Origin of the sequence: Paeniroseomonas aquatica (assembly GCF_030409335.1) — a bacterium.
GTDB lineage: Bacteria > Pseudomonadota > Alphaproteobacteria > Acetobacterales > Acetobacteraceae > Belnapia > Belnapia aquatica.
On record NZ_JAUFPN010000198.1, the window covers coordinates 1 to 53,880 of the forward strand.

The 53,880-nt window shown below is 71.8% G+C and carries 52 protein-coding genes and 1 pseudogene (1 of these 53 only partly in view); 22 read left to right on the forward strand and 31 right to left on the reverse strand.

Annotation, left to right across the window (positions count from 1 at the left end):
* On the forward strand, positions 1–837 hold an 837-nt coding region (locus QWZ14_RS26195; protein ID WP_290319967.1), incomplete at its 5' end, for a transglycosylase SLT domain-containing protein.
* Positions 838–855: 18 nt separating this feature from the next.
* Here QWZ14_RS26195 and QWZ14_RS26200 read toward each other — a convergent pair.
* A complete protein-coding gene (locus QWZ14_RS26200) occupies positions 856–1,614 on the reverse strand; it encodes an alpha/beta fold hydrolase (protein ID WP_290319968.1) in 759 nt (252 codons plus the stop codon).
* Between the two features lie 364 nt (positions 1,615–1,978).
* On the opposite strand from QWZ14_RS26200, the gene QWZ14_RS26205 reads away from it, so the two are divergent.
* Positions 1,979–2,860, forward strand: coding sequence for a hypothetical protein (locus QWZ14_RS26205; protein WP_290319969.1), 882 nt, complete (start codon positions 1,979–1,981; stop codon positions 2,858–2,860).
* A 138-nt stretch (positions 2,861–2,998) separates the two neighbouring features.
* On the forward strand, positions 2,999–3,409 hold the full coding sequence (locus QWZ14_RS26210; protein ID WP_290319970.1) for a VOC family protein: 411 nt from the start codon (positions 2,999–3,001) through the stop codon (positions 3,407–3,409).
* Between the two features lie 40 nt (positions 3,410–3,449).
* Here the strand turns inward: QWZ14_RS26210 and QWZ14_RS26215 are convergent, their stop codons facing one another.
* Positions 3,450–4,364, reverse strand: a complete 915-nt coding sequence (locus QWZ14_RS26215; RefSeq protein WP_290319971.1) for a DMT family transporter — start codon at positions 4,362–4,364, stop codon at positions 3,450–3,452.
* A gap of 4 nt (positions 4,365–4,368) precedes the next feature.
* Entirely contained in the window at positions 4,369–5,376 is a 1,008-nt protein-coding gene (locus tag QWZ14_RS26220; protein ID WP_290319972.1) for an NAD(P)H-quinone oxidoreductase, read from the reverse strand.
* A gap of 189 nt (positions 5,377–5,565) precedes the next feature.
* Between QWZ14_RS26220 and QWZ14_RS26225 the strand changes: the two genes are divergently transcribed.
* The gene (locus tag QWZ14_RS26225; protein WP_290319973.1) at positions 5,566–6,864 is read left to right on the forward strand and encodes an ABC transporter substrate-binding protein; all 1,299 of its coding nucleotides are present in this window, start codon (positions 5,566–5,568) and stop codon (positions 6,862–6,864) included.
* Positions 6,865–7,025: 161 nt separating this feature from the next.
* On the opposite strand, the gene QWZ14_RS26230 is transcribed toward QWZ14_RS26225, so the two are convergent.
* Positions 7,026–7,973, reverse strand: coding sequence for an MYG1 family protein (locus QWZ14_RS26230; protein WP_290319974.1), 948 nt, complete (start codon positions 7,971–7,973; stop codon positions 7,026–7,028).
* Positions 7,974–8,100: 127 nt separating this feature from the next.
* On the opposite strand from QWZ14_RS26230, the gene QWZ14_RS26235 reads away from it, so the two are divergent.
* A complete protein-coding gene (locus QWZ14_RS26235) occupies positions 8,101–9,081 on the forward strand; it encodes a Bug family tripartite tricarboxylate transporter substrate binding protein (protein WP_290319975.1) in 981 nt (326 codons plus the stop codon).
* A gap of 15 nt (positions 9,082–9,096) precedes the next feature.
* On the opposite strand, the gene QWZ14_RS26240 is transcribed toward QWZ14_RS26235, so the two are convergent.
* The 7 genes from QWZ14_RS26240 to QWZ14_RS26270 form a co-directional block, all read right to left on the reverse strand.
* Positions 9,097–10,143 (reverse strand): sensor histidine kinase, encoded by a 1,047-nt coding sequence (locus QWZ14_RS26240; RefSeq protein WP_290319976.1) that lies wholly within the window; start codon positions 10,141–10,143, stop codon positions 9,097–9,099.
* 134 nt (positions 10,144–10,277) lie between these two features.
* Entirely contained in the window at positions 10,278–11,249 is a 972-nt protein-coding gene (locus QWZ14_RS26245) for a Bug family tripartite tricarboxylate transporter substrate binding protein (RefSeq protein WP_290319977.1), read from the reverse strand.
* A 66-nt stretch (positions 11,250–11,315) separates the two neighbouring features.
* A complete protein-coding gene (locus tag QWZ14_RS26250; RefSeq protein WP_290319978.1) occupies positions 11,316–12,221 on the reverse strand; it encodes an alpha/beta fold hydrolase in 906 nt (301 codons plus the stop codon).
* A 61-nt stretch (positions 12,222–12,282) separates the two neighbouring features.
* Positions 12,283–13,347, reverse strand: coding sequence for a hypothetical protein (locus QWZ14_RS26255; protein WP_290319979.1), 1,065 nt, complete (start codon positions 13,345–13,347; stop codon positions 12,283–12,285).
* Positions 13,348–13,435: 88 nt separating this feature from the next.
* Positions 13,436–13,972, reverse strand: a complete 537-nt coding sequence (gene greB, locus QWZ14_RS26260) for a transcription elongation factor GreB (RefSeq protein WP_290319980.1) — start codon at positions 13,970–13,972, stop codon at positions 13,436–13,438.
* Positions 13,969–14,937 (reverse strand): Bug family tripartite tricarboxylate transporter substrate binding protein, encoded by a 969-nt coding sequence (locus QWZ14_RS26265; protein WP_290319981.1) that lies wholly within the window; start codon positions 14,935–14,937, stop codon positions 13,969–13,971. The genes greB and QWZ14_RS26265 overlap by 4 nt, the downstream gene beginning before the upstream one ends.
* A gap of 73 nt (positions 14,938–15,010) precedes the next feature.
* A complete protein-coding gene (locus tag QWZ14_RS26270) occupies positions 15,011–15,307 on the reverse strand; it encodes a hypothetical protein (protein ID WP_290319982.1) in 297 nt (98 codons plus the stop codon).
* 158 nt (positions 15,308–15,465) lie between these two features.
* Here QWZ14_RS26270 and QWZ14_RS26275 point away from each other — a divergent pair, with 158 nt between their 5' ends.
* From QWZ14_RS26275 to QWZ14_RS26295, 5 genes are all read left to right on the forward strand, one after another.
* Positions 15,466–17,763 carry a DUF3141 domain-containing protein gene (locus tag QWZ14_RS26275; protein WP_290319983.1) on the forward strand — a complete coding sequence of 766 codons (2,298 nt, stop codon included), beginning with the start codon at positions 15,466–15,468 and terminating at the stop codon, positions 17,761–17,763.
* Positions 17,764–17,825: 62 nt separating this feature from the next.
* On the forward strand, positions 17,826–18,140 hold the full coding sequence (locus QWZ14_RS26280) for a hypothetical protein (protein ID WP_290319984.1): 315 nt from the start codon (positions 17,826–17,828) through the stop codon (positions 18,138–18,140).
* A gap of 110 nt (positions 18,141–18,250) precedes the next feature.
* Positions 18,251–19,951, forward strand: a complete 1,701-nt coding sequence (locus QWZ14_RS26285; RefSeq protein ID WP_290319986.1) for an N-acyl-D-amino-acid deacylase family protein — start codon at positions 18,251–18,253, stop codon at positions 19,949–19,951.
* Complete coding sequence (locus QWZ14_RS26290) at positions 19,951–20,340, forward strand: RidA family protein (RefSeq protein WP_290319987.1); 390 nt, start codon at positions 19,951–19,953, stop codon at positions 20,338–20,340. The genes QWZ14_RS26285 and QWZ14_RS26290 overlap by 1 nt, the downstream gene beginning before the upstream one ends.
* Positions 20,340–21,326, forward strand: coding sequence for an NADPH:quinone reductase (locus QWZ14_RS26295; protein WP_290319988.1), 987 nt, complete (start codon positions 20,340–20,342; stop codon positions 21,324–21,326). The genes QWZ14_RS26290 and QWZ14_RS26295 overlap by 1 nt, the downstream gene beginning before the upstream one ends.
* Here QWZ14_RS26295 and QWZ14_RS26300 read toward each other — a convergent pair.
* From QWZ14_RS26300 to QWZ14_RS26310, 3 genes are read right to left on the reverse strand one after another with little or no spacing between them, the layout of a single operon-like run.
* Positions 21,316–22,083: an SDR family NAD(P)-dependent oxidoreductase gene (locus QWZ14_RS26300; RefSeq protein ID WP_290319989.1), complete on the reverse strand. Its 768-nt coding sequence runs from the start codon at positions 22,081–22,083 to the stop codon at positions 21,316–21,318. The genes QWZ14_RS26295 and QWZ14_RS26300 overlap by 11 nt on opposite strands.
* The gene (locus QWZ14_RS26305; RefSeq protein WP_290319990.1) at positions 22,080–23,039 is read right to left on the reverse strand and encodes a 3-hydroxyacyl-CoA dehydrogenase family protein; all 960 of its coding nucleotides are present in this window, start codon (positions 23,037–23,039) and stop codon (positions 22,080–22,082) included. Before QWZ14_RS26305 ends, QWZ14_RS26300 begins: the two co-directional genes overlap by 4 nt.
* Before the next feature lie 43 nt (positions 23,040–23,082).
* Positions 23,083–23,610 carry a carboxymuconolactone decarboxylase family protein gene (locus QWZ14_RS26310; RefSeq protein ID WP_290319991.1) on the reverse strand — a complete coding sequence of 176 codons (528 nt, stop codon included), beginning with the start codon at positions 23,608–23,610 and terminating at the stop codon, positions 23,083–23,085.
* 69 nt (positions 23,611–23,679) lie between these two features.
* Here QWZ14_RS26310 and QWZ14_RS26315 point away from each other — a divergent pair, with 69 nt between their 5' ends.
* Together QWZ14_RS26315 and QWZ14_RS26320 are read left to right on the forward strand one after the other, a co-directional pair.
* On the forward strand, positions 23,680–24,138 hold the full coding sequence (locus QWZ14_RS26315; RefSeq protein WP_290319992.1) for a hypothetical protein: 459 nt from the start codon (positions 23,680–23,682) through the stop codon (positions 24,136–24,138).
* Between the two features lie 82 nt (positions 24,139–24,220).
* The gene (locus QWZ14_RS26320) at positions 24,221–25,165 is read left to right on the forward strand and encodes a Bug family tripartite tricarboxylate transporter substrate binding protein (protein ID WP_290319993.1); all 945 of its coding nucleotides are present in this window, start codon (positions 24,221–24,223) and stop codon (positions 25,163–25,165) included.
* Here the strand turns inward: QWZ14_RS26320 and QWZ14_RS26325 are convergent.
* Genes QWZ14_RS26325 through QWZ14_RS26345 form a run of 5 tightly spaced genes read right to left on the reverse strand, consistent with a single transcriptional unit; the run spans position 25,162 to position 31,880 of the window.
* Positions 25,162–26,790, reverse strand: a complete 1,629-nt coding sequence (locus QWZ14_RS26325) for a hydantoinase B/oxoprolinase family protein (protein WP_290319994.1) — start codon at positions 26,788–26,790, stop codon at positions 25,162–25,164. The two genes, QWZ14_RS26320 and QWZ14_RS26325, sit on opposite strands and share 4 nt — an antisense overlap.
* The gene (locus QWZ14_RS26330) at positions 26,787–28,841 is read right to left on the reverse strand and encodes a hydantoinase/oxoprolinase family protein (protein ID WP_290319995.1); all 2,055 of its coding nucleotides are present in this window, start codon (positions 28,839–28,841) and stop codon (positions 26,787–26,789) included. The genes QWZ14_RS26325 and QWZ14_RS26330 overlap by 4 nt, the downstream gene beginning before the upstream one ends.
* On the reverse strand, positions 28,838–30,202 hold the full coding sequence (locus QWZ14_RS26335; protein ID WP_290319996.1) for a TRAP transporter large permease: 1,365 nt from the start codon (positions 30,200–30,202) through the stop codon (positions 28,838–28,840). The genes QWZ14_RS26330 and QWZ14_RS26335 overlap by 4 nt, the downstream gene beginning before the upstream one ends.
* Entirely contained in the window at positions 30,199–30,810 is a 612-nt protein-coding gene (locus QWZ14_RS26340; RefSeq protein WP_290319997.1) for a TRAP transporter small permease subunit, read from the reverse strand. Before QWZ14_RS26340 ends, QWZ14_RS26335 begins: the two co-directional genes overlap by 4 nt.
* Complete coding sequence (locus QWZ14_RS26345; protein ID WP_290319999.1) at positions 30,807–31,880, reverse strand: TRAP transporter substrate-binding protein; 1,074 nt, start codon at positions 31,878–31,880, stop codon at positions 30,807–30,809. Before QWZ14_RS26345 ends, QWZ14_RS26340 begins: the two co-directional genes overlap by 4 nt.
* A gap of 242 nt (positions 31,881–32,122) precedes the next feature.
* Here QWZ14_RS26345 and QWZ14_RS26350 point away from each other — a divergent pair, with 242 nt between their 5' ends.
* Genes QWZ14_RS26350 through QWZ14_RS26360 form a run of 3 tightly spaced genes read left to right on the forward strand, consistent with a single transcriptional unit; the run spans position 32,123 to position 36,863 of the window.
* Complete coding sequence (locus QWZ14_RS26350) at positions 32,123–33,100, forward strand: Bug family tripartite tricarboxylate transporter substrate binding protein (protein ID WP_290320000.1); 978 nt, start codon at positions 32,123–32,125, stop codon at positions 33,098–33,100.
* 2 nt (positions 33,101–33,102) lie between these two features.
* A complete protein-coding gene (locus QWZ14_RS26355) occupies positions 33,103–35,160 on the forward strand; it encodes a hydantoinase/oxoprolinase family protein (protein ID WP_290320002.1) in 2,058 nt (685 codons plus the stop codon).
* Positions 35,157–36,863 carry a hydantoinase B/oxoprolinase family protein gene (locus tag QWZ14_RS26360; protein ID WP_290320003.1) on the forward strand — a complete coding sequence of 569 codons (1,707 nt, stop codon included), beginning with the start codon at positions 35,157–35,159 and terminating at the stop codon, positions 36,861–36,863. Before QWZ14_RS26355 ends, QWZ14_RS26360 begins: the two co-directional genes overlap by 4 nt.
* A gap of 161 nt (positions 36,864–37,024) precedes the next feature.
* Here the strand turns inward: QWZ14_RS26360 and QWZ14_RS26365 are convergent.
* The 3 genes and pseudogenes from QWZ14_RS26365 to QWZ14_RS26375 form a co-directional block, all read right to left on the reverse strand.
* A pseudogene (locus tag QWZ14_RS26365) lies at positions 37,025–38,605 on the reverse strand (GmrSD restriction endonuclease domain-containing protein).
* 73 nt (positions 38,606–38,678) lie between these two features.
* A complete protein-coding gene (locus QWZ14_RS26370; protein ID WP_290320004.1) occupies positions 38,679–39,863 on the reverse strand; it encodes an amidohydrolase in 1,185 nt (394 codons plus the stop codon).
* Positions 39,864–39,912: 49 nt separating this feature from the next.
* Positions 39,913–41,094, reverse strand: a complete 1,182-nt coding sequence (locus tag QWZ14_RS26375) for an acetyl-CoA acetyltransferase (RefSeq protein ID WP_456307269.1) — start codon at positions 41,092–41,094, stop codon at positions 39,913–39,915.
* 82 nt (positions 41,095–41,176) lie between these two features.
* On the opposite strand from QWZ14_RS26375, the gene QWZ14_RS26380 reads away from it, so the two are divergent.
* A complete protein-coding gene (locus QWZ14_RS26380) occupies positions 41,177–42,739 on the forward strand; it encodes an acyl-CoA carboxylase subunit beta (RefSeq protein ID WP_290320005.1) in 1,563 nt (520 codons plus the stop codon).
* Positions 42,740–42,742: 3 nt separating this feature from the next.
* Here the strand turns inward: QWZ14_RS26380 and QWZ14_RS26385 are convergent, their stop codons facing one another.
* Complete coding sequence (locus tag QWZ14_RS26385; RefSeq protein ID WP_290320007.1) at positions 42,743–43,255, reverse strand: DUF2243 domain-containing protein; 513 nt, start codon at positions 43,253–43,255, stop codon at positions 42,743–42,745.
* 91 nt (positions 43,256–43,346) lie between these two features.
* Between QWZ14_RS26385 and QWZ14_RS26390 the strand changes: the two genes are divergently transcribed.
* Positions 43,347–43,976 carry an NUDIX hydrolase gene (locus tag QWZ14_RS26390; protein WP_290320008.1) on the forward strand — a complete coding sequence of 210 codons (630 nt, stop codon included), beginning with the start codon at positions 43,347–43,349 and terminating at the stop codon, positions 43,974–43,976.
* Between the two features lie 41 nt (positions 43,977–44,017).
* On the opposite strand, the gene smpB is transcribed toward QWZ14_RS26390, so the two are convergent.
* The gene (gene smpB, locus QWZ14_RS26395; RefSeq protein WP_290320010.1) at positions 44,018–44,506 is read right to left on the reverse strand and encodes an SsrA-binding protein SmpB; all 489 of its coding nucleotides are present in this window, start codon (positions 44,504–44,506) and stop codon (positions 44,018–44,020) included.
* A gap of 3 nt (positions 44,507–44,509) precedes the next feature.
* Complete coding sequence (gene dapA / locus QWZ14_RS26400) at positions 44,510–45,388, reverse strand: 4-hydroxy-tetrahydrodipicolinate synthase (protein ID WP_290320012.1); 879 nt, start codon at positions 45,386–45,388, stop codon at positions 44,510–44,512.
* A 201-nt stretch (positions 45,389–45,589) separates the two neighbouring features.
* Here dapA and QWZ14_RS26405 point away from each other — a divergent pair, with 201 nt between their 5' ends.
* From QWZ14_RS26405 to QWZ14_RS26415, 3 genes are read left to right on the forward strand one after another with little or no spacing between them, the layout of a single operon-like run.
* The gene (locus QWZ14_RS26405; protein ID WP_290320013.1) at positions 45,590–47,566 is read left to right on the forward strand and encodes a lytic transglycosylase domain-containing protein; all 1,977 of its coding nucleotides are present in this window, start codon (positions 45,590–45,592) and stop codon (positions 47,564–47,566) included.
* A 19-nt stretch (positions 47,567–47,585) separates the two neighbouring features.
* On the forward strand, positions 47,586–48,038 hold the full coding sequence (locus QWZ14_RS26410) for a phosphatidylglycerophosphatase A family protein (RefSeq protein WP_290320014.1): 453 nt from the start codon (positions 47,586–47,588) through the stop codon (positions 48,036–48,038).
* Positions 48,038–48,523 carry a CinA family protein gene (locus QWZ14_RS26415; protein WP_290320015.1) on the forward strand — a complete coding sequence of 162 codons (486 nt, stop codon included), beginning with the start codon at positions 48,038–48,040 and terminating at the stop codon, positions 48,521–48,523. Before QWZ14_RS26410 ends, QWZ14_RS26415 begins: the two co-directional genes overlap by 1 nt.
* Here QWZ14_RS26415 and QWZ14_RS26420 read toward each other — a convergent pair.
* From QWZ14_RS26420 to QWZ14_RS26430, 3 genes are all read right to left on the reverse strand, one after another.
* The gene (locus QWZ14_RS26420; protein ID WP_290320016.1) at positions 48,520–49,086 is read right to left on the reverse strand and encodes a nucleoside 2-deoxyribosyltransferase; all 567 of its coding nucleotides are present in this window, start codon (positions 49,084–49,086) and stop codon (positions 48,520–48,522) included. The genes QWZ14_RS26415 and QWZ14_RS26420 overlap by 4 nt on opposite strands.
* A 68-nt stretch (positions 49,087–49,154) precedes the next feature.
* On the reverse strand, positions 49,155–49,607 hold the full coding sequence (locus QWZ14_RS26425) for a YraN family protein (protein WP_353959347.1): 453 nt from the start codon (positions 49,605–49,607) through the stop codon (positions 49,155–49,157).
* The gene (locus QWZ14_RS26430; protein WP_290320017.1) at positions 49,532–50,596 is read right to left on the reverse strand and encodes a threonine aldolase family protein; all 1,065 of its coding nucleotides are present in this window, start codon (positions 50,594–50,596) and stop codon (positions 49,532–49,534) included. Before QWZ14_RS26430 ends, QWZ14_RS26425 begins: the two co-directional genes overlap by 76 nt.
* A gap of 122 nt (positions 50,597–50,718) precedes the next feature.
* On the opposite strand from QWZ14_RS26430, the gene QWZ14_RS26435 reads away from it, so the two are divergent.
* Positions 50,719–51,282: a DUF4337 domain-containing protein gene (locus tag QWZ14_RS26435; RefSeq protein WP_290320018.1), complete on the forward strand. Its 564-nt coding sequence runs from the start codon at positions 50,719–50,721 to the stop codon at positions 51,280–51,282.
* Between the two features lie 164 nt (positions 51,283–51,446).
* Positions 51,447–51,767, forward strand: coding sequence for a quaternary ammonium compound efflux SMR transporter SugE (gene sugE, locus QWZ14_RS26440; protein ID WP_290320019.1), 321 nt, complete (start codon positions 51,447–51,449; stop codon positions 51,765–51,767).
* Between the two features lie 55 nt (positions 51,768–51,822).
* On the opposite strand, the gene QWZ14_RS26445 is transcribed toward sugE, so the two are convergent.
* From QWZ14_RS26445 to lipA, 3 genes are all read right to left on the reverse strand, one after another.
* Complete coding sequence (locus QWZ14_RS26445) at positions 51,823–52,446, reverse strand: glutathione S-transferase family protein (protein ID WP_290320020.1); 624 nt, start codon at positions 52,444–52,446, stop codon at positions 51,823–51,825.
* Positions 52,447–52,536: 90 nt separating this feature from the next.
* Positions 52,537–53,007 (reverse strand): type II toxin-antitoxin system RatA family toxin, encoded by a 471-nt coding sequence (locus QWZ14_RS26450; protein ID WP_290320021.1) that lies wholly within the window; start codon positions 53,005–53,007, stop codon positions 52,537–52,539.
* 4 nt (positions 53,008–53,011) lie between these two features.
* On the reverse strand, positions 53,012–53,880 hold the 3' portion of the coding sequence (gene lipA, locus QWZ14_RS26455) for a lipoyl synthase (protein WP_290320022.1). The gene runs 73 nt beyond the window's last position; 869 of the gene's 942 nt are visible here — the last part of the coding sequence; its start codon lies beyond the right edge, outside the window; the stop codon is at positions 53,012–53,014.

Sequence of the window (53,880 nt, forward strand, 5' to 3'; positions counted from 1 at the left end):
CGGCCGCCCGCCCGCCTGGCCACCCGCCAGGCCGCCCGCACCGCCCCGCGTCCCCGGGCCGCCCCGGTCCGGGCACCGGCCGCCACCCGCCCGACCGCCGCCGCAGCTGCGGCCGGTCCCGCGGAAGGCGGCGACGATGTCCGCCCCGCGGTCGCCCAGGCGCTCGGCAACGCCGCCCGGGCCAGCGGCGCCGACCCCGCCCTGCTGCTCGCCATGGCCTGGAAGGAGAGCCGGCTGGACCCGACCGCCCGCAACCCGCTCTCCTCCGCCCGCGGCCTGATGCAGTTCACCCGCGGCACCTGGCTGGAGGTGGTCCGCGACTTCGGGCCCCGGCACGGGCTGGCCTACCAAGCGGCGCTGCTCTCCACCGACCCCCGCACCGGCGCCATCTCCACCCGCCGGCCGCGGCAGCTGAACGAGATCCTGCGGCTGCGCGACAACCCCCGGCATTCCGCCGTCATGGCCGCCGAGCGGCTGGGCCGCGAGCGGCCGGCCCTGGCGCAGGCCCTGGGGCGGGCGCCGACGGCGGCGGACCTCTACATGGTGCACCTGCTCGGCCCGGCCGGCGCCCAGCGCTTCCTGGCCGAGTTGGCGCTGACGCCGGCGCGGCCGGTGACCGAGGCGGTGGGGGCGGACAGCCTGCAGCGCAACCGCGGGCTGTTCCTGGCGCGGGACACCGGCCGGCCGCTCGGCCTGGCCCAGGTCTACCAGTCGATCGAGCAGCTCGTGGCGGAGCAGCGGAGCGCGCGGCCGGCCCTGCTGGCGAGCCTCGCCCGGCAGGCCACCGGCGCGCCGGGCCAGGCGGGCGGCACCATCGAGGTCGCCGACGCCCGCTGACCGGAACGGGGCCCGGCCTCAGCCGAGGAAGGGCTCCAGCGCGGCGAGGAAGCCGGCCGGGTTCTCCGCATGCAGCCAGTGGCCGGCCCCGGCCACGGTGGCGAAGCGGAGGTCGGGGAAGAGCGCCTCGAAGCCCGGCGTCGAGGCCGGGCGGACATAGCCGGAGCGTTCCCCGGCCAGGACCAGCACCGGCCCGGCATAGCGCCCGGGCAGCTCGGGGAAGCCCTCGATCCCCGGCATGGCGGCGGCGATCTCGGCCAGGCCCAGGCGCCAGTCCGGCGGGCTCTCCTGCAGGCGGAGGTTCTGCAGCAGGAAGGCGCGGATGCCCGGCTCGGGGATGGTCTCGGCCAGGGCGGCATCGGCGTCCCGCCGGGTGAGGCCGGGCCGGAGGGTGATGGCCTGCATCGCCTCGACATAGGCGCGCAGCGCCGGCGGATACCGGATCGGGGCGATGTCGGCGACGACCAGCCGGCTGACCAGCTGCGGCTCCTGCAGGGCCAGCACCATGGCGACCTTGCCGCCCATGGAATGGCCGAGCACGGCGGCGGGGGCGGCGGTGACCCCGGCCATGGTCTCGGCCACGTCGGCGGCCATGGCGGGGTAGTCCATCGCCGCGGCGCGCGGCGAGGCGCCGTGGTTGCGGAGGTCGATGGCCAGCACCCGGTGGCGGGTGGCCAGCTGGCGCTGGATGCCGCCCCAGTTCTGCCCCGAGCCGAACAGCCCGTGCAGCAGCACGACCGGTGGCCCCTCCCCGGCTTCGACCACGTTGAGACGCATGGGGGTAATCCTTGCTCCGAGGGTTGCGGATGGCGGTCCGGTGCGGCGACCGAGGCCGCCGGCGGCGCGGATGGTCGCGGCATGCCGGGGCGAAGGCAAATCCCGCGGGACCAGATGCGCGGTGCCCGGCAGATCTCCGGATGGACCAAGACAACAACGCAATAAATCAACCAAAAGTTGCGTTTTTTCGAATGCCGGTGCGGCAGATGCCACGCCAAGTCTGTCAACCAGATCATCGCATCGACTATATTATTGGACCTTTTCTCACATGCGGGGGAGTTTATTGCGGTTTACTTCGACTCCCTGAAATAGCAGCCGCTAGCGTCTTGCCGCCGGCCAGTCCCGGCCGTGGAGGAGCGCAGACATGGCGGATCAGGAAAGAATCATCGGCGTCGCCCAATCGGCATGGCTTGCCCTGGTCGACGACGGCATCACGCTGTCCCAGGCCGGCGTCGGGCCCGCCCAGCCCTTCCGGCTCGACGCCAGTACCCCGCCTGTGGCCCGGCTGAACTTCACCATCACCTACGACCTGGATGCAATCGTCGATCCCCAGGCGGCGCATGGCATCCTCGGCGTCCAGTTCCTCGACCTGGACGGGCCGGGCGAGAGTGATACGGACACCGGCGGGCTGCGGGGCCCGATCAGCATCACCATCCGGAACGACACCGACGTGCCGCTCGGCCTGCCGGGTCCGGCCAGCGACACCGCGCTGATCTTCCTCGCCGACAACCAGAGCGACGCGGTCAACTACCTGCAGGACCCGAACCCGGCCAACCAGATCACGGTCCACGCCCTCTACGCCCATTTCCATGGCGTGCCCGACAGCGCGGGACCGCTGACCCTGGAGCAGCGGTCGCTCACCTCCCCCACCCCCGGCACGCCCGGGGCGCCCTCGACGCTCGGGCTGCACGGGCAGATCGCCCCCCACAGCAGCGTCACCTTCGATATCGCCACCCTGCACGAGCGGGATCAGCAGGGCATCGACGACAGCTTCGTCCTGACCGTCTACCCGACCACCGACTTCATCACCGCCGCCGACTTCGCCACGCTCGAAGCCCAGTGGCACGCGCTGAACGACCCGCCGCCCGGCCCTGGCCCCGCCCCGGCAGCCACCGACTGGGATGCGCTCGGGGCGCGGGTGGAGCAGTATTTCGCCGATACCGGCGCCTGGGGCAGCCTCGACGACTGGCTGACCCCGCCACCGCCGGCGCCCGATGGCGGCCCGATGGACTACCTCATCGCCTGACGCCGAGCGGGGCGTCCCGGCCAGGGCGGCGCCGCGGCGCCTATGGCAGCCCTGGCCGGGACAGCGGCTGGCCACGGCCTCCCCCTTCCGCCTAGCCTTGCGCGGCGGCACGGAGACCGCCGTCGGAGGATGCGCCAGATGAAGATCACGCTGCACCACCTCAACCTCTGCTCGGGGAACGTCCCGGGCATGGAGGATTTCTACAGCGCCGTGCTGGAGCTGCGTCCCGAGCCGTCGCTGGCCGGTGCCCGCGTCACCACCGAGGGCTATGCCGCGCCGGTCGCCTTCCTCTCGGACGGGCAGACCCAGCTGCATCTGGCGGAGACGGACCTGAAGGTCGGCTTCCGCACCGGGCAGGTCGTCAACCCGCTGGAGCGCGGCCACATCGCCTTCCGCACCGACGACATCGCCGCCTTCAAGCGGCGGCTCGAGGAGAGGGGCATCCCCTATTCCGACTATGGCCAATGGGCGATGGGCGGCTGGCACCAGATCTTTTTCCACGACCCCGCCGGCAACGTCATCGAGGTCCACCAGGACATGAACGGCTAGCGCCGCCAGCAAACCCTACCCGCGCGCCGCCAGCACGACCCTACCCGCGTGCCGCCAGCACGACGCTGGCGGCGATCAGCCCGCCCCCGGCCAGCACGTCCCAGCCCAGCGGCTCGCCGAGCCAGAGGTTGGAGATGAGCACGCCCAGCGCCGGCACCACCAGGAAGCCGACCGAGGCGAGGATGCCGGACAGCCGCCGCCCGGCCTCGATGGTGGCCCAGGTGCCGATCGGCGCGGCGACGGCGCCGACGAAGATCGCATAGGGCCAGGCGCCGCCGCCGATGCCGCCCAGCGGCTCCCGCCACAGCGCCAGCGGCAGCAGCAGCAGCGTCGCCACCCCGAAGCACCAGGGCAGCAGCTCCAGCACCGGCCGGCGCGGCGGCAGGCGGCGGGTCACCAGGATGGCGAGGCTCCAGAACAGCGAGGCGCCGAGCAGCATCAGGTAGCCCGGCAGCAGCGCCAGGAAGGGCACCGCCCCCGGCTCGGGCGAGACCAGCGTCCAGGGCTGCATCAGCACGCCGACGCCGGCGAGGCCGATGCCGACGGCGAGCCACTGGCCGCGCGAGACCCGCTCCCCCAGCACCAGCACCGACAGCGGGATCAGCCAGAAGACCGTGACGTTGGTGAGGATCGCCATCCGCCCGGCCGGGATCCAGGACAGCGCCACATGCGTCAGGGCGAAGAAGCCGCCCAATTGCAGCAGGCCGATCGCCAGGATGCAGGGCAGGTCGCCCCGCGCCGGCAGGCCGAGCCGGCGCAGCCCGGCCAGCAGCAGGGTGCAGACCGCCGTCGCCATGGCGCAGCGGTTGACGGCGAACCAGAGCGGCGTGGAGCTGGCCAGCGCCGCCTTGGTGATCGGCCAGATGCCGCCGAACAGGCAGACCGAGACCGCGAGGTAGCGCAGCCCCTGCCCCAGCGTCGCGGTCGGCGAGGCCGGCCGGGCGGTGGCGGACAAGCCCTCAGTCCGCGACCTGCAGCACGATCTTGCCGATGTGGGTGCTGCCTTCCATGAGCGCGTGGGCGGCCGCGGCCTCCTTCAGCGGGAAGACCTTGAAGATCGGCGGGGCGCAGCGGCCGGCGTCCAGCAGCGGCCAGACCTTCTCGCGCAGCGCCTTGGCCAGTTCCGCCTTCTGCGCGGTGGTGCGCGGGCGCATGGTGCTGCCCGTCACCGTCAGGCGCCGCGTCATGATCGGGCGGAGGTCGGCCTTGCCCACCTCGAAGCCGCCGAGGAAGGCGATGATGACCAGCCGCCCGTCCATGGCCAGGCACTTCAGGTTTCGGTTGAAGTAGTCGGCGCCGACCATGTCGAGCACGACATTGGCCAGCCTGCCCTCGGTGATGCGCTTCACCTCCGCGACGAAATCCTGGGCGCGGTAGTCGATCGCCGCATCCGCGCCGAGGTCGAGGCAGGCCTTGCACTTGTCGGCGCTGCCGGCGGTGGCGATGACCGTCGCGCCGAAGGCCTTGGCGAGCTGGATGGCGGTGACGCCGATGCCGGAGGTGCCGCCGTGGATCAGCACCGTCTCCCCGGCGGCGAGGCGGCCGTGGCCGAAGAGGTTGGCCCAGACGGTGAAGGCGGTCTCCGGCAGGGCGGCGGCGCGGATGGCGTCGTAGCCCTTGGGCCAGGGCAGGCACTGGCTGGCCGGCGCCGCGCAGTACTCGGCATAGGCCCCGCCGTTGGTCAGGGCGCAGACCTTGTCGCCGACCTTGTAGCCGGTGACCTCGGCGCCGACCGCGACCACCTCGCCGGCGGTCTCGAGGCCGATCAGCGGGCTGGCGCCGGGGGGCGGCGGGTACTCGCCCTTGCGCTGGGCGACGTCGGGGCGGTTCACCCCGGTCGCCTGGACGCGGATCAGCACCTCGTCCGGCTTCGGCGCCGGGGTCGGCACGGTGCCGGCGACCAGCACCTCGGGGCCGCCGCCGTCGCCGTGCAGCATGGCGGTCATGGTCTCAGGCAGCGTGGCCATGGGGTCTGCTCCTCCCGGAATGCGGCGGGGAGGTTTCCGCGCGGCGCGGCGCGGCGTCAAGCCGGCCCGGGATTCCGCCGCCGCGCATGGCCGCGGAATTTGCACGGGAGGCCGGCGTCGATTGGGGTTGCCAGCGGCCCGCCGCATGGGAAGAATCAGCCACCGCGCGCCCGCCGCGGAAGGATGCCCATGTCGAGGATCGCCCGTCGCCCGCTGCTTGGCGGCCTCGCCGCCCTGGTCGCACCGGCGCCGCCGCTGCGGGCCCAGGGTGGTGGTGCGGGTGCGGGTGCAAGCAGCGGCAGCGCCGCGGCCCCCGGCGCCGCCCCGGCGCCCGCCGCCGGCAGCGAGCTCCGGCTCGGCGCGCTCTTCCCCTTCTCCGGCAGCCTGGCGCTGCTGGGCGACGAGAGCTTCCGCGGCCTGGAGCTGGCGGTCGAGGAGCGCAACGCGGCCGGCGGGCTGCTCGGGCGGGCCATCCGTCTGGCCAAGGGCGATGCGGCCGGGCCGGAGCAGGCGATGGCCGAGCTGCGCCGGCTGCAGTCGGCCGAGCGGGTGGCCGCGGGCTTCGGCACCTTCGCCTCCCACCTCGGCTTCGCCGCCAGCCAGGCGGCCGAGATGCAGGGCCTGCCCTACTTCGAGCTGGGCGCCATCGCCGACCCCATCACCGAACGCGGCTTCCGCAACCTCTACCGGCTCTGCCCGCGGGCCAGCGACTTCGCCCGGGATTCGGTGGCGGTGATCCCGGAGCTGCTGGCCGGCGCCTGGTCCACCCCGGCCGCGGCGCTGCGGATCGCCGTCCTGCACGAGGACGGGCTCTATGGGCAGACGGTCAGCGGCCTGCAGGAATCCCAGCTGCGGGCGCGCGGGCTGACCCAGGTGGAACGCATCGGCTACTCGGCCCGGACCGTCGAGCTCTCCCCGGTGCTGGAGCGGCTGCGGGCGGTGCGGGCCGACGTGGTGCTGCACACCGGCTACCAGAACGACATCGTGCTGTTCTACCGCGGCATGAAGGAGGCCGGCTGGCGGCCGCGCATGGTGATCGGCAGCGGCGCCGGCTACAGCCTGACCGATACCGCGCGCTCGGTCGGCCCGGAGTTCGAGGGCACGCTCGACGTCGACTTCCCGCAATTCGCGGTGGCCGAGGCGGTGGCGCCGGGCGTCGCGGCCTTCGTCGAGCTGTACAAGAAGCGCTACGGCAGCGACCCGCGCTCCGGTCATTCCCTGGCCAATTACGTCGGCGCCCGGCTGGTGCTGGAGGCGCTGCAGCGGGCCGGCGGGCTCGAGCGGGACAAGGTGCGGGCGGCGCTGCTGGCGACCGACGTGGCGGAAGGGACGACCGCCACCGGCTGGGGCGCCCGCTTCGACGAGAAGGGCCAGAACCTGCGGGCGCGGCCCTGCCTGGCGCAGTGGCAGGGCGGCCGGCTGGTGACGGTCGGGCCGGCCGAGGCGGCGGTGGCGCCGCTGCGGGCGGTGATGGGCGGGACCGGCTAGCGCGGTTTCCGTTCGCACTGGCTCACGGAGCCCGCTCTAGCTTTTTGTTCTGGCAAGCAAATATCTCCGGCCTGATGATTCCATCAGATCGGAGTTTGCTCTAACGCCGGCTCCGGCCGGAGGAACCGGCTCGTGGAACGACCCGCCGGCGCGGGCCCGCCTCAGGCCGCCAGGGCCTTCTGCGCCATGGCCAGGGCGCCGTCCCGCGACTTCGCCGCGCCGACGAAGCGGCGCAGGTGGACGAAGACCGCGTCGGCGATGCCGGATTTCGCCGCCAGGGCCTCGGCCTCCAGCCCGGCCCAGTCCTCCGGCAGCGGCAGGCGCTGGGCGAAGGAGCCGGGCTCGGGCGGCATGGTGTCCAGCATCCAGTTCCCGTTCGAGGCCGGGGAGACCGTGAACAGCACCGGCAGCCCATGGGCGAAGACCACGTTCTTCCAGGGCATGCCGCGGTCGAGCACCAGCAGCCGCGGATCCGCCCCGGCGCGGTGCGCCGCCAGCACATGCGCCTCGGCCGCCAGCCGCGCCCGCAGCGCGTCGACCCGGCGGCGCAGCACGCCGAGCAGCATCGCCGTCGCCTCCTGGAAGGCGGCGTCGCCGGCGCCGGGGCCCTGGCCGGAGGGGTCGTCCCAGCTCGGGTTGAACTCGCCGACCAGGCTGGCCAGGCCCAGCGTGTCGCGCTGCAGCGGCCCGTCGGCGGCGACGCCGTTGTCGATCTCGTCGATCCGCCGCACCAGGTTGTCGTCGAGCTCGGCGGCGATGGCGGCGGCGAAGCCGGCGGCCTCGGGCGGCAGCAGGGCGGCGACCGCGCGCTCGCCGTACACCTGCCAGACCAGCCCGGCCGAGGAGAAGGGCGTCGCGTCGGGCCGCAGCGGGGCGCCGCGCTGGTGGTGGTCGAAGCGGCCGGCGGCGGCGTCGAAGACGAAGCCGACATCCCAGACGATGCCGGCGCCGGCGAGCTGGTCCGCCCGGCGGGTGCGCAGCAGCATGTGGTCCCGGCCGGCCTCGCCGAGGCCGAGCGCCAGCCGCAGCACGGCATAGGCGAAGACCTCGTCGCAGTGGAACTTGCCGCTATGGGTCGCGAGGATGGGCAGCGGCTGGTCGGGGGTCATGGGGCGGATCCGTCGTGATGCGGGTGGGGTGGCGCCGTGCCTACAGGGCGCGGCCGGCGGCGTCGATGGCTGGAGGGCCGGGCCCGATCTGCTAGGCTGCCGGCCAACCCGCAAGGACCACCCCACCATGACCCGCTTGCCCCTGCGCCTCGCCGCGGCCGCCCTCGGCCTGCTGGCGCTGCCCGCGCTCGCCCGGACGGCCCATGCCCAGGCCCCGGCCTTCCCCGACCGCCCGGTCCGGCTGGTGGTGCCCTATACCGCCGGCGGCGCCACCGATGTCGGCGCCCGGGTGCTGGCCGAGGCCCTGGCCCGGGTGCTGCCGCAGCCGGTGCTGGTGGAGAACCGGGTCGGCGGCGCCGGCATGGTGGCGGCGGAATTCGTCATCCGCGCCCCGGCCGACGGCCATACCATCCTGTTCAACAACACCAGCCATGCGGTGCTGCGGGCGGTGGTGCCGAATGCCAGCGTCGACCCGATCCGCCAGCTCTCGCCGGTCGCCATCCTGTCGGAGATGCCGATGGTGATGCTGGTCTCGAACGGCTTCCCCGCGGCAGACGGCCGCGGCTTCATCGCCGAGGTCCGCGCCCATCCCGGCAAGTACGACTTCGGCAGCACCGGCGGCGGCGGCACGCTCGGGATGGCGGCGCTGCTGTTCCAGCGGACCACCGGCCTGTCGATGAACGAGATCCCCTACCGCGGCGGGGCGCCGGCGACGCTCGACCTCGCCGCCGGCCGCATCGGCCTGGTCTTCGACATCGCCCTGACCGGGCTGCAGACCGCCCGCGGCGGCCAGGCCCGCGCCTTCGCCGTCACCGGCCCGGCCCGCAGCCCGGCGGCGCCGGAGGTGCCGACCTGGCGGGAGATCGGGGTCGAGGCCGAGATGGTGGTCTGGCAGGCGATCTTCGTCGCCGCCACGACGCCGGCGCCGCTGCAGGTGGCGCTGCATGCGGCGGTCGCCCGGGTGCAGCAGGACGAGGCGCTGCGGCGGAAATGGACCGAGCTCGGCGTCGACCGGGTGCTGGCGCTGCCGCCGGCCGAGGCCGCGGCCTATGTCCAGCGCGACGTCGAGCGCTGGGAAGGGCTGATGGCCAGCGCGCCGAAGCCCTGAGCCCGGGCCGCCGGCTCAGCCGGCGAAGCGGATGCGGCAGAGGGTGCCGGCGGCGGGGCGGCGGCTTTCCATCTCGAAGCTGCCGCCAAGCTGGGCGGCCAGCGCCTTGACGATCCGCAGCCCCAGGCTGCGGGTCCGCGCCAGGTCGAAATCGGGCGCCAGCCCGTGGCCGTCGTCGGCGATGGTCAGGCCGATCCGCCCCGCCGCCTCCCGCCGCAGCGCCACCGCGATGGTGCCGGGCGCGGCGGCGCCCCCGGCGGCGGTCCCGGCGGTGGTCCCGGCTTGGGGGAAGCCATGCTCCAGCGCATTGGCGATCAGCTCGGCGACGATGAGGGCGAGCGGCACGCTCTGGTCCGGGTTCAGCGCCAGCGGCTCGGCGTCGACGGTGCAGCGCACCGCGCCGGCCGCGTCCATCGAGCCCAGCACGTCGTCGCAGAGTTCGCGCAGGAAGGCGCCGAAATCCACCAGCTGGCCCCGCGGGTCGTGCAGCTTGCGGTGCAGCCGGCCGATGAGGCCGAGCCGCGCCGCCGCCTCCTCGATCACTCGCCGCGCCTGGGCGTCCTGCACCGTCGCCTTCTGCAGGGTCATCAGCGCGCCGACCACCTGCAGGTTGTTGGCGACCCGGTGCTGCAATTCGTGGAACATCATGGCGCTGGTCGCGGCGAGCGACTGGCTGCGCTCGCGCTCCTGGCGGAGCTGGTCGAGCGCCAGGGTCATGCCGTGGATGATGGCGATGTCGACCGTGACGATGCCGGCGTAGAAGCCGAGCGCCAGCAGGTCGGCCGCCTGCGGCGTGCCGGCGGCGGCGCTCGGCAGCAGCAGCAGCCAGGCCGCCAGGCCGCAGCCGGCGGCCACCGCCACCGCCGGCCAGAGCCCGCCGAGGAAGGCGGTGAGGATCACCGCGGGGAAGAAGGTCAGGAAGGGGAAGCCGGGCGGCAGCGCCGGCTCGAGGGCCAGCCGCGCCGCCACCGCCACCGCCAGGCAGGCCAGGGCGATGGTCCAGCGCTGCGCCGCCGGGCGCCGCGCCGCCCCGAGGCGGGCGACCAGGGCGACCAGGGTCATGGCGGGGCGGCCGGGGAGAGGTGATGGCGCGTGATCGGGGCCTTTCGTGGCAGGTCCGGCCCGGCGGGGCCGGCGCGATCCGGCACCCTAGCGCGGTTCGGCGGCGGAGCCATCCCGGCCCGGCCGCGGGCCGATCAATCGGCGCTGATGCCGGCCTCCCGCACCAGGGTCGCCATGGAAGCCCGCTCCCGGCGGAGGAAGTCGGCGAATTCGGCCGGGCCGCTGCCGAGGCCGATGGCGCCGAGCGCGGCCAGCCGCTGCACCACCAGCGGCTCGGCCAGGGCGGCGCGGCAGGCGGCCTGCACCCGCTCGACGATCGCCGGCGGCAGGCCGGCCGGGCCATAGACCCCGTTCCACTCGTTCTGGTCGTAGCCGGGGAAGCCCTGCTCGGCGACCGTCGGCACCTCCGGCAGGCCGGGGATCCGCTGGGCGGAGGAGGCGGCCAGCGCGCGCACCCGGCCGTCCTGCGCCAGCGCCGCGGCGGAGGCGACGGTGGCGAAGCCGAAGTCGACGTCCCCCGCCAGCACCGCGGCCAGCGCCGGGCCGCCGCCGCGATAGGGCACGTGGCTCAGCTCCACCTTGGCCCTGCTGGCCAGCAGCGCCGCGGCGATGTGGTTCGAGACGGCGTTGCCGGAGGAGCTGTAGGTCACCTGGCCCGGCGCCGCCCGCGCCCTGTCCAGCAGCTGCGCCAGGCTGCGGAAGGGGCTGTCCGGGCGGACGACGGCGATCAGCGGATAGAGGGTGACCCGGCTGATCGGGGTGAAGCCGCGCTCGTAGTCGAAGCCGAGGTTGCGGAAGATGAAGGGGGCGACCGCCTGGTTGGCCGCGTCGACCAGCAGGGTGGTGCCGTCCGGCGCGGCGCGGGCCACCTCGGCGGCGCCGATGGTGCCGCCGGCGCCGGCCCGGTTCTCCACCACCGCGGGCTGGCCGAGGACGGCGCCGAAGGTCGGGGCGAAGAGCCGCGCCGTGGTATCCGCCCCGCCGCCGGGGGAGAAGGGCACCACCAGCCGGACCTGCCGCGGCGGCACCCATTGCGCCGCGGCGGGGCGGGCAAGCAGGCCGGCGCCGAGAGCCAGGGCGGCGCGCCGCCCGAATTGATCGTCCATGCGCCGCTCCCCGTCCCGGCCGGCAGGATGCCGGGGGCCGGGGCCGCGGGCAACCGCGGAGGCCGGTCAGCCGCCGAAGCGGCGGTCCAGCATGTCCGCCAGCATGGCGTTGAAGCCCGCCGCCGCCTCGTAGGCCACCCAGTGGCCGGCGCCGGGGATGACGCCGGTCCAGGCCTCCGGCTGCACCGCATGCAGGGCGGCGAAGCGGGAGGGGATCTCCGGCCAGGCGATGGCGTCGCGCTCCCCGTAGAGCAGCGCCACCGGCGCGCGGCTGCGGGCGATGGCGTCCTTCAGGCTGGTGCTGCTGGCGAAGCCGCGGCTGCGGAAGCGGGCGGCCTGGCTGTTCGCCTCCTGGATCGCCAGGGCCAGCGGGTCGATCCGCGCCGGGTCGGCGAACATCAGGCTGGCGAGGTTGTGCCGGTGCGCCGCGATCCGCGCTTCGCCGGTCTCGGAGCGGACCTTGACCAGCGGGGTGATCTGCCGCGGCAGGCCCAGCGCCCCGGCGCCGACCAGGGTCACGCTGCGCAGCGCCGGCCCGGCCTCGGCGGCGATGTGGCCCGAGAGCAGCGCGCCGAAGGAGAAGCCGCAGAGGTGGTAGGGCGTCCCCGCGCCGAGCACCCGGTCGAGGCCGGCGCGGACCACGGCGGCGACCGGCGCCGGGGTCTCGGCCGGCGGCGGCATGGCGCTGTCGCCGAGGCCGGGCAGGTCCGGGCAGACGACCATCCGGCCCCGGGCCAGCGCCGCGACGTTGCGCGCCCAGTGCCGCCAGGAGCCGGAGCCGCCGTGCAGCAGCACCAGCGGGATGCCGCCGCCGCCGCCCCACACCCGCCAGGCCATCTCGCCCGCGCCGCAGGGAGTACGAAGATGCCGGGCGGCGCCGTCCAGCCGCGCCAGCGCCGCATCGGGCGCGCCGTCCATCCCCTCCGGCACCCGCTCCGGGCCCCGGCTCATCTCGTCAGGCATCGCGTCCATCGTCCCATCCGCATCGGCGCCCGAGGATCGGCCGGGGCGGCCGGGCTGGCAACCCGGGCCGCTACCGCTCGCGGTTGGTGAAGCGGGCATTGCCCAGGCCGGTGCCGATGGTCAGCACCCCCCAGCGGGAGACGTCGCCCATCCAGGGCACCTGGCTCAGCCCCTGCACCACCGCGTCGTTGTGCACGACGATGATGGTGGCATGGCCGCCGATCTCCGGCAGCGCCTCCAGCAGCCGCCCCGGCAGGTTGAAGCGGCTGCTCTCCCAATTGCCCGGCAGGTTCTGGCCGCCCTTGGCGATGCTGCCGTCCGGCTCGATCTGCCCGGGGCAGCCGACGCCGATGAAGGGCGCGACGGCCAGCCCGCGCTTCTCCGCCTTGCGCAGCAGGTCGGCCAGCATCTCGCAGAGCCGGTCGATCGCCTCCTCGCGCTTCGGCTTGTCGTCGCGGTGGTGCCAGATCTCGGTCTCCCAGAGGCAGGCGGCGGAGAGGTCCGGCGCCTTCTTCAGGTGCGGCCGCACCAGCCCGACCCGGATGTTCGAGCCGCCGATGTCGACCGCGAGCAGCGCGTCATGGCCGAGGAAGATCCAGGGCGGCGCGAGCTGCACCGCGCCGATCAGCCCGGCCTCGTCCGGGTCATGGCGGATCGGCAGCAGCTCGGTGGCGATGTCCTCGCCCCGCAGCAGCATGCCGGCGCGGCCGATCGCCAGCTCGCCGACCCGGCTGCCGCGCATGCCGCCGCCGATGACGATGCGCTCGGTCTCCTGCCAGCCCTTGGTCTTCAGCAGGCGCTTGATGACGGTGGCGAGGCCTTGGGCGAATTCCTCGACCACCCCATGCACCAGCCCGGCGATCTCGGCGTCGCCCTGGGCCAGCAGCTTGTCGAGCTGGCGGCGGCTGATCTCGGCGGTCGGGGTGGTGCCGAAGGGGTCGTCGTCAACCTTCTTCAGGGTCTTCCGCCAGGTATCGAGGATCTCGCGGAAGGCGCCGCTGCTGGCCTGGTCGCCGAGGAAGCCCTCCGGCGTCCGCAGCTCCGCGTTCAGCGCGTCGAGCGTCACCGCGGGCAGCGCCTTCGCGCCATGCGCGGGGAAGCCGGGGGGGTTGGGCCGTTCGACCTGAACCGTCATGGGCACTGCTGTTCCGGATGGGAGCGAGGCCAACGCGCGGTGCGCGGCATTGTTTCGGCCGGGGCCGCCAGCCGGGCCGCTAGCCGGGTCAGGCCGCGGGGTAGCGGATCGCCACCACCTCGAGGCTCTCCGTCCCCTGCGGCATCCGCACCCGCACCAGGTCGCCGACGCCCGCCCCGAGCAGGGCGCGGGCCACTGGCGAGACCCAGGAGATCCGCCCGGCGCCGCTGTCGGCCTCATCCACGCCGACGATGGTGACGGTCACCTCCCGGTCGTCCTCCCGCGCATAGGTCACCGTCGCGCCGAAGAAGATCGCGTGGCGCCGGGTCTGCCGGGCGGGGTCGACCACCTGCACCCGTTCGAGCCGCTTCCGGAGGAAGCGGACCCGGCGGTCGATCTCGCGCAGCCGGCGCTTGCCGTACTGGTAGTCGGCATTCTCCGAGCGGTCGCCGAGCCCGGCCGCCCAGGCGACCAGCTCGACCACCTTCGGCCGCTCCTCGGACCAGAGCCGGCGCAGCTCGGCCAGCAGCGCCGCATGGCCGGCCGGGGTCATGTAGAAGGGGGTGCCGGACGGCAGGCCGGGCGGGCCGGCCTCCTCGTCGTCGTCATCCTCGGCACGGCTCATTCGATGGTGATGGCGGCATCCGCCACCAGCCGGCCGAGCCTCTCCCGCTGCGCCACAAGGTAGCTCGCCGCCTCCTCCGGCGGGCTGCCGACCGCGGTGGCGCCGATCGCGGCGAAGCGGTCCCGCACGGCGGGCTGGGCCAGCGCGTGGCGCACCGCCGCATGCAGCCGCGCCAGCACCGCCGCCGGGGTCCCGGCCGGGGCGGCGAGCAGGTTCCACTCATCCAGCACCACCGCGGGATAGCCGGCCTCGGCCATGGTCGGCACCGCCGGCAGCGCGGCGACCCGCTGCTCCGAGGCGACGGCCAGCGCCTTCAGCCCCCCGTCGCGGATCAGCTGGGTCGCCGAATTCACCGTGGCGAAGGCGAAGACCACGGTGCCGGAGATCAGGTCCGGCAGCACCGCGGAGCCGCCGCGATAGGGGACGTGGCCGATGTCGAGCCCGGTTTCCCGCAGGAACAGGGTGGCCCCGAGATGCGACCCGCCGGCATTGCCGGAGGAGCCGAAGGCCAGCCGCCCCGGCCGCGCCCGCGCCCAGTCGACGAACTCCGCCAGGGTCGCGACCGGCAGCGCCGGCGGCACCACGAAGATCTGCGGCAGCACCGTCAGCAGGCTGACCGGGGCGAAGGCGGTCGCGTAGTCGAAGCGCAGGCCGTGCAGCAGCTGCGGATTCACCGCATGGTTCAGCGCATCGATCAGCAGGGTATGGCCATCCGCCGGGCTGTCCGCCACCGCCCCGGCGCCGAGCGAGCCGGCGGCGCCGGGGCGGTTCTCGACCAGCACGGTCTGGCCAAGGAAGGCGCCCATGGCCGGGGCCAGGACCCGCGCGGTGGTATCGGTGCCGCCGCCCGGGGTGAAGGGGGCGATGATGCGCACCGGCCGGCCGGGGGCGGGCTGGGCCCGGGCCGGGCGCGCGGCGAGGCCGGCCGGCGCGGCAAGCGCGGCCCGGCGGGTGATGGCTGGCATGGCGGTCTCCTCGGGGGGAGGCTGCGGGCGGCCCCGGTTGCGGTCAAGCCGCGCCGGCGGATGGGCGCCGGCCTTAGTCCGAGCGTTCCTTGGCGGTCTCGGGGACCCAGACCGCCTGCTGCCGGCGCACGGCGGAGACCAGCTGGTCCTCCGGCACCTCCCAGCCACGGTTGGGCTGCAGCGCGCCGAGCACCGGCACGACCTGCGACTTCACCCAGCGGGCCAACGCCTCCTCCCGCGCCTGGAACGCGGCGAGGGCGGCCAGGACCACTGCATTGCCCGATTCATAGGCGCCGGAGGCCACCAGATCGTCGATGTAGCGCGCCTGGTCCGGCGGCAGGGCGACGCTTCGCTTTACGGCTTGCGGCACGGCACGGTTCTCCCCACCGGGGAGGCTAGGCCCAAAGATTCGGGGTGGCCATGCATTTATCCCGCCCCGGAGGCGATCGGGCGCAATCCGCTGGACAGCGGCAATGGTGCAGTGCACCATATTGGCAAACTGCCGACCGGCCAATCAAGGATACGCCAATGACCGTGGTCGCCCCTCCCCCGGGCCGCGAGCTCCTTGCCCGCGGCGCCGAAACCATGTCCCGCGTGATCGACCAGGCCCGCACCCTCGCGGATGTGGCCGGCCGCCAGGCCGCGGCGCTGGCCCCGGCCGCGCTGCCGCCGGCGCCGCCACCGCTCCCGGCCAGCCCGCGGGCGCTGCTGCAGGATGCGGCGGACTACGCGGTGGATGCGGCCCAGCGCGGCGTGCTCTTCCTCGACACCATGCGCCGGGCCGGCAACATCTTCGTCGAGCACGAGGCCGCGGGCTGCCCGCCGGTGCTGTTCTTCGACTGGGACATGGTGGTGGATGGCCGCACCCTGCCGCGGCCCTGCAACTACGCCCTGGTCCGCATCCGCCACCCCGAGGGCGCCGCGCCGCTCGACCCCAGGCTGCGGCCCTTCGTCATCATCGACCCGCGCGCCGGGCATGGCGCCGGCATCGGCGGCTTCAAATCCGATAGCCAGGTCGGCGTGGCGCTGCGCCGCGGCCACCCGGTCTATTTCGTCATCTTCTTCCGCGACCCGGAGCCGGGCCAGACCATCCTCGACATCACCCGGGCCGAGGGCATCTTCCTCGAGCGCATCCACGAGCTGCACCCGGAGGCGCCGAAGTCGGTCGTCATCGGCAACTGCCAGGGCGGCTGGGCGGTGATGATGCTCGGCGCCTCGCAGCCCGAGCTCACCGGCGCCATCGTGCTGAACGGCGCGCCGCTGTCCTACTGGGCGGGCGAGCGCGGGCGGAACCCGATGCGCTACCTCGGCGGCCTCGCCGGCGGCTCCTGGCCGGCGGCGCTGATGGCCGACCTCGGCAACGGCCGCTTCGACGGCGCCAGCCTGGTGCTGAACTTCGAGAGCCTGTCGCCGGCGAATACCTGGTTCAAGAAGTACTACAACCTCTTCGCCAGCGTGGACGCCGAGACCCCGCGCTTCCTCGAATTCGAGAAGTGGTGGGGCGGCTACTTCCTGATGAACCGCGAGGAGATCCGCTGGATCGTCGAGAACCTCTTCATCGGCGACCGCTTCGCCCGCGGCGAGATCAGCTCCGGCGCCGGCGCCACCTTCAACATGCGCTCGGTGCGCAGCCCGGTGATCGTCTTCGCCTCGGCCGGCGACAACATCACCCCGCCGGGCCAGGCGCTGCGCTGGATCGCCGACGTCTACCGCGACGAGCGGGAGATTAAGACCCTCGGCCAGACCATCGTCTACCTGATGCACGAGGACATCGGCCACCTCGGCATCTTCGTCTCCGGCGCCGTGGCGCTGAAGGAGCACACGGAAATCGCCGAGACCCTGCAGCTCATCGACAGCGTGGCGCCCGGCCTTTACGAGATGCTGATCACCACCGAGGGCGGCGCCAAGGAGTGGCAGGTCGAGCTCAAGGAGCGGACCATGGCCGATATCCGCGCCCGCTCCGGCGAGGCGAGGAACGAGGCCTTCCCCGCCGTCGCCCGGATCTCGGCGCTGAACCAGTCCATCTACGACCTCTTCATCGCCCCGGGGGTCCGCCAGATGGCGACCGAGCGGACCGCCGAGCTGCGCCGGCAGCTGCACCCGATGCGGCTGCGGCGGACCCTGCTGAGCGACCACAACCCCGCCATGGCCCCGGTCGCCGGCCTGGCCGAGGAGGTCCGCGCGCATCGCCGGCCCGTGGCGCCCGCCAACCCCTTCCTCGCCTGGGAACGGCTCTGGGCGGAGGGGGTGGAGCGGAGCTTCGACCTCTACCGCGACCTGCGCGACGGCTGGACCGAATACGCCTTCCACGCGGTCTATGGCGCGCTCGGCACCTGGGGCGTCGCCGGGGGGGACACGGCGGAGGAGGCGCCGCCCCTGGCCACCGAGGTGGAGGCGCCGGAGGTGCGGGCCGCCCTCGCCCGGGTCGCCGAGGGCGGCTACGCCGAGGCGGTGATCCGCATGATGATCCTGCTGGCCCGCGCCCGCGGCGGGGTGCGGCGGTCGCGGCTGGCCCGCTCCAACGCCCTGCTGACCACCGAGGCGCCCTTCGCGGCCATGACCCCGGCCGGGCGGCAGGCGCTGATCCGCGAGCAGACCGTCATCGCCAGCATGGCCCAGGACGAGGCGCTGGCCGCCCTGCCGAAGCTGCTGCCCCGGGTGGCGGAGCGGCGGCGGGCCATGGCGGCGGTCGAGGGGGTGGCCGGCCCCGAAGCCGAGCTGGGCGAGGCGGCGCAATCCATGCTGGCGCAACTCCGCGCGACGCTGGGCCTGAAGCCCGCCAGCCCGGTCCCGGTCGGCTACGAGGCGGCGGCCATGCCCGACTAGGCTTGGCCTTGCCGGAAACGATGGTATCCTCGAACGATCAAGCCGCGACGCCGGAGGCAGCCATGCACATCAGACCCCTCCGGCTCCTCTGGCCGGCTCTCGCCGTAGCGGCCTGGATCGGTGGCCTTCGGGCCGAGACGGCCTGCTTCTACGGCTACGAGGGCTTCGAGGAGAACGTGCGGCACGTGAACCTCGACCGCTGCCCCGGCAAGGAATTGGCGCCGGAGGAAGGCTTCTGCCGCATGGCGCTGCAGGGCGACGAGGCGCTGATCTACGAATTCCGCCACCTCGACGGCGCCCCCTGCCTGGTGCGCATCGACCGCTACGGCTTCAACGATTTCGTCGCGCGCTTCGGCGCGAATTACCCGAAGCCCTGACGCCGCGGCTCGCGCAGTCGCGAGCCCGCCTTCGGCTCCAGGCTTTCCCCCCGGCCGCCGATGGGCCTAGGCTTCCTCCCAAGAAGACACGGGAACGGAAGGAAGCATCCATGGCAGCCGATCTGGTCATTCGCGGCGGCACCATCGTCGACGGCACCGGCGCCGCCCCCTACCCCGCCGACCTGGCGATCACCGGCGGGCTGATCAGCGCCATCGGGCCGGGGCTGCCGCCGGGGCGCGAGGAGATCGATGCCGCCGGCCGGCTGGTCACGCCGGGCTTCGTCGACATCCACACCCACTACGATGGCCAGGCGGTCTGGGACAGCCACCTCGCCCCCTCCGCCATCCATGGCGTCACCACCGCGGTCATGGGCAATTGCGGCGTCGGCTTCGCCCCGGTCCATCCCGGCGAGGAGATGAAGCTGATCGAGCTGATGGAGGGCGTCGAGGACATCCCCGCCCCCGTCCTCTCCCAGGGGCTGAACTTCACCTGGGAGAGCTTCTCCGAGTACATGGCCGTGCTGGACGGCAAGCCGCGCGACATCGACATCTGCGCCCTGGTCCCGCATGCCGCCGTCCGCGTCTATGTCATGGGCGAGCGGGCGCTGAACCTCGAGCCGGCGAACCAGGGCGACATCGCCGCCATGCGGCAGATCGTCGCCGAGGCGGTGCAGGCCGGGGCCTTCGGCTTCTCCACCAGCCGCACCATCAGCCACAAGACGCTGAAGGGCGACCACACGCCGACGCTCCGCGCCCAGGAGGATGAGCTGATCGGCATCGCCATGGGGCTGAAGGAGGTCGGCGCCGGCTTCCTCGAGGTCGTCTCCGACTTCAACCTGCCCGATGCCGCCACCGAATTCGCCATGCTGCGCCGGGTGGCGGAGGCCTGCGGCCGGCCGATGGTCTTCTCCCTCACCGCGCGGCACGACCGGACCGAGGTCTGGAAGGAGCTGCTGGCGCTGTCCAACCAGGCCGCCGCCGATGGCCTCCGCATCCGCCCGGTCTTCCCGCCGCGGCCGATCGGCATCCTGATGGGCCTGCTCGGCAGCCAGAACCCCTTCAGCGGCGCGCCGAGCTACAAGGCGATCGCACACCTGCCGGTGCCGGAGCGCGTCGCCGCCATGCGCGACCCGGCCAAGAAGGCGGCCATCCTCGCCGACGACCGGATCTCCGGCAGCAACTTCCCCCTCATTACCCGCCTCTCCTTCGAGCGGATGTTCCCCTTCGGCGATCCGCCGGACTACGTGCCGCACCGCGAGACCAGCGTCGCCGCCAAGGCCGCCCGCGAGGGCCGCAGCCCGGAGGACGTCGCCTACGACATGCTGCTGGAGAACGAGGGCCAGGGCTTCCTGTTCTGCCCGCTGACCAACTACGCCGACTTCACCCTGGATGCCTCCGAGGAGCTGCTGCGGCACCGCAACACCATCGTCGGCCTCTCCGACGGCGGCGCCCATGTCGGCTTCATCTCCGACGGCAGCTTCCCGACCTTCCTGCTGAGCTACTGGGGCAAGCAGCGTGGCCTGCCGGTGGAAGAACTCATCCGCCGCCAGACCAGCGACACCGCGCATGCCGCCGGCCTGCCGGACCGCGGCACGCTGAAGGCCGGGATGCGGGCCGACATCAACGTCATCGACTACGAGACGCTGACGCTCGAGCGGCCGGGGATGCTGTATGATTTGCCGGCCGGCGGGCGGCGGCTGATGCAGCGGGCCCGGGGCTACGACGCGACCATCGTCGCCGGGCAGGTGACCTACCGCCATGGCGAGGCGACCGGCGCGCTGCCGGGCAAGCTCGTGCGCTGCTCCGCCTGATGGCGGATATCCAGCGCTTCGCCTCGCCGCGGGACGGCCGCCCCTTCCCGCCGCTCTCGGTCGCGGTGCGGCATGGGGCGACGCTGTATGTCTCGGGCATCGGCCCCTTCGCGCCGGACGGCACGCTGGCGGCCGGCGACTTCGCCGCGCAGTTCGCCGAGGTGATCAAGTCGCTCCACGCCATCCTGGCGGAAGCCGGGACCGACATCAGCAGGGTGGTGAAGACCAACGTGCTGCTGACGCGTGCCGGCGACGTGCGGGAGATGAACCGGCTCTACGCCGCGGCCTTCCCCGCGGCGCATCTGCCGGCGCGCACCACCTGCGTGGTCGCGGCGCTGCCGGTGCCCGACTTCCTGCTGGAGATCGAATGCGTGGTGGCGCTCGATTGATGCGGGCCGTCTGGTACGACCGCACCGGCCCCGCCGCCGCGGTGCTGCAATTCGGCGAACGGCCGCTGCCGGAGCCCGCCGCCGGCGAGGTGCGGGTGCGGCTCGCGGCCTCCGGCGTCAACCCCGCCGATACCTACCGCCGCGCCGGCACCAGCTACGCCAACGAGTGGCCGCTGATCATCCCGAACAGCGACGGCGCCGGCGTCGTCGAGGCGCTGGGCGAGGGTGTCGATGCGGCGCTGCTTGGGCGACGGGTCTGGCTCTACAACGCCCAGCGCGGCCGCCCCTTCGGCACCGCCGCCGAGGCGACCTGCGTCCCGGTCGAATACGTCGCGGACCTGCCCGAAGGCATCTCCGATGAGATCGGCGCCTGCCTCGGCATCCCCGCGATGACCGCGCATCGCTGCCTGTTTGCCGATGGGCCGCTGGCGGGGCTGCGGGTGCTGGTCTCCGGCGGCGGCGGCGCGGTCGGCAATTACGCGGTGCAGCTGGCGCGCTGGGGCGGCGCGGCCTGGGTCGGCGCCACCGCCAGCGGCGGCTGGAAGTCTGCGGATGCCGAAGCCGCCGGCGCCGAGGCGGTGTTCGACTACCGCGCCCCGGATTGCGCCGCGCGGATCATGGCGGCGACCGGCGGCGTCGACCGCATCGTCGAAGTGGATGTCGCCGGCAATGCCGCGCTCTGGTCCGAGGTCGTCGCGCTGAACGGCAGCGTCGTCGGCTATGCCAGCCGCGGCGGCCCCTCCCCGGCCATTCCGGTTTCCGGCACCTTGATGCGGAAGAACGTGAACCTCCGCGGCGTGGTGCTGAACAGCGCCCCGGCGGCGGCGCGGCGGCAGGCGATGACGGATATCACCCGCTGGCTGCGCCAGGCCCCGCGGCTGCACCGCATCGCCGCCAGCTTCCCGCTGGCGGAGACGGCTGCCGCGCATGAGGCGGTCGAGGCCGGCACCAAGCGCGGCACGGTGGTGGTGGTGCCTAGCCGCTGAGGGTCAGCCCGCCATCGACGGTGATGGTCTGGCCGGTGACCATCGCCGCCCCGGCCAGCAGGAAGAGCATCACCTCCGCCAGGTCGTCGGTGGTGCAGCGGCGCCGCAGCAGCGCCTTGTCGATGCTGCTCGCCCGCTGCTCGTTGGTCCATTCGATCATCCAGGAGCTGTCCACCGCCCCCGGCGCCACCGCATTCACCCGTACCTCGGGCGAGAGCGCCCGGGCCAGGTTCTTGGTCAGGCTGATCACCCCCGCCTTGGTCGCGCCATAGGCCATGGAGGATCCCGGCGAGTTCAGCCCGGCGATCGAGGCGGTGTTCACCACCGCACCCCCCGAGGCCTTCAGCGCCCCCGCCGCGGCCTTGGTACAGCGGAAGACGCCGATCAGGTTCACCTGCAGCAGGGTGTCCCACAACTCCTCGGTGATGCGGTGGAGGTCCTTGCTCGGGATGGCGGTGCGGCTGCCCGGCGTGCCCGCGTTGTTGGCCAGGAAGTCGAGCCGGCCGAGGTCGGCGACGGCCTGCTCCACCATGCGCACGCAATCCTCGGCATCGCCGACATCGCCGGGGGCGCCGATGACGTCGAGGCCCTCGCCGCAGAGCCGCGCCACCTGCTCCGGCCCGCGCGGGTCGTCGGCTAGGTGGTTGATCGCCACCTTGGCGCCGTTGCGCGCCAGCTGCGTCACCAGCGCCAGGCCGATGCCGGAGGCGCCGCCGGTGACGAGGGCGGTCCTGCCCGCCAGATCGTAGCGGATCATGCGTCGCGCTCCAGGCCGGCCATGGTGCCGATCTCCCGCATCGCCTGCTTAAGGGCGATCAGCCGGCGGTCGCGCGCCTCGAACAGCGCCGCGGGTTCCTGCGGCCAGTCGTAGTAGCCGGCGCCGGCCAGCACGCCGGTGCGGCCATCGGCCACCAGCTTGTCCAGCACGTCGCTCCGCCCGCGCACCGGCGGCGGCGCATAGCTCTTGTTCGACAGGATCGCCTGCGACAGCGCCAGCCCGGTGAAATCCGCCTTGGCGAAGACGCCGAGGATCGGCAGCCGCAGCGCCAGCCCATGGATGATGGCGGCATCGATCTCGGGTGCCGTCGCCACCCCCTCATCCAGCAGATGCTGTACCTCGAGGCCGATCGCCGCCTGGATGCGGTTGGCGACATAGCCGGGGACGAAGCGCTTGAGGCCCAGCGGCTGCTTGCCCATGGCCCGCAGCATGCCCATCACCCCTTCGAAGGCGGCCGGCTCGCAGCGCGGGCCGGGGATGACGTCGACCAGGTCGACCAGGTAGGGCGGCGTGTACCAATGGGCGATCAGCGCCTTGGCCTGCCGGGCTTCCGGGATCAGCGGGAAGACGTCGAGATGGCTGGTGTTGCTGGCGATCACCGCATCGGGCGGCGCCAGGGCGTCGATCTGCGCGAAGAGCGCGCGCTTGGCCTCCGGCGTCTCGATGATCGCCTCGACCACCAGCTCGGCCCCGTCGAGCGCCTCGGCCAGCGAGGCATGGCGCGTCACGGATTGCGCCAGATGTGCCGAGGTCCAGTCGGCCGGCGCCTCGCCGCCCGCGACCAGGGTGGCGAGCGCCTTCTCCATCAGCCCCTGGGCGCGGGCGAGCGTCGCCTCGTTGCTGTCGGTCAGCCGCACCTGATGGCCGCCGAGGGCGAAGACCAGCGCCAGGGCATGGCCCATGGTGCCGGCGCCGATAACCGCTACGCGTGACATGGTCGATCCTTTCTCTGGGCTGCCGGGGATCGGCAGGTGGCGTTCAGGCCAGCTTGTCGGCGCCGTTGATCCCGAGCGCCTCCAGCACGCGGGAGACGCAATTGTAGCCGGCGATGGTCACCACCAGCTCGACCAGCTCGCGCTCCGGCAGCACGGCGCGGGCGGCGGCGAAGACCTCCTCGGGCACATGCACATGCCTGGTCATGGCATCGCACAGCGCCAGCGCGGCGCGCTCGGTCGCATCGAAGGCCTCCGAGGCGGACCAGTCCGGCAGCGCATCCAGCTGCGCCTGGGTCGCGCCCTCCTGCAGCGCGATCGGGGCATGCGCCGCCCATTCGTAGTCGGCGCCGTTGATGGCGGCGACCTGGCACATCGCCAGCTCCCGCAGCTTGCCGGAGAGCAGCGTCTTCCGCCGCACCGCGTCGTACATCTCGATCCAGCCCATCGCCACCGGCGGGCTGTGCAGCAGCATCCGGTGCAGGTGGCCGAGCTTCTTGCGGCTGGCGACGATATGCGCCGCCGCCGCCTCGTGCTCGGGCGCTGTCGGATCGGCATAGGGGATTCGGGCCATGGAATTTCTCTCCCGCGCTTGTGGTCTGCGCTGCGGTGGCGATACTGCCGCGAGAGTGGAGGAAACAGAATGGCCGATCTGCTGATCCAGCCCGGGCGTGGCCCCGGGACGCGTTACCAGAACATCGAGGACGCCGGGGATACCTGGCACTGGCTCGAGCAGCCGCCGGCCGATGCGACCGATGGCATTCCCTATGCCTTCATCGCCTCGCTCGGCGACGTCGGCCGCCCGGCGCCCTTCCTCTATACGGTCGAGCTCGACATCGCCGAGGCCGACCTGCCGGCGATCTACGAGTGGTACGAGCAGGAGCACCTGCCGATGCTCACCGCCTGCCCCGGCTGCATCGGCGGCACCCGCTACCGCCGGCTCGACGGCGGCGCGCCCAACCTGCTGGCGGCCTACCGCTTCGAGCGGCCGGAGGTGAACGAGACCCCGGAGTGGATCACCGCCCGCAGCACCCCCTGGACCGAGCGGGTGAAGCCGCTGTTCCGGTCCTCCCGCCGCTACGTCCGCCGCCTGCTGCCGTAATCGTTGCGGCCGGCCGCGGGCTTTCGCTAGCCTCCCCCACGGCACCCGCGGCAACACGCGGGGCCATGGGAGAGGACACGTCATGAAGCGGAGAATGCCGCGGCTGGCCGCCATTGCGGTTGCGCTGCTGCTGGCCTGTGCGCCGGCGGCCAGGGCTCAGGTCCTGCTCGTCATCCCCTGGCCCGCCGGCGGCGGCACGGACATCATCGGCCGCCTCATCCAGCCGGTGATGGGGGAGGTGCTGGGCGGCCAGCTCCTCATCCGCAACGTCGGCGGTGCCACCGGCACCATCGGCACGGCGGAGGTCATCCGCTCAAAGCCCGATGGCACGACCTTGCTGTTGACCTCGATGGCCGCCGTGGTCATCCAGCCGAGCTTCCGCGCCAATGCGCCCTACCAGGCCAGCCAGCTCGCCCCGGTCTGCCTGATCGCCGAGGCGCCGGCGACCCTGATGACGCCGAAAGACAGCGGCATCCGCAGCATCGCCGATATCGCCGCGCGCGCGCGGGCGAACCCCGGCCAGGTCCCCTATGCCTCCGGCGGCGTCGGCGGCCTCGGCCATCTGGCGATGACGGCGCTGACCCGGGCGCTCGGGATCGAGATGAACCACATCCCCTTCCGCGGCTCCGGCGACAGCATCCTGGCGATGCAGCAGGGCACGGTGCAGATGCTGACGGCGGAGGCCAACCTGGTGCAGCAATACGGCATGCACGCCATCGCCGTCTTCGCCGAGCGCCGCAGCCCGGACACGCCGGATGCGCCGACCCTGCGGGAGCAGGGCCATGACCTGGTCTTCCCGCTCTGGACCGGGCTCTTCGCCCCCGCCGGCACCCCAGAGGCGACGCTGGAGCGGCTGGATAGCGTGTGCGGCCGCACCCTGCGGACGCAATCGGTGGTGGAGGGCATGACCCGCGCCTCCCACCCCATCCGCTACCTCGGCCGCCGCGACTTCACCGCCTATGTCCAGGCGGAGACGGTGAAGTATGCCGCGCTGATCCGCGATTCCGGATTGCGCCAGGCGGACTAGACGTAGCCCAGCTGCCGGTCGCGCGCGGCGGCCTCGGGCGCCCGCTGGGCCGGGTCGCCGAAGCCGCCGCCGCCCGAGGTCTCCAGCCGGATGCGGTCGCCCTGCTGCAGGGGGACATTGTCCGACTTCGGCGGCATCGGGCTTTCGATGCCGTCGCGGACCAGCACCAGCCGCCCCACCGCGGCGGGGCCGCCGCCGGCCAGCCCATAGGGGGCGTGGACGAAGCGGTCCATGTTGGCGGTGAAGAAGCAGCGCGGGCTGTCGATCCGCCATTCGCGGGCGAGGCCGAGGCCGCCGCGACGCATGCCCACGCCGCCCGAGCCCGCCAGCAATTCGTAGCGGGTGATGGTCAGCGGCGCCTGGGCCTCGATCATCTCGATGGGGATGTTGCTGTTGTTGTGCATGCCGGAGGAGAGCGCGTTGACGCCGTCCTTCTTCGGATGCGCCCCGGTGCCGCCGATCTCGATCTCGACCAGCACCTCCCGCCTCGCATCGGCGGCCACGGTCTGGAAGGTGCAGACATAGCTGTTGCCGTAATAGGCCGCGGGGATGCGGTCCGGCACCGCCTGGTGCAGCGCGCCGAACATGGCGTTCAGCAGGCGGTGGGTCACCGCGATCCGGTGCACCACCGGTGCGGGGTGGCGGGCATTCACCACCGAGCCTTCGGGGGCGAAGGTGGAGATGGGGCGGTAGCAGCCGGCGTTCGCCGCGAAAGGCTCGTCGCAGGCGCACATCACGGCGAACATGACCGCCGCATTGCTGCTGGCGAGCGTCGCATTGGTCGGGCCCTGCACCTGGGGCGAGCAGCCGGACATGTCGACGCTGATGCTCTCGCCGGCGATGGTGACCGCGACATGCAGCCTGATGGGCTTGTCGAGGTCGATCCCGTCGTCGTCGAGCCAGTCGGTGAATTCATAGGTGCCGTCGGGCATCCGCCCGATCGCCGCGCGCATCGCCGCCTCGCTCATGTCGAGGATGCGGGCGCCGGCCTCGATCATGCCGTCGGCGCCGTAGCGCGTCGCCAGCCGGCGCAGCGCCGCGGCGCCCACCTCCAGTGACGCAATCTGGCTCTGCAGGTCGCCCAGCAGCAGGTCGGGCTTGCGGATATTCTGCCGGATCATCGCCCAGACGCCCTCGTTGCGGACGCCCTTCTCGATCAGCTTCACGGGGGGGATGCGCAGCCCCTCCTGGAAGATCTCGATCGCCTTGGCGGCATAGCTGCCGGCGACCAGCCCGCCCACGTCGATGTGGTGGCAGAGGGTGCCGACGAAGGCGATCCGCCGCCCCTCGTGGAAGACCGGCTTGAAGGCGGTGATGTCCGGCAGGTGCTGCCCGCCGCAATAGGGATCGTTGGAGATGACGACGTCATCCGGCCTCCAGTCGTTCACGTCCACCCACTTGTCCAGCAGCTCCCGCAGGAAATGCGACATGCTGTTGAGGTGGCTCGGGATGCGGGCCGACTGGGCGAGGTTGTTGCCCTCCGCATCGAAGACGGCGGTGGAGTAGTCCAGCAGCTCCCGCACGATGGTGCTGCGGCTGGTCCGCCAGACGGTGACGTCCATCTCGGCGGCGGCGGCGGTCAGCGCGTTGCGGATGACCTCGATCTCGATCGGGCCCAAGGTCATGGCGTGGTCCTCGCGATCAGCGCGCCGGCGGCGCCGAGCCGGGCGGTCCAGCCGCGGCTGATGTAGTGGGTGGCGAAGGGTTCCTCGACGATGGCCGGGCCGGTGATGATGTCCTCCGGCGGCAGTGCCTCGCGGTCCCAGACCGGGATGTCGCGCCAGGCGCCCTCCTCGAAGACCCGCCGCGTTCCCTTCAGCGCCCGCCGGTCCGCCGGCTGCGGCTCCGCCGCCTCGGGCTTCGGCAGCAGGCCGGTGGCGATGACGCGGAGGGTGACGATCTCCACCGCCTCCTTCGGATCGGAATAGCTGAAGCGCTGCCGGTGCATCGCATGGAAGCGCCCGAGCAGCGCATCGAGCGCCGACGCATCCGGTGCGGCCACGTCGCCCCAGGGCACGAGCAGCTCGAAGGCCTGGCCGTGGTAGCGCATGTCGACCGCCACCTCGATATGCCGCGCCCCTGCCGCCACGCCGTCGGCCGCCAGCCGCGCATCGGCCGTCGCCCGCAGCTCGGCCAGCAGCGCGCCCACCTCCGCCAGGCTGCCCGCCACCGCCGGCATCACCCGGGACCGCGCGATGTCCTGCACCAGGTCGCTGTAGAGGATGCCATAGGCCGAGAGCGTCCCCGGCTCGCGCGGGAAGATCACCTCGGCGATGCCCATCTCCGCCGCCACGTCGGTCGCATGCAGCCCGCCGGCGCCGCCGAAGGAGAGCATGGAGAATTCGCGCGGATCGAGCCCCTTCTCGAAGAGCGACAGCCGCACCGCCGCGCCGAGGTTGGCGTTGGTCACGGTCAGCATCCCCTGCGCCGCCTGCTCGACGCTCAGCCCGAGCGGCGTGCCGACCCGGGCGGCGATGGCGGCCCGCGTCGCAGGCATGTCGAGCTTCATCGCCCCGCCGAGGAAATAGTCCGGGTCCAGCCGTCCCAGCGCCAGATTGGCATCCGTCACCGTCGGCTCCACCCCGCCCCGCCCATAGGCGACCGGCCCGGGCCGGGCGCCGGCGCTGCGCGGCCCGACCGTCAGCCGCCCGCCATGGTCGACGCTGGCAATCGACCCGCCGCCGGCGCCGATGGTGCGCATCTCCACCATCGGCAGGCGCACCGGCAGCCGGTCGATCTCGCCCTGGGTGATGACCGAGACGCGGCCGCCCTGCACGACCGAGACATCGAAGCTGGTCCCGCCCATATCGACCGCGACGAGGTTAGGCCGGTCCAGCAGCTGCGCGATCCGCCCCGCCGCCAGGGCGCCGCCGGAAGGCCCCGAGAGCAGCAGCCGCGCCGGCTGTTCCGCCGCCGTCCGCAGGCTGCAGACGCCGCCGTTGGATTGCACCAGGAAGACCAGCGGCCGGAAGCCGCCCTCGCCGAGCTTCGCTTCCAGCCGGTCGAGGTAGGCCTTCACCACCGGCACCAGCAGCGCGTTCAGCACCGTGGTGCTGGACCGCTCGTATTCGCGGATCTCCGGGCTGACCTCAGAGGAGAGCGAGACCGGCAGACCCGGCCGCGCCGCCCGCAGCAGCGCCTTCAGCCGCTGCTCATGCGCCGGGTTGACGTAGCTGTGCAGCAGGCAGACGGCGACGGCCTCGGCGCCGAGCGCATCCAGCCTCGCCAGCAGCGCCGGCATCGCCGCCTCGTCCAGCGCCGTCTCGACGCTGCCATCCGCCCGCATCCGCTCCGCCACGCCGAGGCGGCGGTCGCGCTCGACCAGGCAGGGGAAGGGATCGGGGTCCACGGCGTAAAGTTCGCGCCGCACATGCCGGGTGATCTCCAGCACATCCTCGAAGCCCGCCGTGGTCAGCAGCACGCCGCGGGCCAGCTTGCGCTCCAGCACCGCATTGGTGGCGATGGTGGTGCCGTGCAGCAGCAGCCCGACCTGATCGAGCGCGAAGCCGAAGCGCCCGGAGGCCTCCCCCACCCCGCGCAGCAGGCCGATGGAGGGGTCCTCCGGCGTGGTCGGCGTCTTCCAGGCGCGCACCGAACCGTCGCGGGCATCCATGATCTGCAGGTCGGTGAAGGTGCCGCCGATGTCGACGGCGATGCGGATGGGCTTGTCGGTCATTGCATCACCCGCGGCAGCCACAATGCGATATCCGGCCAGATCATCATCAGTACCACCGCGAAAAGATAGGCGCCGAGGAAGGGCATCACCCCGGCGAAGACATCCGTGATCGGCCCCGCCTTGGGCCGCATCCCCTGCAGCACGTACATCACCGTGCCGTCGGGCGGGCTGATCTGGGCGATCTCGACCAGCATGGTCACCATCACCCCGAACCAGATGGGATCGTAGCCGAGCGCCGTGACGATCGGGAAGACCACCGGCACGGTGGTGATGATCATGGAGAAGCCCTCCATGAAGGTGCCGAGCGCCAGGTACAGCGCCAGGATGCAGGCCATGATGGCCCAGGGCGGCAGCGGCAGCCCGCCGATGAAGCCGGCGAGCGTCTGCGGCACGTTGATCGCCGTCAGCAGGTAGTTCAGCAGGTAGGCGCCGAAGATGATGAGGCCGAGCAGCGCGGTGTTGCGTGCCGTGGCCTCCGCACTGGCATTCAGCAGGCGGAAGCTGAGCTTGCCCTCGATGCCGGCGAAGAAGGCGGCGCCGACGACGCCGAGCGCCGCCGCCTCGGTCGGGGTGGCGAAGCCGGCATAGATCGAGCCCAGCACCAGCAGCATCAGCAGCAGGGTCGGCACCAGGTCGACCAGCGCCTTCAGCTTCAGGACCAGCGGCAGCTTCGCCGGCCTCGGCAGCGGGTGCCGCAGGCCATGCGCCATGATGACGAGGATGAAGAGGCCGGTCACCAGGATGCTCGGCAGCAGCGCCGCGATATAGAGCGCGCCGACCGAGGTCTCGGTGATCAGCCCGTAGATGATGAAGGTGATCCCCGGCGGGATGAGGTTGCCCAGTGCCCCGCCGGCGGCGAGCGAGCCCAGCACCATCCGCTGGCTATAGGCGCTGTCGTTGAAATAGGGCAGCGCGACCGAGCCCATGGTCGCCGCGGTCGCGATCGACGACCCCGATATGGCGGAGAAGACCGCGCAGGAGACGATGTTGGTATGGAGCAGGCCGCCCGGCAGCCGGTTCAGCCAGACGTTCAGCGCCCGGTAGAGCCTATCGGACAGGCCGGCCCGCAGCAGGATCTCGCCCATCAGCAGGAAGAGCGGCACCGCGACGAGTACGAAATTCGACGACGGCCCCCAGAGCGTCTGCCCGGCGAAGGCCCACCAGGGGCGGTCGGAGAAGGTCAGCCCGATCAGCACGCCGAGCAGGCCGAGCACCGCGGCGATATAGACGCCCGCGCCGAAGAAGACGAGGAAGGCCCCGGTCAGCGCCAGGATCTCGACCACCGGCACCGCCTGGCCGCCATTGGCCGCGGCGACGACGGCACCGGCCAGCAGCAGCAGCAGGAAGACGACGGCGATCATGCCCGGGTGCCCCGCGCCATCTCGACCGCTTCCAGCGCCTCCGCGGTCTCGTCCTCCAGGGTGCGGGAGCCGAGCAGGCGGTCCAGCTCCTCCGGCCGGCCGGCCAGCAGCGCCAGCAGGCTTTCCAGCAGCAGCACCGCGATCATCGCGCAGAAGGCGATGATGCCGAAGGCCCAGAGCCCCTGCGGCAGCACCAGCGGTACCCGCAGGGCGCTGTTGTCATGGGCGTCGAACAGCAGGCTCTCATCGACCAGCTCCCAGGCGGCCCAGGCGCAGAAACCGGCGAAGCCGCCGAGCAGCAGCAGCGAGACCAGGTGCAGCCAGGCCCGCAGCCGCAGCGGCAGCCGGTTGACCCAGACGTCGACCCGGATATGCGCCCGCCGCGCCAGGGTATGCGCCAGCGCCCAGGCGATGCCGCCGGCCAGCATGTAGCCGGTGATCTCGACCGTGGCGGTGGAGGAGACCCCGAAGGCGCTGCGGCCGATGATGTCGAAGGTGATGAACAGGGCGCAGGCCACGTAATTCCAGCCGGCGAGATGGGCCATCACCGCGGCCAGGGCGGCGACGCCCTGGCGCAGCCGCCGTGCGGCGCGAAGCGATCCGCTCACCCGCCGGCGCGCACGCCGGCGATCGGCGCGATCACCTGGTTGAAGACCTCGCCGCAGCGGGCGCCGCAGCGGCGGATGAAGCCGGGCAGCACGGTCTTCTCGAGGATCTCGCGCAGCGCCGCCCGGTCGGCCGGGGTCGCCGGCACCTCGGTCATCGGCCGGGTGGACAGCGTATGGATCCTGCAGGCCGCGGCATTGCCGATGGCGCAGTCGATCCCGTCGCGCGTCGCCGCATCGCCGAGTTCCCACTGCTTGTCGCTCATCTCGCGGAAGGTGCCCTCCATGAAGCTTCGCACCGCCGGGTCCAGCCGGTTCCACCAGGCGAGGTTCACCATGTAGCCGGCCAGGGCCCAGGAGACCGGCAGGTTGGAGATATGCGTCGTCACCTCCGGCCAGCGCGCGGCGACGCCGCTGCCGGTGCCGGTGATGGCGCAATCGACCACGCCGCGTTCCAGCGCCGAATAGACCTCGGGGAAGCCGATCGAGACCGGCTGGGCGCCGAAGGCGGTGAAGAAATCGACCAGCGAATTGCCGAAGGTGCGGATCTTGCGGCCGCGCAGGTCGGCGAAGCTGGCGAAGGGGGCGCGGCAATAGACCACCTGCGCCGGGAAGGGATAGATGATCATCAGCCGGGCGCCGAAGCGCTCGAGGTCGCGGTTCACCACCGGCAGCATGGCCTCGGCGATGCGCTTCGCCGTGGCGATATCGGGCGCCAGGCCGGCGAGGTCGACGCCGTCGAGGATCGGCACGTCGCCCGAGAGGGTGCTCAGCGTGCTGGCGCCGATATCCGCCTGTCCCGAGCGCACCAGCCGCACCAGCTCGGTGCCGCTGAGGTTGCGCTCGGCGTGCGAGGAGAGCTGCACCTCGATCCGACCGCCGGTGCGGGCGGCCATCTGCTCCCGCAGGTAGGGCACGTCGACGCGGACCATCTGCGGCTGGGTCGGCAGCGGCTGGGTGACGGCGACGATGGTCACCTTGGGTCCGGGCGGGAGGCTGGCTGGCATCTGCGCCAGGGCCGGGCCGGCGAGGCCCAGCGCGGCGGCGGCGCCGAGCAGGAACTGTCTCATCATGCGGAAGCCTCTCCCCTATCGATGGTCCCGGTGATCCCGGTCCCGGTCGGCCGGCTGGCAGCATGGCATGCGCACCGGGGCCGTCCACTGCCTGCGCGGCGGCAATCGGCGCCACGGGGCGGCCTCTGCCCACGCCCGGGTCAGCCGCGCCCAGCCCTTGGGCATGCGGCCCGGCCTTGCGGGGGCCTTGGCGGCTCGCGGCTGCGTGCTAGCCTCGGCGCGGACCGGGTCGGGATGGGCGCATGCAGGGCAAATTGCGGCGGCGGATGCTGCCGGCGGCGGGGCTCGGTCTTCTCGCAGGCATCGCCGCGCCGGGTCCGGCACGCGCCCAGGCCTGGCCGACACGCCCGGTCCGGCTGATCGTCCCCTTCCCGCCCGGCGGCGGCGTCGACCTGACCGCGCGGCTGCTGGCGGAGCCGCTGGGCCGGGTGCTGGGGCAGAGCGTGGTGGTCGAGAACCGCGGCGGCGCCGGCGGCATCCTCGGGGTGGAGGCGATGTCGCATGCCCCGCCCGATGGCCATGTGCTGAGCCTGACCGGCGCCGGCACCACCACCGCCGGGCCGCACCTCCGACCCCTGCCCTATGACGCGATGGGGCTCGGGCATGTCACCCGGCTGGTGCGGATGCCCTTCATCCTCGCGGTGCGCAACACCCTGCCGGCGCGGAGCCTGGCGGAGTTCATCGCGCTCGGCCGGGCCGGGGAGATCCGCTGGGCCTCGGGCGGCATCGGCACCAGCCAGCACTTGGCGGGGGAGCTGTTCAAGCAGATGTCGGGGATCGCCATGGTGCACGTGCCCTATCGCGGCACCGGGCCGGCGCTGGCCGACCTCGCCGCCGGCATCGTCGACGCCTATTTCGGCGACCCGGCGACGCTGGCGCTGATCAACGGCGGCCAGGCGCGGGCGATGGCGGTGACGGCGCCGGAGCGCTGGCCGCTGCTGCCCGAGACGCCGGCGGTGGCCGAGGCGGTGCCGGGCTATGCCGCGGAGAACTGGTACGGGCTGGCGGCGCCGCCGGGCACCCCGCCGCCCATCCTCGACCGGCTCTCGGCCACGGTGCGACAGGTGCTGGCCGAACCGGCGACGGCGGCGCGCTTCGAGGCGGCGGGGCTGCACCCGGCCACCCTCTCCATCGCCGAGTACCGTGACTTCCTGCGGCGCGACACCGAGACCTGGGGCCGCGTGGTGCGGGCCGGCAATATCCGCGTGGATGGCGATTGAGCATGCTCAGACTGGCAGTCGATATCGGCGGCACCTTCACCGACTTGGTGCTGGAGGATGGCGCGCGGAGCTGGTCCACCAAGCTGCTCACCACCCCCGCGGCGCCGGAGGCGGCGGTGCTGGACGGCACGGCCCGCATCCTCGCACTGGCCGGCCGGGCGCCGGCCGAGCTGGGCCTCGTGGTGCACGGCACCACCCTGGCGACCAATGCGCTGATCGAGCGCAAGGGCGCCCGCACCGCGCTGGTGACAACCGAGGGCTTCCGCGATTCCATCGAGATCGCCTGGGAGCATCGCTTCGAGCAATACGACATCCACATGGAGCGGCCGGAGCCGCTGGTGCCGCGGCAGTGGCGCCGCGGCGTGCCGGAACGCGTCGCCGCCGACGGCGCCGTGCTGCTGCCGCTCGACGAGGCCGCGCTGCGCGCCGTCGCCGCCGACTTCCGCGCCGCCGGCATCGAGGCCGTCGCGGTCTGCTTCCTGCACAGCTTCACCCATGAGGCGCATGAGCGCCGCGCCGGGGCGATCCTGGCCGAGGAACTCCCCGGCGTCGCGCTCTCGCTGTCCTGCGAGGTGGCGCCCGAGATCCGCGAATACGAGCGGGCCTCGACCACCATCGCCAATGCCTATGTGCAGCCGCTGATGGCCGGCTACATCGGCCGCCTGGAGAGCGGGCTGCGGGATGCCGGCGTCGCCGCGCCGCTGCTGCTGATGATGTCCTCGGGCGGCGTCACCACGGTCGAGACCGCCCGGCGCTTCCCCGTCCGGCTGGTCGAGAGCGGCCCGGCCGGCGGCGCCATCCTGGCCCAGGCGGTGGCGGCCGAGTGCGGCATCCGCCGCGGCGTCGCCTTCGACATGGGCGGCACCACCGCCAAGCTGACGCTGCTGGACGAGCTGGAATTGCAGCGCTCCCGCCAGTTCGAGGTGGCGCGGGCCTATCGCTTCGTCCAGGGCAGCGGCATCCCGGTCCGCATCCCGGTGATCGAGCTGGTCGAGATCGGCGCCGGCGGCGGCTCCATCGCGCGGATGGACGCACTCGGCCGCATCCAGGTCGGGCCGGACAGCGCCGGCAGCGTCCCCGGCCCGGCCTGCTACGGCCATGGCGGCACCGAGCCGACGGTGACCGATGCCGATGCCGCCCTCGGCCGGCTGGACCCGGCGCGCTTCGCCGGCGGCTCCATCCCGCTGCATATCGACCGGGCGGAGGCGGCGCTGGGCGCCATCGCCGCGGCGCTTGCCAGCGATGCCGCGGGGGCCGCGGCGGGGGTCGCCGAGATCGTCGACGAGACCATGGCCAGCGCCGCCCGGGTGCATGCGGTGGAGAACGGCAAGGACACCGCCGAGCGCACGCTGATCGCCTTCGGCGGCGCGGCGCCGCTGCATGCGGCCCGCCTCGCGCGGAAGCTCGGCATGCGCCGCGTCGTGGTGCCGGTCGGCGCCGGGGTCGGCTCGGCCCATGGCTTCCTCAGGGCGCCGATCGCCTATGAGGTGGTCCGCACCCGGCACATGCGCCTCGACGCCTTCGACGCGGCGCTGCTGGAGGGGCTGTTCGCCGCCATGCGGGCGGAGGCGGAGGGCGTGATCCGGCTCGGCGCGCCGGGGGAGGCGCTGCTCGAGCAGCGCGCCGCCTTCATGCGCTACCGCGGCCAGGGCCACGAGATCGCGGTGCCGCTGGCGGCCGGGGGCTTCGATGCCGCGGCGCTGCGCAGCGGCTTCGATGCCGCCTATGCCGCCCTGTTCGGCCGCACCATCCCGCGGCTGGAGGTGGAGGCGCTGACCTGGACCCTCTCGCTCTCGACCATCCGGCCGCTGCCGGCGGCGGTGGCGGACCCGCCCCCCCTGCCCGCCCCGGTGCCCGCCGCCTGGCGGATGCTGCTGGACCCGGCGACCGGCCTCCGGGAGGAGGCGGCGCTGCACGAGCGCGCGGCGCTGGCGCCGGGCATGGCGCTGGCGGGGCCGGCGCTGATCGTTGAGGATGCGACCACCACCGTGGTGCCGCGCGGCGCCACGGTGGTGGTCAATGCCTTGGGGCAACTGGTTCTGGAGATCGCCGCGGCATGAACGACATCCGGCTGCAGGTGATGTGGAACCGGCTGCTCTCGGTGGTGGAGGAACAGGCCCGCGCCCTGGTGCGCACCGCCTTCTCGACCAGCGCGCGGGAGGCCGGCGACATCTCCGCCGGGGTCTTCGACCTCGAGGGGCGGATGCTGGCCCAGGCGGTGACGGGCACCCCGGGGCACGTCAATTCCATGGCCCGCAGCGTGGTGCATTTCCTGCGGGAATTCCCGGCCGAGACGATGAAGCCGGGCGACCACTTCATCACCAACGACCCGTGGAAGGGCACCGGGCACCTCTATGACATCGTCATCACCTCCCCGGCCTTCCACGAGGGGCGGCTGGTGGCGCTGTTCTCCTGCACCACGCATGTGGTCGACATCGGCGGGCTCGGGCAATCGCCGGACGGGCGGCAGGTCTACCACGAGGGGCTGTTCATCCCGCTGCTGCCGCTGGTGCGCCAGGGCGTCTTCGACGAGAGCCTGATGCGGGTGGTCCGCGCCAATGTGCGCGAGGCGGTGCAGGTGGAAGGCGACATCCATGCGCTGGTCGCCTGCAACCTGATCGGCGAGCGGCGGCTCTCGGCCATGATGGCGGAGAATGGGATCGCCACGCTGGACGAACTCGGCGCGCATATCATCGGCCGGTCGCGGGCGGGGATGGAGACGGCGATCGCGGCGCTGCCGCAGGGGAGCTGGGACGGGCACATGCGGATCGACGGCTATGATGCGCCGATCGACCTGCGGGCGCGGGTCACCATCGCCGGCGACCATGTGGCGGTGGATTTCGCCGGGACCTCGGCGGCCTCGGCCTACGGGATCAATTGCCCGCTGTGCTACACCGAGGCCTATACCGCCTTCGGGGTGAAATGCATTATCGGTCCCGCCATCCCGAACAATGCGGGCACGCTGGATGCCATAAGGGTGACGGCGCCGGAGAACAGCATCGTGCATGCGCTGCATCCGGCGGCGGTGAATGCGCGCTCCACCATCGGGCACATGCTGCCGGACGTGGTCTATGGCGCGCTGCACCAATGCATCCCCGGGCGGGTGCCGGCGGAGGGGACGAGCAACCTCTGGAACCTCAAGCTCGGGGCCGGGCATGGGATGACGGGGACCGGGGCGCGGGATGCCGGGGACAACCGGGCGGCCGCCCCGTCCGATCGTCCGAGGGCGGAGCCCGAGGGCGTGAATCGGCCGGGCAAACCCATCTCGGCGCCCTTCATGGTGACGACCTTCCATTCCGGCGGGGCCGGGGCCAGGCCGCAGCAGGATGGGCTCTCGGCGACGCCCTTCCCCTCGGGCGTGCGGAACGTGCCGGTAGAGATCACCGAGACGATCGCGCCTGTCGTGGTCTGGAAGAAGGAATACCGGCCGGACAGCGGCGGCGTTGGGCGGCAGCGCGGCGGGCTCGGCCAGGTGATGGAGGTGGAGCACCGGCATGGGGCGGCCTTCGGGATCTTCGCCACCTTCGAGCGGGTGCATTTCGCGGCGCGCGGGCGGGATGGCGGCGGGGATGGGGCGAAGGGCAGGCTGTCGCTGGCGGATGGGACGGTGCTGAAGGGCAAGGGGTTTCAGGTGATCCCGGAGGGCGGGCGGCTGGTGGTGGAGATGCCGGGAGGTGGGGGGTTTGGGCCGGTGGGTGAGAGGAAGGCGGAGAGGGTGGAAAGAGATGTGGAGGCGGGGTTAGTAAAACGCTATGAAAAATAAACGCCCCACGAAATTCACTACTGACTAGAGAACATTTAGAGCGAACTTCGATCCGATGAACTCAACATACCGAAGAAGTTCGCTCGCCAGAACAACACGCTGGAGGGGCCCCGTGAGTCAGTGCGAACGGAAACCGCTTGAATATTTTTGGCAAATTAAGATTAAGCACATAGAAGCGTAGCTTTTTTTAAAAGTAAATCCACGCGTTCTTCAATAAAAACATCGTACTTATCGTTAAATAAACTAACTGGGCACAAGGCAGATTCAAGTATTTCTTTCTTATTTAATGCCATTTTTGCTTGATAGGCGGAAGGTGCATCACCACCGAGAATGCGATTATCACTTCGAGACAAAAATGCAAAATTGGCCAACACGCTCTCATCAATGGAAATTTGCGCGGATTTTCTTAGAAAGGATCTAGGCATTAAATGATGAAACTCTGCCCTATTACTGCTTTTTAAGGTCTCCGCCAAATTCACAGGGGCGCCAGAAACAAAACTTTTCGGGCTATTTTGCGCCAGCATTAAAACAAACGTTTTTGTGTTGACGTTCCCCATGCCAAATGTGTTTGACGTAAAAAATTTCTTGTCGAGATCCGCGCTAAAGCCGCCTAATGTGGAAGGTTTTTTTGAGCGCAAAAGCAACATTTCTTTGATATCTGCATTGAGATTTCTTAAGACGCCGGAACTGTAGCGTTTAGAGAAACAGGACCTCCAGAACCACCGATTGATTTGTTTTCTCTGATCGTCACTAACATCCACCTCTTTATTTCCAGGCACCGCAAAAAAAACAGACAATGGCACTATTGTGGTAGGAAATGGCAGATTATCGATTGAGTATGCATTCATATGAATTCTTAAATAATCTACTGCGTAGCGAACGCCGTTCAAAATTTCTTCAAATTTACTGCGTATTTCTGCGCCGTTAAGCTTCATTAAAGCATCAGGAGATGCATCATATTTTAATACGGCTGCGCAGCATCTTAGAAGCAAATTAGTATCAGTGCCAACATCCGAAAAACCAAAAGGCGCAAGCTGCTCAGAAAGATCTTCGAACTGTTGCTGAAGTTGAAAATCCTCGCTCCAAGTCCATGCCGAGAGCAACTGCAGAGTATCTAGCGGTACTCCTTGTCTATTAACTCGTTCAAAAATTATAGCTACCGTTGCCTTGTCGTTAGTACTTGAAATTTGGACAGGAATTTTTGTTTCTTTGAAAACGGATTGCAGATAATCAACCTTAAGCGCCATGTCATCGCTAAGGCCGCGAGTAGCTTTTCGGTATTTTACCGTATCGAAAAGGCAGTTTAAGGGGAAATGTTTGGACTTATCAACAGCATCGTCCTTTAGTGCAAGAAACTGTGTTTCTTGCGCGCTCGGATCAGCCGTTAAATCAAAATAAATGTCTCGCCACTCTACTGTGCCTTTTTCTACACTTTTTGGCGCTAGCTCATTTTGAAAAACACTGAATAATGACGTGACACGCTGCTGTCCATCCAAGACATAGTCAACAGGATAATCTTCTTTTGGATCAGGCAACTCGAACCGCCCGAAATCTCGCTCAATCTTAAGCTTTTCACGTGTTCACCAAAACAAAATTGAGCCGAATGGATATTGTTTAAAAATGCTATCCATTAAATAGGCTACACGTTCAGGCTCCCAGACAAAGCCGCGTTGAAAAGCCGGTATGCGAATTTGCCCACGAATAACTTGATCAAGAATTTCTCTGATAGACACTGATTCCATTTTAGTTTCCTCAATCTAAATCTTTACTCTGATCATTTTTGACGTTTAAGATTTTTATGATTTTGTACTTTTGTCAACCTGTTTTGTCAAAACTAAGTATGGCTCCCCCAAACACCACCACCCCCCGCCCCGGATGCTGCGCAATCGCCTCCTGCCCATTCTCCGCCTGCACCGAGAAGAAATTCGCCGGCATCCCCGCCCCGATCCCCGTCTCCCCCGCGCCCACCGCCCTGGCCCCCTCCACCGTCACCATCGCCAGCATCGCCAGCAGCATCTCATCCGTCCGCCAATCCGCCCGCCAGCCGATGATCGCCGCCCGTTCCAGCATGTCCCCGCTGCCATAGGGCCCCCAGGTATCCCGCAGGTTGTCGTGGCCGCAGAGGATGCGGACGCCGGCCGCCCGCAGCAGGCCGAGCGGCGGCAGGCTCGCCCCGCCGGCGCCATGGGTCGCCAGCGCCACGCCGCTCTCGGCCATCAGCGCCGCCGCCGCCTGCTGCTTGCTCTCGGCAATGCCGCCGAGGCAGAAGCCATGGCTGATGGTGGCCCGCCCCTGCAGCCCATGCGCCACCGTCCGGGCGCAGAACTCCTGCAGCGAGAACAGCCCCAACTCCCCCGCCTCGTGCAGATGGATGTCGATGCCCTTGCCGTGCTTCTCCGCCAGGCCGAAGACCGCATCGAGGTGCCCCTTGGCGTCGCGGTCCACCTCGCAGGGGTCGAGCCCGCCGACCAGGTCCGCCCCCGCCCGCAGCGCCGCGTCCAGTAGCTCGAGCGTGCCCGGGGCGCGGATTATGCCGGCCTGGGGGAAGGCCACCGTCTCGACATGGACCATGTGCCGGTGCGCCTGCCGCGCCGCCAGCGTGCCCTCCAGCGCGGTGAGGCCGAAGGCGGGGGTCACGTCGCAATGGCTGCGGATATAGGCGGTGCCGAAGGGCACCACGCGGCGGATCATCGCGGTCGCCCGCGCCTCGGTATCGAGCGGCAGGCCGGGCAGCACCCGGGCATCGGTCTCGATCCGCGAAAGCCGGGTCGGCCCCGCCTGGTGCGGCATCCAGGGCAGGCCGAGGGTGGTCTTGTCGAGGTGCATGTGCCCATCGACCAGCCCGGGCAGCACCAGCTCGCCGCCCAGGTCGTGGGTGGCGGCGGCGGGCGGCAGCGGCGCCCCCGGCGGCAGGAGGGCGGCGATGCGGCCGGCCGCGCAGGCGATGGCCATTCCGGTGCGCCCGTCCTGGAGACGGGCATTGGTCAGCAGCAGGTCCATGCCGCCATCGGAGCCGAAGCGCGCCCCGGCGGCAAGCCGGGGCCGGGGTTCAGCCGACCCGTTCGAGGACGGAGACGTAATTCGCCACCGCCGCCCCGCCCATGTTGAAGACCCCGCCGAGGTCCGCCTTCGGCAGCTGCAGCGCGCCGGCGGTGCCGGTGAGCTGCATCGCCGTCAGCACATGCATGGAAACCCCGGTGGCGCCGATCGGGTGGCCCTTGGCCTTCAGCCCGCCGGAGCGATTGACCGGCAGGCGGCCATCGGCCGCGGTCCAGCCCTCCAGCACGGCCCGCGCCCCCTGGCCTTCGGCGGTCAGCCCCATCGCCTCGTATTCGATCAGCTCGGCGATGGTGAAGCAGTCATGCGTCTCGACGAAGGAGAGGTCGGTCACGGCGCCGAGCCCGGCCTCGGACATGGCGCGGCCCCAGGCCTCGCGCGGGCCCTCGAAGCGGGTGATGTCGCGGCTGGCGATGGGCAGGAAGTCGTTCACCTGGACGGCGGCGCGGAAGCGGACCGCCTTGGCCATGGATTTGGCGGTCTCGGCGTCGGTGATGATCAGCGCGGCGGCGCCGTCCGAGACCAGCGAGCAGTCGGTGCGCTTCAGCGGCGGGGCGACAAAGGGGTTCTTGTCAGACTCGGCGCGGCAGAAGGCGAAGCCGAGGTCCTTCCGCATCTGCGCCCAGGGGTTGTCGACGCCGTTCTTGTGATTCTTGGCGGCGATGGCGGCCAGCGCATCGGACTGGTCGCCGTGGCGCTGGAAATAGGCCTCGGCGATGCGGCCGAAGACGCCGGCGAAGCCGCCGCGGATGTCCTGCTCGGTGCGGCGGTAGCTGGCGTTCAGCAGGATCTCGCCGACCTGGGGCCCCGGGGTCGCGGTCATCTTCTCGGCGCCCAGGATGAGCGCGAAGCGGCCGCGCTTGGCGGCGAGGAAATCCAGCGCGCCGTGGATGGCGGCGGAGCCGGTGGCGCAGGCGTTCTCGTAGCGGGTGATGGGCTTGAAGCGCAGCTCGGGGATGGATTGCAGAACCAGGGAGGCGGGGAAGCCCTGGTTGGTGAAGCCCTCGCCGAATACCCCGAGGAAGCCGGCGTCGATATCGGCCGGGCTGATCCCGGCATCCTCGATGGCGGCACGGCCGACCCGGGCCAGCAGGCTCTCGATGTCGGGGTCCTCGAGCTTGCCGAAGGGGGTATGGGCCCAGCCCACGATGCAGGCGTCGCGCATTTCGACCATGGGGTCCTCCTTTGATCTTGGGGGGAGGATAGGCGCCCCCGCCCGGCCCGGCTAGCGTCGCCCCAAAGACGGAGGGAATGCGATGAGCTGGCAGGCCGAGCTGGATGAATTGGCGGCGCGCGAGGCGATGGCCCGGGCCATGGGCGGGCCGGAGAAGGTGAAGCGCCAGCACGACGGCGGTCGGCTGACGGTGCGCGAGCGGATCGACGGGCTGCTCGACGATGGTTCCTTCCACGAGGTCGGCGCCATCGCCGGCAAGGCGGCCTACGGGCCGGACGGCCGCCTCGCGGAATTCACGCCGTCGAACTGCGTCATGGGGCGCGGGCTGGTGGAGGGCCGGCCGGTGGTCGTGGTGGGGGACGACTTCACCGTGCGGGGCGGCAGCGCCGATGCCACCATCCGCGACAAGCCGATCATGGCCGAACGCATGGCCGGCGAGCTGCGGCTGCCGCTGATCCGGGTGATCGAGGGCTCGGGCGGCGGCGGCTCGGTCAAGACCATCGAGACGACGGGGCGGGCCAACCTGCCGGGCGGGGTCGGCGGCACCTGGCTCTACCACCATACCGGCGACAACCTCAGCCGGGTGCCGGTGGTGGGCCTCGGCCTCGGCTCGGTCGCCGGGCTGGGCGCGGCGCGGCTGGCGGCGACGCACTACTCGGTCATGACCAAGGAGATGTCGGCGATGTTCGTCGCCGGGCCGCCCGTCGTGAATGCGCTGGGGTCGCAGAAATACACCAAGCAGGAGCTCGGCGGCTGGGAGATCCAGTGCAAGGCCGGCGCCATCGACCATGCGGTGGACACCGAGGCGGACGCCTTCGCGGCGGCGCGGCGCTTCCTATCCTACCTGCCCTCATCGGTCTTCGAACTGGCGGAGCGGCAGCCCTGCACGGACGACCCGGCGCGGGTGGAAGACAGCTGGCTGAGCGCGATCCCGCGCGACATCCGCAAGCCTTACCGGGCGCGGCCGCTGCTGGACAGCATCTTCGATGCCGGCAGCGTCTTCGAGATGGGCCGGCTCTACGGGCGTTCCGTCATCACCGCCTTCGCCCGGCTCAACGGCCTGCCGGTCGCGGTCATCGCCGGCGACCCGATGTTCTACGCGGGGTCCTGGACCGCCGATGCCTGCGCCAAGATCATCCGCTTCGTCGACCTCGCCGATACCTTCCACATGCCGGTCGTCCACCTGATGGACTGCCCCGGCTTCATGATCGGCCTCGAGGCCGAGCAGCGGGCGACCATCCGCTGGGGGGTCAGGGCGATGGCGGCGATCAACCAGTCCTCCATGCCGTGGTGCACCGTCATCCTGCGCAACGCCTTCGGCGTGGCAGGCGCCATCCACCAGCCGGCCGGGCGGTACTCGATCCGCTACGCCTGGCCCTCGGCGCGCTGGGGCTCGCTGCCGCTCGAGGGCGGGATCGAGGCGGCCTACCGGGCCGACATCGAGGCCGCCGCGGACCCGGCGGCCAAGCTGGCGGAGATCGAGGCGCGGCTGCAGCTGCTGCGCTCGCCGCTGCGGACGGCCGAGGCCTTCTGGGCCGAGGAGATCATCGACCCTCGGCAGACCCGGCGGCTGCTGGTCGAGTTCGCCGGCTATGCCGAGAAGCTGCGGGGTGCCGGCCAGCTCGGGCGCGGCCTCCGGCCCTGAGGCTCAGGCGGGGGCGCCGTTCGCGCGGCCGGTCGCCGCGCGGCCGCGTTGCCAGAGCCACCAGCCGCCGGCCAGCATGGCGGCGCCCCAGGCGAGGAAGCCGAGATCCCACCAGATCCACTGCGCCCGCGGCACCGTCTCGTTCACGTGGTGCAGGCCGAGGAGGTGGTGGTCGACCAGCCCCTCGACCAGGTTGAACAGGCCGAAGCCCATCAGCAGGGTCCCGGCCAGCAGCCGGCCGGACCAGCGCAGATGCGCCCGCCGGGCCCGCCGCCACAGGATGGCCAGGCCGGCCACCACGAAGGCATAGGTGCTGGCGTGGAACAGCCCGTCGGCCAGGGTATTGAGCCGCAGGTTCGCCACGCTGTCGGCGGGGTAGCCGGCGCTGGTCAGCATGTGGTGCCACTGCAGGATCTGGTGCAGCACGATGCCGTCGAAGAAGCCGCCGAGGCCGAGGCCGAAGAGGATGCCGGCGGCGGTGGGGAAGGCCTCGGATACGCGGGTGGGTGGGGTCATGCCGCAGGACTCCTCTGGCGCCGCGCCAGCCCATGATTTGCCAGGGCCGCCGCGCCTGCCGATGCTGCGGGAAGCAGGGGGGGGTACGGCGATGACGGAACCGGAGTGGCTGGCCTGGACGCGTGATCTCCAGGCAATCGCCCAGATCGGCCTGGAGTTCACCCGCGACCCCTACGACCGCGAGCGCTTCGAGCAGCTGCGCGGCATCGCCTCCCGCATGATGGCGGCGGGCAGCGGGGTGGCGGCGGCGCGGATCGAGGCGCTGTTCGCCGACGAGACCGGCTATGCCACGCCGAAGGTCGAGGTCCGCGGCGCCGCCTTCGACGCCGCGGGGCGGGTGCTGCTGGTGCGCGAGGTGGCCGATGGCGGGCGCTGGACCCTGCCCGGCGGCTGGGCCGACGTGAACCTCACGCCGGCCGAGAACGTGGTGAAGGAGATGCGGGAGGAGAGCGGCTTCGAGGTCCGGGTGAGCAAGCTCGCCGCGGTCTGGGACCGCACGCGCCAGGGGCACCCGCCCCGGGTCTTCTCCTGCTGCAAGCTCGTCTTCCTCTGCGAGATCACCGGCGGCGCGGCGGCGACCAGCCTCGAGACCTCAGAGGTCGGCTGGTTCGCCGAGGACAGGCTGCCCGAGGATCTGTCGCTGGGACGCGTCCTGCCGGCCCAGCTCCGGCGGATGTTCGCGCATGCGCGCGAGCCGGGGCTGCCGACCGACTTCGACTGATCCGATCCGGCCGGCGAGAGACCCCTCGCCTGCCGCCCCGGTCAGCCCCGCGCCCGCAGCAGCCGCGCCTTGTCCCGGGCCCAGTCGCGCGCGGCGATGGCGTGGCGCTTGTCGTGCAATTTGCGGCCTTCGGCGACGCCGAGCAGCACCTTGGCGCGGCCCTTGTCGTTGAAGTGGATCTGCATCGGCACGATGGTGGCACCGTCGCGGGCGATGTAGCCGATGAGCTCGTTCACCTGCTTCTTGTGCAGCAGCAGCTTGCGCGGCCGGCCCGGCTCGAATTTCGCCACCGTGCTGCCGGCCTGCCATTCCGGGATGGTGCAGCCGAACAGCCAGAGCTCGCCGTCGCGCTCGCCCGCCCAGGCCTCGGACAAGGTGGCGCGGCCGGCGCGCAGCGACTTCACCTCCGGCCCCACCAGGGCCATGCCGGCCTCGATCGTCTCGCCGATCGTGTAGTCGAAACGGGCCCGCCGGTTCTGCGAGGCGATCCCGTGCGAGATCAGGGTCTTCTTTTTCTTCGGTTCGGCCATGAGCTAGTTGAGCAATCCTACGGAGACCATGGCATCGCGCACCCGCTTGCGGACCGGGTCGGAGACCGGGGCCATCGGCAGGCGACAATGGGCGCTGCCCTTGGCGAGCAGGCTGGCGGCATATTTGACCGGACCCGGCGAGGTCTCGGCGAAGAGGGCATCGTGCAGCGGCACCAGCCGGTCCTGGATGGCCATGGCCTCCTCGATCCGGCCGGCCCGCCAGGACTTGTGCATCTCGGCGCAGAGCCGCGGCGCCACGTTGGCGGTGACGCTGATGCAGCCGTGCCCGCCCGCGGCGTTGAACGAGAGGGCGGTGTGGTCCTCACCCGACAATTGGATGAAATCCGCCCCGCAGGCGCGGCGGGTGTGCAGCGGCCGGGCCAGGTTGGCGGTCGCGTCCTTCACGCCGACGATGTTCGGCAAGGCGGCCAGCCGGGCCATGGTCTCGACCGACATGTCGATGACGCTGCGCGGCGGGATGTTGTAGATGAACAGCGGCAGGTCGGCGGCCTCGGCCACCGCCTTGAAGTGCAGGTACATGCCTTCCTGGGTCGGCTTGTTGTAGTAGGGCGTCACCACCAGCGTCGCATCGGCGCCGGCCTGCTTGGCATGGCGGGCGAAATCCACCGCCTCGGCGGTGCTGTTGCTGCCGGCCCCGGCCATGACCGGCACCCGGCCGCGGGCGACCGCGACGCACATCTCGACGACGCGCTTGTGCTCGGCGTGCGAGAGGGTCGGGCTCTCGCCGGTGGTGCCGACCGGGACGAGGCCTTCGGTGCCCTCGGCGATCTGCCACTCGACCAGCTCCTGGAAGGCTTTCTCGTCCACGGATCCGTCGCTGCGCATCGGCGTGATCAGCGCGACCATCGATCCCTTGAACATGACCTTCCTCCCTCTTCTTCCCGCATGGGTGCGGGCTGTCGCCGCATGGGACGCGGGAGCGGGGAACCTAGTGGCAGGGGGCGCCAGCGACAAGGGATGGCCCCGGGCCGCCCGCCGGACCGGTTCCGCCGATACGCCCTTGAGTTGAAGGAGGCGCGGTGATGCAGGACAGGGATGGAGGGCTTCGGCTACAGTCGGGGCATGCGCCGTCGTATCGCCCTCACCCTGCCCCTCGCCCTTGCCCTGCCCCGCCCGGGCGCCGCCCAGCCGGCCCCGCCCGCGGGGGGCGACGCCATGCGCTCGGCCGGCCGGCAGGCGCTGGCCTTCGCCCAGCAGCAGCGCTGGGCGGAGGCGGATGCCGCGGCGGCCTCGGCCGATCCGCTGATCCGCAAGCTGGTCACCTGGCTGCGGCTGCAGTCGCGCGGCACCGCGGCGACGGCGGCGGAGGTGGCGGGCTTCGCCCTCGCCAACCCGGACTGGCCGGGGCAGCCGCTGCTGGAGCGGCGGGTCGAGGAGGCCCTGGCGGCGGAGCCGGACGACCGGCTGGCCTTCGACTGGTTCGCCGCCCGGGCGCCGCGCAGCCTCGATGGCTACCAGCGCCTGGCGGATGCGCTGGCGCGGGCGGGCAAGGCGGCGGAGGCGGCGACGGTGGTGCGCAGCGGCTGGGTGGAGGGCCTGGCCGATGCCGCGGCCGAGCCCGGCTACCTCGAGCGCAACGCCGCCAGCCTGGCGCCGGAGCAGCACTGGCGCCGCTTCGACCGGCTGGCCCTGGGGCGGGAGGCGGCGGCGGCCGGGCGGCTGGTCGGCTACCTCGACCCGGCGCGGCAGGGGATCGCCGCGGCCCGGCTGGCCTATGCCGCCGACCAGCCGGATGCGGATGCGCCGGCGCTGGCCGCCGCCGCCGCCGGCGATGCGGCGCTGGGCTTCGAGCGGGCCCGCTGGCTGCGGCGGCGGGACCGCGACGCGGAGGCGGCGGCGGCCTGGGCGAGCAATGCGGTGCCCTCGCCCGAGGTGGCGCGGGCCGCCTGGCCGGAGCGCCAGCTGCTGGCGCGCAAGCTGCTGCGGCTGGGCGATGCCCGGGCGGCCTACGCCGTCAGCGCCCGGCACGGCATCGAGCAGCCGGGGGAGCCGCGGCAGGAGGCCGAATTCCTCGCCGGCTTCATCGCGCTCCGCCGGCTCGAGGATGCGGCGGAGGCGGAGCGGCACTTCACCCGCCTGGCCGAGGGCAGCCGCAGCGTCATCACCCGGGCGCGGTCGCTCTACTGGCAGGGAAGGGCGCTGGCGGCCCGGGGCGATGCCGCCGGGGCGCGGCGGCGCTGGGCCGCGGCGGCGGAGTTCCCGCTGGCCTTCTACGGCCAGCTGGCGGCGCTGGCGCTGGGCGAGGATGGCGCGGCGCTCTCGGCGCGGATCGCCCGCACCCCGGGGCCGGCGGTGCCCGCGCGGCAGGCCGATGCCTTCGCGGCCAAGGAGCTGGCGCGGCTGGTGCTGGCGCTGGCCGATATCGGCGAGACCCGGCGCGCGCGGCCCTTCCTGCTGCGGCTGGAGGAGCTGGCGCCGGATCCGGCCGAGAAGGCGCTGGCGGCGCGGCTCGGGGCGCGGATCGGCCGGCCCGACCATGCCGTCTGGGTGGTGCGGCGGGCCGGGGCGAGCGGCGCCATGCTGCTCGAGGAAGGCTGGCCCGCCCCCTACCCCGCCCCGGCCTTTGGGCCGGAGGCGGCGCTGGTGAATGCGATCACCCGCCAGGAGAGCAATTTCGACCCCGAGGCGGTCTCCCCGGCCAATGCCCGGGGGCTCATGCAATTGCTGCCGGGCACGGCGCAGCAGGTGGCGCGGCGGATCGGGGCGCCCTATGCGGTCGGGCTGCTGACCCAGGACCCGGGCCTGAACATGCGCCTCGGCGCCGCCTACCTCGAGCAATTGATCGGACGCTTCGGTGGCGCGTTGCCCTTCGCGATAGCCGGGTACAATGCCGGGCCAGGACGGGTGGACGAATGGCTCGGGACCAATGGCGACCCCAGGACCGGCGCGGTGCCGATGCTGGACTGGATGGAACTCATTCCCTTCGGCGAGACCCGCAATTACGTGCAGCGGGTGGTCGAGAACATGACGATCTACCGGGCGCGCGACGCGGGCGCGGCGGGCGGGGAGCATCCCATGGCGCAGTGGCTGCGGGGCTGACCTCAAGAATCCTCCGGCGATGACGCCGGCCAAATTCGTGGCGACCATGGGCGGGGTCGGGCTGGTCCGGCCGGCGCCGGGGACCTGGGGCTCGGCGCTGGTGCTGCCGCTGGTGCTGCTGGGGCCGGCGGCCTGCCTCGGCCTGGCGCTGCTGCTGACGCTGGCCGGGTACTGGGCGGTGCGGCAGGTGCTGGCGGATGACCGCCAGGCCGATCCCGGCTGGGTGGTGATCGACGAGGGCGCCGGGCAGCTGCTGGTGCTGGCCGCCCTGCCCTCCGAGGCGACCGGCTGGGGCGTGGTTCTGGCCTTCCTGCTGTTCCGCGCCTTCGACGTCTACAAGATCGGACCGGTCGGCTGGGCCGATCGCCGGCATGGCGCTTTCGGCGTGATGCTGGATGATCTGGTGGCCGGGGCCATGGGGGCCGTGGTGATCCTGCTGCTGCGGGTCTTCTGGCCGGAGGTGCCGATCTGATGCTGCCCGAAACCACCCTGGAGGCCGCCGCCGCGCTGCTGGCCGCGCTCGAGGCCCGGGGGCTGACCCTGGCGACCGCCGAGAGCTGCACCGGCGGGCTGATCGCCGCGGCGCTGACCGCCATCCCCGGCAGCTCGGCGGTGGTGACCCGCGGCTTCGTCACCTATTCCAACGAGGCCAAGCGCGACATGCTCGGCGTGCCCTGGGGCGTGATCGAGGGCTATGGCGCGGTCAGCGAGGCGGTGGCGCGGCGGATGGCCGAGGGCGCGCTGCGGGCCAGCGGCGCCGATGTGGCGGTGAGCTGCACCGGCATCGCCGGGCCGGGCGGGGCGACCCCGGGCAAGCCGGTCGGGCTGGTCTATGTCGGCGCGGCTCGGCGGGGGGCGGCGACGCGGGTGGAGCGCTGGGTCTTCCCGGGCGACCGCACGGCGGTCCGGGCGGCGACGGTGGCGCGGGCGCTCGGGCTGGCGGGCGAGGTCGCCTAGGCCCCGGGCTTGCCATGGGCCTCGGCGGCGAGCCGCAGGCAGGCCTCGAAGCAGTCCAGCGACTCGAAGGGCAGGTCCTGGCCGCCCGGCGGCAGCACCATGGGATGGCCGCCGCCGAGCAGGACCGCGCCGGGGACCATGAGGTTGTCGGGCAGGCCGAAGCCTTCCACCATCAGCCCCGGCATCGGGTCCGGCCGGGCCTCGAGGTGGCGGCGGCTGCGCTCGGCGAAGGGCGTGGCGGCATTGCTGTAGCCGAAGACCGGCCTGCCCCGGCCGAGGAACCAGCCGACCTCGACCAGTGTCCCGGCATCGGCCGAGGGGCCGCGGAAGGGCGTCAGGTTGGCGATGATGATGTCGCAGGCCTGCATCAGCGCCAGGTCCTTGGCGAAGATCGCCTTCCAGGCCTGGTGCTCGGGCATGGCGCGCAGGCTGTCGATATCCTCGTTCAGCGGCGGCCGGCCGGTGATGCCGTAGCGGGCGCAGAGCGCGACCTTGCGGGCGGCCTGCGCCGCGGCCTCGGGCAGGAAGACGTCGGGACCGGCGAGATAGGCGGTGACGGTCATGGGGGTGTCCTCGGGTCGGGGCGGTCAGGGCCAAGACGGGACAGGCGGCGCCGGGTTCCCGCCGGGGCTCAGGCCGGGGCGTCCCCCGCCCGGAAGGCATCGGCGATGCGGCGGGTGGTGCCGTCGGCGGCGACCAGCAGCAGGTCGAAGCGGATGCCGGCGGCGCCATGGCCGGGGTTCTCCGCCAGCCAGCATTCGCCGGCCAGCAGCAGCCGGTCGCGCTGGCGGCGGGTCAGGGCGAAGGCGGCCTCGGTCAGGCTGGGGCGGGCCTTCACCTCGACGAAGGCGAGCAGCCCGTCCCGCTCGGCGACCAGGTCCAGCTCGCCGGCCGGGGTGCGGACGCGCCGGGCCAGGATGGTCCAGCCCTCCGCCGCCAGGGCCGCGGCCGCGGCGGCCTCGCCGTCCCGGCCGGAGACCTCGGCCCGGGCGCCGCGGGCTGCCTTGCTCAGCGCGCCAGCGCGGTGCGGATGGCGCCGACCGCCTCCTCGATCATCGGCGCGGTCACGTCGAGATGGGTGCAGGCGCGCACCCTTCCGCCGAGGCCGCTGACCGAGATGCCCTGCATGGCGAGCTTCGCCTGCAGCGTGGCGACGTCAACGCCAGTGTCGCGGATGTCGAAGAAGACCAGGTTGGTCTCGGGCTCCTCGACCGTGACGCCCTGGATCTGCCGCAGCCCGCGGGCCAGCGCCTTGGCATTGGCATGGTCCTCGGCGAGGCGGTCGACGTTGTGGTCGAGGGCGTAGAGGCAGGCGGCGGCGCAGATGCCGGCCTGGCGCATCGAGCCGCCGAGCCGCTGCTTCCAGCGCCAGGCCTGGCCGATGAACTCCTCACTGCCACACAGCACGGCGCCGAGCGGGGCGCCGAGGCCCTTGGTGAAGTCGAGCCAGACGCTGTCGTATTGCGCCACCATCTCCTTCGGGGCGATGCCGGCGGCGACGCAGGCATTCATCAGCCGGGCGCCGTCCATGTGGGTCGACCAGCCCTGCTCGTGCGCCACCTCGGCCACGGCATTGAGCTGGGCCAGCGGCCAGACCACGCCGCCGCCGATATTGGCGGTCTGCTCGACCTCCAGCAGGCGCTGCGGCGGCGAGTAGCGGGTCTTCGGGCGGATGGCGGCGCGGACGTCGTCGGCGCTGAAGAGGCCCTTCGGGCCGCGCAGCGGCATGATCTGCACCCCGGTCAGCGCCGCATGGGTACCGCCCTCGCTGTGCAGGATATGGCTGGTCTCGTGCGCCACCACCTCGTCGCCCTTGCCGCAATGGGTCAGGATGGCGATGACGTTGCACATGGTCCCGGACGGCAGGTAGATCGCGGCCTCCTTGCCCATCAGCGCGGCCATGCGGTCGACCAGGGCATGCACCGTAGGGTCGTCGCCATGCTGCTCGTCGCCGACCTCGGCGCGCATCATCGCCTCCTTCATCGCCGGACTCGGGCGGGTCTGGGTGTCGGAGTAAAGGTTGATGCGGATGGGCGGGGCGCCGGCGGGCGGGCGGGCGGGGGCGTGGACCATCGTCGGTATTCCTCAGCGTCTGGCGGCGAAACTGCGGCGACGCGGGCCTCCTGGCAAGACGCCTCTGGCGGTGCGGCGCGCGGCATGGCATGGCCGCCCCGGTTGACCGTTACGAGGACCCCATGACCGGACACGCCCATGTCGAACACGGCAGCGACAAGCGCATCGCGCTGCTGATCGCCATCCTCGCGCTCTTCCTGGCGATCGCCGAGACCGGCGCGAAAAGCGCCCAGACCGAGGGCATCTCCCGCAACGTGGAGGCGGCCAACCTCTGGGCCTTCTTCCAGGCGCGGACCATCCGCCAGACCAACGTGCGGACCGCGGCCGAGGCGGCCGAGCTCGACCGGCTGGCGGCGACGGATGCGGCGGTGCGGGAGGCCATTGCCCGCCAGCAGCAGTCCTGGCGGGACACCGCGGCGCGGTGGGAGAGCGAGCCGCAGACCGGCGAGGGAAGGCGCGAGCTGATGGCGCGGGCCAAGGCGGCCGAGGCGATCAGGGACCGGTCGCTGGCCGCCTACCACATGCACGAATTCGGCTCTGCCGCCTTCCAGGTGGCGATCGTGCTGGCCTCCGCCTCGATCATCACCAGCGTGCCGCTGCTGGCGATCGGCGGCGTGGCGCTCGGCGTGGCGGGCGTGGTGCTCAGCGGGCTCGGCTTCCTGGCGCCGGAGCTGGTGCATTTCTGAGCGGCGGCAGGCCGGCACCCGGTCCATGCCGCACCCGGCATCGGCGGGCAGGGGACGTTGATCGGCGCCCCGTCCCGACCTAGGTAAGCGGCGTGAGGCCACGTCCTCCCCCTCGACGGGTTCAGGTCCGGGACGGCCCGGCAACGTGTTCGAGGGAGAGTGTCGTGGCTTGGCTTGTTCTTGTCGTCGCCGGCCTGTTCGAGGTCGTCTGGGCCTTCTCGATGAAGCAGTCGGAGGGCTTCACGCGTCTCTGGCCCTCGGTCGTGACCTTCGCCGCCATGTTGGTGAGCTTCGGGCTTCTCGCCTGGTCCATGCGATTCCTCCCCCTCGGCACCGCCTACACCGTGTGGACCGGGATCGGTGCGGTGGGGGCCTTCATCGTCGGCATCCTGTTCCTCGGCGAGGCCGCGAGCCCGCTTCGCCTGATCGCGGCCCTGCTGATCGTGAGCGGCCTGCTGCTCATGAAGCTGTCCAGCTCCGCGTAATCCCTCTGGGTAGTCCCTCGGGGTAGTCCCTCGGTCCCGGGCGGCGGGCACGCCGCTAGATGTGCCGGGCCCAGACCGGCGCGATTCTCGGCCGTGCCGCCACCGCCTGCGCCATGGCCTCGACCTTGGGGCAGTTCGCCGGGATCCACTGCCGCCCGCCCATCCAGCGCGAGAGGAAGCCGAGGTAGAGATCGGCCAGCGAGAAGCGCCCGCCGAGGATGAAGGGCGCCGGTGCCGCCTCCCGCTCGACCAGGCGCCAGATATCGCGGCCCATCTCGATGGCCCGGGCCTTGATCGCCGGGGCATGGTCCGGGTCGGCGCTGAAGCGCTCGGGATAGTCGCCGCGGGTGACGCAGGGGTAGAATTCGCCGGCGACCAGCGCCATCCAGCGCAGCGCCACGGCGCGGGCCGGGTCGGCCGGGGGCGGCAGCAGCCCGGCCTCGGGGTGGCGGCCCTCCAGGGTCAGCAGGATGGCGAGGCTCTCGGTCACCACGGTCCCGTCCGGCAACACCAGCGTCGGGATGCGGCCCATCGGGTTGATGCGGCGATACTCGGCCGCAAGCTGGGCCTCGCCCTCGAGCGGGACCGGGCGGAGTTCGACGGCGGCGCCGATCTCGGCGAGGGCCATCTCGACCGGGGCGGAGCCGGAGCCCTGGTCGCCGTAGAGGATGTAGGTCATGCCCGGAGGCTGCCCCGGCCGGGACGCCGGGCGCCAACGCAAAAACCTGATGCCGGGCATCAACCCGGCTGATGGCTCAGGCGCCGAAGCTCAGGCGGTGGGCGCCGGGACCGGGGCGGCGCCGGGCGCGGGGCGGCCATAGAGCTGCATGGCGCGGCGCTCGAAGGCGCGGACCATCAGCCGGACCGCCTCGTTGAAGACGGTGCCGATGACCGCCTGCAGCAGGCGGGAGCGGAACTCGAAGTCGACGAAGAACTCGAGCTGGGTGCCCTGCTCGACCGGGATGAACCGCCACTGGTTGTTCAGGTAGCGGAAGGGCCCGTTCATGTACTGCACCAGCACCCGGTCCGGCCGTTCCAGGGTGACCTCCGAGCGGAAGCTCTCGCGGAACATCTTGAAGCCGATGGTGAGGTCGGCGACCAGCTTGGTCTCGGTGCTGGAGATCACCCGGGCGCCGACGCACCAGGGCAGGAATTCCGGGTAGCGGCGGACATCGGCGACGAGGTTGAAGAGCTGCTCGGGCGTATAGCGCAGGATGCGCTTCTCGGCGTGCGTCGGCATCCGGTCAGGCGCTGGCCAGCTGGCGGGCGCGGGCGGCGGCCAGCTGCTCGAAATCCTGGTCGGCGTGGTAGCTGCTGCGGGTCAGCGGCGTGGCCGAAACCAGCAGGAAGCCCTTGGAGCGGGCCATGCGGGCGTAATCCTCGAACTCGTCGGGGGTGACGAAACGGTCCACCGCGGCGTGCTTGACGCTGGGCTGCAGGTACTGGCCGATGGTCAGGAAGTCGATCTCGGCGCTGCGCATGTCGTCCATGACCTGCAGCACCTCGATCCGGGTCTCGCCCAGCCCGACCATGACGCCGGACTTGGTGAAGATGGTGGGGTCGAGCTGCTTCACCCGGTCCAGCAGCCGCAGCGAATGGAAGTAGCGGGCGCCGGGGCGGATGCTGGGATACAGCTTCGGCACCGTCTCCAGGTTGTGGTTGAAGACGTCGGGGCGGGCGGCGACCACCACCTCGAGGGCGCCGTCCTTGCGCAGGAAGTCAGGGGTCAGCACCTCGATGGTGGTGGTGGGCGTCGCGCCCCGGATGGCGCGGATGGTCTCGGCGAAATGCCGGGCGCCTCCATCGGCCAGGTCGTCGCGGTCGACGCTGGTGATGACGACGTGGCGCAGGCCAAGCGTCGCCACCGCCTCCGCCACCCGGCGGGGCTCATCGGCATCCAGCGCCTTGGGCAGGCCGGTCGCCACGTTGCAGAAGGAACAGGCGCGGGTGCAGGTGTCGCCCATGATCATCATGGTGGCGTGCCGCTGCGACCAGCATTCCCCGATGTTCGGGCAGGCCGCTTCCTCGCAGACCGTGACCAGGCGGTTGTCCCGCATCAGGGTGCGGGTCTCGTGGTAGATCGGATGGGTCGGCGCCTTCACCCGGATCCAGC

Excerpts from the sequence above, each read along its gene's own strand:
- QWZ14_RS26200 (WP_290319968.1), bottom strand. The coding sequence starts at position 1,614 with ATGCGTCTCAACGTGGTCGAAGCCGGGGAGGGGCCACCGGTCGTGCTG.
- QWZ14_RS26205 (WP_290319969.1), top strand. The coding sequence starts at position 1,979 with ATGGCGGATCAGGAAAGAATCATCGGCGTCGCCCAATCGGCATGGCTT.
- QWZ14_RS26210 (WP_290319970.1), top strand. The coding sequence starts at position 2,999 with ATGAAGATCACGCTGCACCACCTCAACCTCTGCTCGGGGAACGTCCCG.
- QWZ14_RS26220 (WP_290319972.1), bottom strand. The coding sequence starts at position 5,376 with ATGGCCACGCTGCCTGAGACCATGACCGCCATGCTGCACGGCGACGGC.
- QWZ14_RS26225 (WP_290319973.1), top strand. The coding sequence starts at position 5,566 with ATGTCGAGGATCGCCCGTCGCCCGCTGCTTGGCGGCCTCGCCGCCCTG.
- QWZ14_RS26230 (WP_290319974.1), bottom strand. The coding sequence starts at position 7,973 with ATGACCCCCGACCAGCCGCTGCCCATCCTCGCGACCCATAGCGGCAAG.
- QWZ14_RS26235 (WP_290319975.1), top strand. The coding sequence starts at position 8,101 with ATGACCCGCTTGCCCCTGCGCCTCGCCGCGGCCGCCCTCGGCCTGCTG.
- QWZ14_RS26240 (WP_290319976.1), bottom strand. The coding sequence starts at position 10,143 with ATGACCCTGGTCGCCCTGGTCGCCCGCCTCGGGGCGGCGCGGCGCCCG.
- QWZ14_RS26245 (WP_290319977.1), bottom strand. The coding sequence starts at position 11,249 with ATGGACGATCAATTCGGGCGGCGCGCCGCCCTGGCTCTCGGCGCCGGC.
- QWZ14_RS26250 (WP_290319978.1), bottom strand. The coding sequence starts at position 12,221 with ATGGACGCGATGCCTGACGAGATGAGCCGGGGCCCGGAGCGGGTGCCG.
- QWZ14_RS26255 (WP_290319979.1), bottom strand. The coding sequence starts at position 13,347 with ATGACGGTTCAGGTCGAACGGCCCAACCCCCCCGGCTTCCCCGCGCAT.
- greB (WP_290319980.1), bottom strand. The coding sequence starts at position 13,972 with ATGAGCCGTGCCGAGGATGACGACGACGAGGAGGCCGGCCCGCCCGGC.
- QWZ14_RS26265 (WP_290319981.1), bottom strand. The coding sequence starts at position 14,937 with ATGCCAGCCATCACCCGCCGGGCCGCGCTTGCCGCGCCGGCCGGCCTC.
- QWZ14_RS26275 (WP_290319983.1), top strand. The coding sequence starts at position 15,466 with ATGACCGTGGTCGCCCCTCCCCCGGGCCGCGAGCTCCTTGCCCGCGGC.
- QWZ14_RS26280 (WP_290319984.1), top strand. The coding sequence starts at position 17,826 with ATGCACATCAGACCCCTCCGGCTCCTCTGGCCGGCTCTCGCCGTAGCG.
- QWZ14_RS26285 (WP_290319986.1), top strand. The coding sequence starts at position 18,251 with ATGGCAGCCGATCTGGTCATTCGCGGCGGCACCATCGTCGACGGCACC.
- QWZ14_RS26290 (WP_290319987.1), top strand. The coding sequence starts at position 19,951 with ATGGCGGATATCCAGCGCTTCGCCTCGCCGCGGGACGGCCGCCCCTTC.
- QWZ14_RS26295 (WP_290319988.1), top strand. The coding sequence starts at position 20,340 with ATGCGGGCCGTCTGGTACGACCGCACCGGCCCCGCCGCCGCGGTGCTG.
- QWZ14_RS26300 (WP_290319989.1), bottom strand. The coding sequence starts at position 22,083 with ATGATCCGCTACGATCTGGCGGGCAGGACCGCCCTCGTCACCGGCGGC.
- QWZ14_RS26305 (WP_290319990.1), bottom strand. The coding sequence starts at position 23,039 with ATGTCACGCGTAGCGGTTATCGGCGCCGGCACCATGGGCCATGCCCTG.
- QWZ14_RS26310 (WP_290319991.1), bottom strand. The coding sequence starts at position 23,610 with ATGGCCCGAATCCCCTATGCCGATCCGACAGCGCCCGAGCACGAGGCG.
- QWZ14_RS26315 (WP_290319992.1), top strand. The coding sequence starts at position 23,680 with ATGGCCGATCTGCTGATCCAGCCCGGGCGTGGCCCCGGGACGCGTTAC.
- QWZ14_RS26320 (WP_290319993.1), top strand. The coding sequence starts at position 24,221 with ATGAAGCGGAGAATGCCGCGGCTGGCCGCCATTGCGGTTGCGCTGCTG.
- QWZ14_RS26325 (WP_290319994.1), bottom strand. The coding sequence starts at position 26,790 with ATGACCTTGGGCCCGATCGAGATCGAGGTCATCCGCAACGCGCTGACC.
- QWZ14_RS26330 (WP_290319995.1), bottom strand. The coding sequence starts at position 28,841 with ATGACCGACAAGCCCATCCGCATCGCCGTCGACATCGGCGGCACCTTC.
- QWZ14_RS26335 (WP_290319996.1), bottom strand. The coding sequence starts at position 30,202 with ATGATCGCCGTCGTCTTCCTGCTGCTGCTGCTGGCCGGTGCCGTCGTC.
- QWZ14_RS26345 (WP_290319999.1), bottom strand. The coding sequence starts at position 31,880 with ATGATGAGACAGTTCCTGCTCGGCGCCGCCGCCGCGCTGGGCCTCGCC.
- QWZ14_RS26350 (WP_290320000.1), top strand. The coding sequence starts at position 32,123 with ATGCAGGGCAAATTGCGGCGGCGGATGCTGCCGGCGGCGGGGCTCGGT.
- QWZ14_RS26355 (WP_290320002.1), top strand. The coding sequence starts at position 33,103 with ATGCTCAGACTGGCAGTCGATATCGGCGGCACCTTCACCGACTTGGTG.
- QWZ14_RS26360 (WP_290320003.1), top strand. The coding sequence starts at position 35,157 with ATGAACGACATCCGGCTGCAGGTGATGTGGAACCGGCTGCTCTCGGTG.
- QWZ14_RS26370 (WP_290320004.1), bottom strand. The coding sequence starts at position 39,863 with ATGGACCTGCTGCTGACCAATGCCCGTCTCCAGGACGGGCGCACCGGA.
- QWZ14_RS26375 (WP_456307269.1), bottom strand. The coding sequence starts at position 41,094 with ATGGTCGAAATGCGCGACGCCTGCATCGTGGGCTGGGCCCATACCCCC.
- QWZ14_RS26380 (WP_290320005.1), top strand. The coding sequence starts at position 41,177 with ATGAGCTGGCAGGCCGAGCTGGATGAATTGGCGGCGCGCGAGGCGATG.
- QWZ14_RS26385 (WP_290320007.1), bottom strand. The coding sequence starts at position 43,255 with ATGACCCCACCCACCCGCGTATCCGAGGCCTTCCCCACCGCCGCCGGC.
- QWZ14_RS26390 (WP_290320008.1), top strand. The coding sequence starts at position 43,347 with ATGACGGAACCGGAGTGGCTGGCCTGGACGCGTGATCTCCAGGCAATC.
- smpB (WP_290320010.1), bottom strand. The coding sequence starts at position 44,506 with ATGGCCGAACCGAAGAAAAAGAAGACCCTGATCTCGCACGGGATCGCC.
- dapA (WP_290320012.1), bottom strand. The coding sequence starts at position 45,388 with ATGTTCAAGGGATCGATGGTCGCGCTGATCACGCCGATGCGCAGCGAC.
- QWZ14_RS26405 (WP_290320013.1), top strand. The coding sequence starts at position 45,590 with ATGCGCCGTCGTATCGCCCTCACCCTGCCCCTCGCCCTTGCCCTGCCC.
- QWZ14_RS26410 (WP_290320014.1), top strand. The coding sequence starts at position 47,586 with ATGACGCCGGCCAAATTCGTGGCGACCATGGGCGGGGTCGGGCTGGTC.
- QWZ14_RS26415 (WP_290320015.1), top strand. The coding sequence starts at position 48,038 with ATGCTGCCCGAAACCACCCTGGAGGCCGCCGCCGCGCTGCTGGCCGCG.
- QWZ14_RS26420 (WP_290320016.1), bottom strand. The coding sequence starts at position 49,086 with ATGACCGTCACCGCCTATCTCGCCGGTCCCGACGTCTTCCTGCCCGAG.
- QWZ14_RS26430 (WP_290320017.1), bottom strand. The coding sequence starts at position 50,596 with ATGGTCCACGCCCCCGCCCGCCCGCCCGCCGGCGCCCCGCCCATCCGC.
- QWZ14_RS26435 (WP_290320018.1), top strand. The coding sequence starts at position 50,719 with ATGACCGGACACGCCCATGTCGAACACGGCAGCGACAAGCGCATCGCG.
- QWZ14_RS26445 (WP_290320020.1), bottom strand. The coding sequence starts at position 52,446 with ATGACCTACATCCTCTACGGCGACCAGGGCTCCGGCTCCGCCCCGGTC.
- QWZ14_RS26450 (WP_290320021.1), bottom strand. The coding sequence starts at position 53,007 with ATGCCGACGCACGCCGAGAAGCGCATCCTGCGCTATACGCCCGAGCAG.